This is a genomic window from Kribbella capetownensis (assembly GCF_004331485.1).
GTDB lineage: Bacteria > Actinomycetota > Actinomycetes > Propionibacteriales > Kribbellaceae > Kribbella > Kribbella capetownensis.
The window spans coordinates 1,405,261-1,462,931 of the sequence record NZ_SJKD01000001.1; the positions used below are offsets into that span (position 1 = coordinate 1,405,261).

49 protein-coding genes, 10 tRNA genes and 1 pseudogene (1 of these 60 running past the window's edge) are annotated in these 57,671 nt (G+C 66.8%); 34 read left to right on the plus strand and 26 right to left on the minus strand.

The genetic code is table 11. From position 1 onward, the window contains the following. The 3 genes from E0H75_RS06955 to E0H75_RS06965 all read right to left on the minus strand — a co-directional run. A protein-coding gene (locus tag E0H75_RS06955) for a hypothetical protein (protein WP_131512326.1) crosses the window boundary here: on the minus strand, nucleotides 1-538 show its 5' portion. The gene continues 35 nt to the left of window position 1, outside the view; only the first 538 of its 573 coding nucleotides appear in the window; the start codon lies at nucleotides 536-538; its stop codon lies off the left edge, out of view. Nucleotides 539-643: 105 nt separating this feature from the next. Next, entirely contained in the window at nucleotides 644-1,060 is a 417-nt protein-coding gene (locus tag E0H75_RS06960) for a ParB N-terminal domain-containing protein (protein ID WP_131512328.1), read from the minus strand. Continuing rightward, complete coding sequence (locus tag E0H75_RS06965; RefSeq protein ID WP_131512330.1) at nucleotides 1,057-1,749, minus strand: GntR family transcriptional regulator; 693 nt, start codon at nucleotides 1,747-1,749, stop codon at nucleotides 1,057-1,059. The genes E0H75_RS06960 and E0H75_RS06965 overlap by 4 nt, the downstream gene beginning before the upstream one ends. A gap of 122 nt (nucleotides 1,750-1,871) precedes the next feature. On the opposite strand from E0H75_RS06965, the gene E0H75_RS06970 reads away from it, so the two are divergent. From E0H75_RS06970 to E0H75_RS07000, 7 genes are all read left to right on the plus strand, one after another. Continuing rightward, nucleotides 1,872-4,586 (plus strand): UxaA family hydrolase, encoded by a 2,715-nt coding sequence (locus tag E0H75_RS06970; RefSeq protein WP_131512332.1) that lies wholly within the window; start codon nucleotides 1,872-1,874, stop codon nucleotides 4,584-4,586. Between the two features lie 11 nt (nucleotides 4,587-4,597). Continuing rightward, on the plus strand, nucleotides 4,598-5,488 hold the full coding sequence (locus tag E0H75_RS06975) for a fumarylacetoacetate hydrolase family protein (protein WP_131512334.1): 891 nt from the start codon (nucleotides 4,598-4,600) through the stop codon (nucleotides 5,486-5,488). Continuing rightward, the gene (locus E0H75_RS06980) at nucleotides 5,485-6,936 is read left to right on the plus strand and encodes an aldehyde dehydrogenase (NADP(+)) (RefSeq protein ID WP_131512336.1); all 1,452 of its coding nucleotides are present in this window, start codon (nucleotides 5,485-5,487) and stop codon (nucleotides 6,934-6,936) included. The genes E0H75_RS06975 and E0H75_RS06980 overlap by 4 nt, the downstream gene beginning before the upstream one ends. After that, nucleotides 6,933-8,789: an IlvD/Edd family dehydratase gene (locus E0H75_RS06985; RefSeq protein WP_131512338.1), complete on the plus strand. Its 1,857-nt coding sequence runs from the start codon at nucleotides 6,933-6,935 to the stop codon at nucleotides 8,787-8,789. The genes E0H75_RS06980 and E0H75_RS06985 overlap by 4 nt, the downstream gene beginning before the upstream one ends. Before the next feature lie 86 nt (nucleotides 8,790-8,875). Continuing rightward, nucleotides 8,876-10,132: a nickel pincer cofactor-dependent isomerase, group 22 gene (locus E0H75_RS06990; protein WP_238162874.1), complete on the plus strand. Its 1,257-nt coding sequence runs from the start codon at nucleotides 8,876-8,878 to the stop codon at nucleotides 10,130-10,132. Beyond that, nucleotides 10,129-10,995 (plus strand): U32 family peptidase, encoded by an 867-nt coding sequence (locus tag E0H75_RS06995; RefSeq protein WP_131512342.1) that lies wholly within the window; start codon nucleotides 10,129-10,131, stop codon nucleotides 10,993-10,995. The genes E0H75_RS06990 and E0H75_RS06995 overlap by 4 nt, the downstream gene beginning before the upstream one ends. Beyond that, nucleotides 10,992-12,371 (plus strand): FAD-binding oxidoreductase, encoded by a 1,380-nt coding sequence (locus E0H75_RS07000; RefSeq protein WP_131512344.1) that lies wholly within the window; start codon nucleotides 10,992-10,994, stop codon nucleotides 12,369-12,371. Before E0H75_RS06995 ends, E0H75_RS07000 begins: the two co-directional genes overlap by 4 nt. 111 nt (nucleotides 12,372-12,482) lie before the next feature. Here E0H75_RS07000 and E0H75_RS07005 read toward each other — a convergent pair whose 3' ends face one another. The 14 genes from E0H75_RS07005 to E0H75_RS07055 form a co-directional block, all read right to left on the minus strand. After that, nucleotides 12,483-12,623, minus strand: coding sequence for a hypothetical protein (locus E0H75_RS07005; protein WP_238162875.1), 141 nt, complete (start codon nucleotides 12,621-12,623; stop codon nucleotides 12,483-12,485). A 107-nt stretch (nucleotides 12,624-12,730) separates the two neighbouring features. After that, nucleotides 12,731-12,814: transfer RNA gene (locus E0H75_RS42945), tRNA-Tyr, on the minus strand. Beyond that, a complete protein-coding gene (locus E0H75_RS07010) occupies nucleotides 12,815-13,237 on the minus strand; it encodes a methyltransferase family protein (RefSeq protein WP_202872845.1) in 423 nt (140 codons plus the stop codon). A gap of 17 nt (nucleotides 13,238-13,254) precedes the next feature. After that, nucleotides 13,255-14,091 carry an alpha/beta fold hydrolase gene (locus E0H75_RS07015; RefSeq protein WP_131512346.1) on the minus strand — a complete coding sequence of 279 codons (837 nt, stop codon included), beginning with the start codon at nucleotides 14,089-14,091 and terminating at the stop codon, nucleotides 13,255-13,257. A gap of 99 nt (nucleotides 14,092-14,190) precedes the next feature. Next, nucleotides 14,191-14,263: transfer RNA gene (locus E0H75_RS07020), tRNA-Glu, on the minus strand. A 35-nt stretch (nucleotides 14,264-14,298) separates the two neighbouring features. Then, nucleotides 14,299-14,386 (minus strand) — tRNA-Ser (locus E0H75_RS07025). A gap of 51 nt (nucleotides 14,387-14,437) precedes the next feature. Continuing rightward, the gene (locus E0H75_RS07030) at nucleotides 14,438-15,634 is read right to left on the minus strand and encodes an RtcB family protein (RefSeq protein WP_131512348.1); all 1,197 of its coding nucleotides are present in this window, start codon (nucleotides 15,632-15,634) and stop codon (nucleotides 14,438-14,440) included. Nucleotides 15,635-15,662: 28 nt separating this feature from the next. Further along, nucleotides 15,663-15,754, minus strand: a tRNA-Ser gene (locus E0H75_RS42950). Nucleotides 15,755-15,760: 6 nt separating this feature from the next. Further along, nucleotides 15,761-15,833: transfer RNA gene (locus tag E0H75_RS42955), tRNA-Gln, on the minus strand. A gap of 36 nt (nucleotides 15,834-15,869) precedes the next feature. Further along, nucleotides 15,870-16,316 carry an HNH endonuclease gene (locus tag E0H75_RS07035; protein ID WP_131512350.1) on the minus strand — a complete coding sequence of 149 codons (447 nt, stop codon included), beginning with the start codon at nucleotides 16,314-16,316 and terminating at the stop codon, nucleotides 15,870-15,872. 70 nt (nucleotides 16,317-16,386) lie between these two features. Continuing rightward, nucleotides 16,387-16,463 (minus strand) — tRNA-Leu (locus E0H75_RS07040). A 59-nt stretch (nucleotides 16,464-16,522) separates the two neighbouring features. Then, nucleotides 16,523-16,596 (minus strand) — tRNA-His (locus E0H75_RS07045). 2 nt (nucleotides 16,597-16,598) lie between these two features. After that, nucleotides 16,599-16,672, minus strand: a tRNA-Arg gene (locus E0H75_RS07050). Nucleotides 16,673-16,764: 92 nt separating this feature from the next. Next, nucleotides 16,765-16,840 (minus strand) — tRNA-Pro (locus E0H75_RS07055). A gap of 871 nt (nucleotides 16,841-17,711) precedes the next feature. Between E0H75_RS07055 and E0H75_RS07060 the strand changes: the two genes are divergently transcribed. The 7 genes from E0H75_RS07060 (at nucleotide 17,712) to E0H75_RS43520 (ending at nucleotide 25,963) form a co-directional block, all read left to right on the plus strand. Further along, nucleotides 17,712-17,787 (plus strand) — tRNA-Thr (locus tag E0H75_RS07060). A gap of 102 nt (nucleotides 17,788-17,889) precedes the next feature. Then, on the plus strand, nucleotides 17,890-19,674 hold the full coding sequence (locus E0H75_RS07065) for a tyrosine-type recombinase/integrase (protein WP_202872846.1): 1,785 nt from the start codon (nucleotides 17,890-17,892) through the stop codon (nucleotides 19,672-19,674). 161 nt (nucleotides 19,675-19,835) lie between these two features. Continuing rightward, nucleotides 19,836-21,638: a hypothetical protein gene (locus tag E0H75_RS07070; protein ID WP_131512354.1), complete on the plus strand. Its 1,803-nt coding sequence runs from the start codon at nucleotides 19,836-19,838 to the stop codon at nucleotides 21,636-21,638. Continuing rightward, nucleotides 21,616-22,290, plus strand: a complete 675-nt coding sequence (locus E0H75_RS07075) for a hypothetical protein (RefSeq protein ID WP_131512356.1) — start codon at nucleotides 21,616-21,618, stop codon at nucleotides 22,288-22,290. Before E0H75_RS07070 ends, E0H75_RS07075 begins: the two co-directional genes overlap by 23 nt. Nucleotide 22,291: 1 nt before the next feature. Then, nucleotides 22,292-23,008: a hypothetical protein gene (locus tag E0H75_RS07080; protein ID WP_131512358.1), complete on the plus strand. Its 717-nt coding sequence runs from the start codon at nucleotides 22,292-22,294 to the stop codon at nucleotides 23,006-23,008. A 622-nt stretch (nucleotides 23,009-23,630) separates the two neighbouring features. Continuing rightward, nucleotides 23,631-24,323, plus strand: coding sequence for a hypothetical protein (locus E0H75_RS07085; RefSeq protein WP_131512360.1), 693 nt, complete (start codon nucleotides 23,631-23,633; stop codon nucleotides 24,321-24,323). Between the two features lie 1,208 nt (nucleotides 24,324-25,531). Then, entirely contained in the window at nucleotides 25,532-25,963 is a 432-nt protein-coding gene (locus E0H75_RS43520; protein ID WP_202872847.1) for a transposase, read from the plus strand. A 290-nt stretch (nucleotides 25,964-26,253) separates the two neighbouring features. Here the strand turns inward: E0H75_RS43520 and E0H75_RS07095 are convergent, their stop codons facing one another. The 4 genes from E0H75_RS07095 to E0H75_RS07110 form a co-directional block, all read right to left on the minus strand. Further along, on the minus strand, nucleotides 26,254-28,701 hold the full coding sequence (locus E0H75_RS07095) for an IPT/TIG domain-containing protein (protein ID WP_131512362.1): 2,448 nt from the start codon (nucleotides 28,699-28,701) through the stop codon (nucleotides 26,254-26,256). Between the two features lie 285 nt (nucleotides 28,702-28,986). Further along, nucleotides 28,987-29,391 (minus strand): hypothetical protein, encoded by a 405-nt coding sequence (locus tag E0H75_RS07100; RefSeq protein WP_131512364.1) that lies wholly within the window; start codon nucleotides 29,389-29,391, stop codon nucleotides 28,987-28,989. Nucleotides 29,392-29,424: 33 nt separating this feature from the next. Beyond that, nucleotides 29,425-29,895 (minus strand): hypothetical protein, encoded by a 471-nt coding sequence (locus tag E0H75_RS07105; protein WP_131512366.1) that lies wholly within the window; start codon nucleotides 29,893-29,895, stop codon nucleotides 29,425-29,427. Between the two features lie 240 nt (nucleotides 29,896-30,135). Next, nucleotides 30,136-30,525: a hypothetical protein gene (locus E0H75_RS07110; protein WP_131512368.1), complete on the minus strand. Its 390-nt coding sequence runs from the start codon at nucleotides 30,523-30,525 to the stop codon at nucleotides 30,136-30,138. 683 nt (nucleotides 30,526-31,208) lie between these two features. Here E0H75_RS07110 and E0H75_RS07115 point away from each other — a divergent pair. The 3 genes from E0H75_RS07115 to E0H75_RS07125 all read left to right on the plus strand — a co-directional run bounded on the left by E0H75_RS07115 (nucleotide 31,209) and on the right by E0H75_RS07125 (nucleotide 34,855). Continuing rightward, the gene (locus tag E0H75_RS07115) at nucleotides 31,209-31,583 is read left to right on the plus strand and encodes a hypothetical protein (protein WP_131512370.1); all 375 of its coding nucleotides are present in this window, start codon (nucleotides 31,209-31,211) and stop codon (nucleotides 31,581-31,583) included. Nucleotides 31,584-32,108: 525 nt separating this feature from the next. After that, nucleotides 32,109-32,372: a helix-turn-helix domain-containing protein gene (locus tag E0H75_RS07120; RefSeq protein WP_165553494.1), complete on the plus strand. Its 264-nt coding sequence runs from the start codon at nucleotides 32,109-32,111 to the stop codon at nucleotides 32,370-32,372. Nucleotides 32,373-33,853: 1,481 nt separating this feature from the next. Then, the gene (locus tag E0H75_RS07125) at nucleotides 33,854-34,855 is read left to right on the plus strand and encodes a hypothetical protein (protein WP_131512374.1); all 1,002 of its coding nucleotides are present in this window, start codon (nucleotides 33,854-33,856) and stop codon (nucleotides 34,853-34,855) included. Nucleotides 34,856-35,725: 870 nt separating this feature from the next. Here E0H75_RS07125 and E0H75_RS44915 read toward each other — a convergent pair. Next, complete coding sequence (locus E0H75_RS44915) at nucleotides 35,726-36,583, minus strand: hypothetical protein (protein WP_420323278.1); 858 nt, start codon at nucleotides 36,581-36,583, stop codon at nucleotides 35,726-35,728. A gap of 359 nt (nucleotides 36,584-36,942) precedes the next feature. Between E0H75_RS44915 and E0H75_RS07135 the strand changes: the two genes are divergently transcribed. The 5 genes from E0H75_RS07135 (at nucleotide 36,943) to E0H75_RS07155 (ending at nucleotide 40,078) form a co-directional block, all read left to right on the plus strand. Continuing rightward, complete coding sequence (locus tag E0H75_RS07135) at nucleotides 36,943-37,476, plus strand: helix-turn-helix domain-containing protein (protein ID WP_131512378.1); 534 nt, start codon at nucleotides 36,943-36,945, stop codon at nucleotides 37,474-37,476. Nucleotides 37,477-37,488: 12 nt separating this feature from the next. Beyond that, the gene (locus E0H75_RS07140) at nucleotides 37,489-38,064 is read left to right on the plus strand and encodes a PIN domain-containing protein (protein ID WP_131512379.1); all 576 of its coding nucleotides are present in this window, start codon (nucleotides 37,489-37,491) and stop codon (nucleotides 38,062-38,064) included. A 156-nt stretch (nucleotides 38,065-38,220) separates the two neighbouring features. Next, the gene (locus E0H75_RS07145; protein WP_131512380.1) at nucleotides 38,221-38,583 is read left to right on the plus strand and encodes a helix-turn-helix domain-containing protein; all 363 of its coding nucleotides are present in this window, start codon (nucleotides 38,221-38,223) and stop codon (nucleotides 38,581-38,583) included. Nucleotides 38,584-38,625: 42 nt separating this feature from the next. Next, nucleotides 38,626-38,925: a ScoMcrA-related endonuclease gene (locus tag E0H75_RS07150; RefSeq protein ID WP_131512381.1), complete on the plus strand. Its 300-nt coding sequence runs from the start codon at nucleotides 38,626-38,628 to the stop codon at nucleotides 38,923-38,925. 298 nt (nucleotides 38,926-39,223) lie between these two features. Then, a complete protein-coding gene (locus tag E0H75_RS07155; RefSeq protein ID WP_131512382.1) occupies nucleotides 39,224-40,078 on the plus strand; it encodes a hypothetical protein in 855 nt (284 codons plus the stop codon). Between the two features lie 361 nt (nucleotides 40,079-40,439). On the opposite strand, the gene E0H75_RS07160 is transcribed toward E0H75_RS07155, so the two are convergent. The 3 genes from E0H75_RS07160 to E0H75_RS07170 form a co-directional block, all read right to left on the minus strand. Then, nucleotides 40,440-40,862 carry a hypothetical protein gene (locus tag E0H75_RS07160; RefSeq protein WP_131512383.1) on the minus strand — a complete coding sequence of 141 codons (423 nt, stop codon included), beginning with the start codon at nucleotides 40,860-40,862 and terminating at the stop codon, nucleotides 40,440-40,442. A gap of 19 nt (nucleotides 40,863-40,881) precedes the next feature. Then, entirely contained in the window at nucleotides 40,882-41,844 is a 963-nt protein-coding gene (locus tag E0H75_RS07165) for a hypothetical protein (protein WP_131512384.1), read from the minus strand. 201 nt (nucleotides 41,845-42,045) lie between these two features. Continuing rightward, nucleotides 42,046-42,393 (minus strand): GntR family transcriptional regulator, encoded by a 348-nt coding sequence (locus E0H75_RS07170; RefSeq protein WP_131512385.1) that lies wholly within the window; start codon nucleotides 42,391-42,393, stop codon nucleotides 42,046-42,048. A 117-nt stretch (nucleotides 42,394-42,510) separates the two neighbouring features. Between E0H75_RS07170 and E0H75_RS07175 the strand changes: the two genes are divergently transcribed. The 12 genes and pseudogenes from E0H75_RS07175 to E0H75_RS44920 form a co-directional block, all read left to right on the plus strand. Then, the gene (locus E0H75_RS07175; protein WP_131512386.1) at nucleotides 42,511-42,744 is read left to right on the plus strand and encodes a helix-turn-helix domain-containing protein; all 234 of its coding nucleotides are present in this window, start codon (nucleotides 42,511-42,513) and stop codon (nucleotides 42,742-42,744) included. Nucleotides 42,745-42,863: 119 nt separating this feature from the next. Beyond that, nucleotides 42,864-43,271: a hypothetical protein gene (locus E0H75_RS07180; RefSeq protein ID WP_131512387.1), complete on the plus strand. Its 408-nt coding sequence runs from the start codon at nucleotides 42,864-42,866 to the stop codon at nucleotides 43,269-43,271. 32 nt (nucleotides 43,272-43,303) lie between these two features. Continuing rightward, entirely contained in the window at nucleotides 43,304-43,780 is a 477-nt protein-coding gene (locus E0H75_RS07185) for a Pycsar system effector family protein (protein ID WP_131512388.1), read from the plus strand. Then, nucleotides 43,777-46,059 (plus strand): type IV secretory system conjugative DNA transfer family protein, encoded by a 2,283-nt coding sequence (locus tag E0H75_RS07190; protein WP_131512389.1) that lies wholly within the window; start codon nucleotides 43,777-43,779, stop codon nucleotides 46,057-46,059. The genes E0H75_RS07185 and E0H75_RS07190 overlap by 4 nt, the downstream gene beginning before the upstream one ends. Next, on the plus strand, nucleotides 46,056-46,757 hold the full coding sequence (locus E0H75_RS07195) for an RRQRL motif-containing zinc-binding protein (RefSeq protein WP_131512390.1): 702 nt from the start codon (nucleotides 46,056-46,058) through the stop codon (nucleotides 46,755-46,757). The genes E0H75_RS07190 and E0H75_RS07195 overlap by 4 nt, the downstream gene beginning before the upstream one ends. Beyond that, nucleotides 46,754-46,963 carry a hypothetical protein gene (locus E0H75_RS07200; protein WP_131512391.1) on the plus strand — a complete coding sequence of 70 codons (210 nt, stop codon included), beginning with the start codon at nucleotides 46,754-46,756 and terminating at the stop codon, nucleotides 46,961-46,963. Before E0H75_RS07195 ends, E0H75_RS07200 begins: the two co-directional genes overlap by 4 nt. Then, complete coding sequence (locus E0H75_RS07205) at nucleotides 46,963-47,718, plus strand: hypothetical protein (protein WP_131512392.1); 756 nt, start codon at nucleotides 46,963-46,965, stop codon at nucleotides 47,716-47,718. The genes E0H75_RS07200 and E0H75_RS07205 overlap by 1 nt, the downstream gene beginning before the upstream one ends. Next, a complete protein-coding gene (locus tag E0H75_RS07210) occupies nucleotides 47,715-49,205 on the plus strand; it encodes a DUF2637 domain-containing protein (RefSeq protein WP_131512393.1) in 1,491 nt (496 codons plus the stop codon). Before E0H75_RS07205 ends, E0H75_RS07210 begins: the two co-directional genes overlap by 4 nt. A 216-nt stretch (nucleotides 49,206-49,421) precedes the next feature. Beyond that, entirely contained in the window at nucleotides 49,422-54,062 is a 4,641-nt protein-coding gene (gene mobF, locus E0H75_RS07215; RefSeq protein WP_131512394.1) for a MobF family relaxase, read from the plus strand. Nucleotides 54,063-54,593: 531 nt separating this feature from the next. Beyond that, a complete protein-coding gene (locus tag E0H75_RS07220; protein WP_131512395.1) occupies nucleotides 54,594-56,300 on the plus strand; it encodes a DNA cytosine methyltransferase in 1,707 nt (568 codons plus the stop codon). A gap of 184 nt (nucleotides 56,301-56,484) precedes the next feature. Further along, nucleotides 56,485-56,742 (plus strand): hypothetical protein, encoded by a 258-nt coding sequence (locus tag E0H75_RS07225; protein WP_131512396.1) that lies wholly within the window; start codon nucleotides 56,485-56,487, stop codon nucleotides 56,740-56,742. A 20-nt stretch (nucleotides 56,743-56,762) separates the two neighbouring features. After that, nucleotides 56,763-57,269: pseudogene (locus tag E0H75_RS44920) on the plus strand (bifunctional DNA primase/polymerase); the annotation flags it as partial. Between the two features lie 48 nt (nucleotides 57,270-57,317). On the opposite strand, the gene E0H75_RS43955 reads toward E0H75_RS44920, so the two are convergent. Next, on the minus strand, nucleotides 57,318-57,536 hold the full coding sequence (locus E0H75_RS43955) for a hypothetical protein (RefSeq protein ID WP_238162876.1): 219 nt from the start codon (nucleotides 57,534-57,536) through the stop codon (nucleotides 57,318-57,320). Between the last annotated feature and the right edge of the window lie 135 nt (nucleotides 57,537-57,671).

Consider the following 57,671-nt stretch of genomic DNA (forward strand, 5'->3'; position numbering starts at 1 on the left):
CGGGGAGGAAGTTCTCGAGGTTGCCGATCTCTTCGATGTGGTGACGGATCCAGGCCGCGAGCTTCGGAGCTGGAAACGCGCGGGTGTGCGCGACGCGGTTGAGGAACAGACCGCCCAGGAGCGTGGTGTCGCCCAGCGTCAGCCGCGTCGTGTAGCGGCTGCCGCCGTGGTACGGCTCGAACTCGTTCTCGAGGCGGACGATCGACGTACCGAGGACGCGTTTGGAGATGATCGCGACCTGCTGGTCGACCGTTTCGACGGTGACCTGGAGATCGACCAGGTTGGCGGGGTCACGGCCCAGCGCCTCCTTGATGTGCAGCCGCGCGGCTGGAGCGACCACCTGACCGGGTGTCGTCAGCTCGTACGAGATGTGGTCCAACGGGTGCCAGACGAGGTACCGCGGCCAGGTGGCGCCGGCGTACCGCATCGTCCCGGGCACGTGGCCGTACCACCAGGCGAGCATCTCCGGTGTGACCTGGTCGAGCGGCGCGTGCCGGATCGTGACGACGGTGCGTCCTCCGTCCGGCGACGTCGACACCTGCGCCGACTCCGTAGGCCGCAACGGCCACAGAACAGGCCGCGGAGCAGGGAGTTCCACAGCATCCATCTCCCCGACGTGCCCTAACCCCACCACCCCAAACCCTCAGTCTCGAACCGAGATCCGATCGACCAAATCCCACGGCAGCACACGTACTTCGACCGCCGTCTGGCCCTCGATTTCGGCCCGCAGCAACCGATGGATCCCGTCGAGGATCGTGACCAGTCCGTCGGGTCGGCGTACGACGTCCAGCGGGTGACTCAGGTCGGCCGCCATCGTCCGGTCGTACTGCGCCCGATAGACCACTGGATCGGCCGCGACCTGATGCGGAGTGACCTGGAACGGCCGGCCGCCGTACGCCCAGAACGGCAGGTCGAGATGCCCGACGAGCTCACCCAGCGGAACGCTGAGGGTCGCCAGCTCCAGCTGGCGGAGGAGCGAGAGGTCCCAGTGGAAGTCGAGGATGTACGACGACAGCTCCGGCGGGACCTGATCCGCCAGGGGAAAGGGACGGCGGGTCACTCGTAGATTCTACGGAGGCGTAGCGTCATCGAGTTCTCGATGTGTTGGGTCATGGCGGATTCGGCGACGGTGGGGTTGCCGGAGGTGATGGCGTCGACCAGGGTGCGGTGTTCGGTGAGGACCTCGGGACCGATGTCGCGGTCGTAGTGGAGGCGGAAGATGTGCAGGTGGCAGTGGGTGCGCTCGAACGCGAGTCGAACCTGCTCGCTGCCGGACAGCCCCGCGATCAGCGAGTGGAAGCGGTTGTCGTGCGCGGTCAGCGACTTGTAGCCGGCGTAGTCGACCGACGTCGGCTCGACCGCGTTGGCCAGCTCGGTCCGGAGCCGGTCGCGCCCGTGGTCGTCGATCAGCTCGGCCGCGCGCCGTGCCGCCCACGGCTCCAGCAGCAGCCGGAACCGGTACAGGTCGTCGAACTCCTCGAGCGTGAGTAGCGGCGTCGCGCGGTATCCCTTGAGCGGCTCCTTGACCGCCAGGCCCTCCGACTCGAGCCGCGCCAGCGCCTCGCGGACCGGCGTCGACGACACCTGGAACTCCCGCGCCAGCCCGTCGATCGAGATCCGGGCGCCGGGTCGGATGACGTGGTCCATCAGCATCGTCTTGATCGCTTCGTACACGTCGTCGGCGAGCATCTGCCGCCGGAGCAGCCGCCGGTCCTGCGGCGCCACGGTCCCGAGGGTGGGTTCCGTCATCGGCTCTCTCCGGATCCTGGTCGCGGTCTTGACCCGGCCGGTCGTCTTCGGCAGGGTGGCACTGTAATCATGCATCATGCACGATTCGACCCCGGGCTAGCTACGGGAAGGCAGAAAAACGAATGGTGAGGTTCGAACAGGTCGGAGTCCTGCCCGAGCCGGGGGACAACGTTGCTATCGCCTCCCGCCGGCTCGACGCCGGGACACAGATCGAGCTAGGCGACGCTGTGGTGACACTGCCACACACCGTGCTCGAGGGGCACCGCTTCGTAGTCACCCCAGTCGCTCCAGGTGACGCGCTCACGTCCTGGAACACCCCGTTCGCCCGTGCCTCCCGTGACCTGGTCCCCGGCGACTACGTGTGTACGCCGACCAGCCTCGCGGCAGTCACCGCCCGCGGAGTCGAGGGTCTCCCGGACGAGCCTTCGGCGACCAATGAGCCGCTCGACCCGTACGTGCTGGACGAGTCCGCGCTGAACTTCGGCGCCCAGGTGACCAGCGTCGAGCAGCCCGGAACATTCCTCGGCTACCCCCGCGAGCAGGGCCCGGCCGGCACGCGGAACCACGTCGTCCTGATGGCGACCAGTTCCCGCAGCAGTGGCTTCGTCACCGAGCTCGCCCGTCGCTTCGACGGCGCGACTGCCGGGGACGGCGTCGTACCGGTGGCGCACACCGAGGGCGGCGAGGACGAGGTCCCGAACAACCTGCATTTCCTGCTCGCGACGCTGGCCGGCTTCACCCTGAATCCGAACGTCGGCGCCGTACTGATCGTCGACACCGAGGACGACGTGGTGTCCGGCCAGGCGATCAAGGACTTCCTGGCGGAGCACGACTACCCGTCGATCAAGGTCCCGTTCGCGTACTTCACCCGCCGGGCCGGATTCGAGCACGACCTCACCGAAGCCGGCGCGCTGGTCGAGCCGTGGTTGCCGATTGTCGACAATCAGGCCCGGACGGAGGTTCCGCTCGCCGATCTCAGGATCGCCTTGCAGTGCGGAGGTTCCGACGCGTTCTCGGGCATCTCCGCCAACCCGCTGGCCGGTCTGGTCGGTGCGGAGGTGATCAAGCACGGTGGCGCCGCCGTACTCGCGGAGACCGACGAGCTGATCGGCGCGGAGCCCTACGTACTGAAGAACGTTCGCGACCTCGCGACCGCGCGGCGGTTCCTCGCCACCATCCGCTCGTTCAAGGAGCGCGTCGGCTGGCACGGTCACACCGCCGAGGGCAACCCGTCCGGCGGCAACGTGTACCGCGGCCTCTACAACATCGTGCTCAAGTCGATCGGCGCCGCGCGGAAGCTGCCGCGCGAGGTGCGGCTGGACCACGTGATCGACTACGGCGAACCGCTGCCCGGCAACGGCTACATCTTCATGGACAGCCCAGGCAACGACCTCGAGTCGGTCGCCGGCCAGATCGGCAGCGGCTGCAACCTGATCTTCTTCACCACCGGGAACGGCTCGATCACCAACTTCCCGTTCGTGCCGACGCTGAAGTTCGTCACCACCCACGACCGGTACGAGCGCCTGCACGCCGAGATGGACGTCGACGCAGGCCGCTACCTCACCGGTACGTCGATGGCCGAGCTGACCGCGGACACCTTCGACCTCACGGTCCGGGTCGCGTCCGGCGAGCCGAGCGCGGGGGAGCGGGCCGGCCACAGCCAGGTGTCGATCTGGCGGAACTGGAAGCAGAGCGGCCCGCGCGAGGGCATCTCGATCACCACCGACGGCCGGATGAGCCGCAAGCTCATCGATCTCCCGGCCGAGGACCGTGACGCTCCGCTGGACGGTCTCCCGCACACGGGTCTTGGCTCCAACGACCGGAGCGCGGTACGGCTGTTGCAGGTGGACAACCGGCTGGTGCCGGAGGCCGTGGGGCTGATCCTGCCGACCAGCCTGTGCTCGGGGATGATCGCGTTGCGGCTCGCGGCGCAAGGTGAACTGGAGAGGTGGGCCGGTGACGCGGTCACGCGGATGGTCGCGCTGCCGCACACCGAGGGTTGCGGCAGCAGCGGTGGCGCCTCCGAGGAGACGTTCGCCCGCACGATGCTCGGCTATCTCCTCCACCCGAACACCCGGATGGCGCTCCTGCTCGAGCACGGCTGCGAGAAGACCCACAACGACTACTTCCGGTCGCGCCTGGTCGAAGCCGGCGCGGATCCGTCCCGCTTCGGCTGGGCGAGCATTCAGGCCGACGGTGGCCTGGATGCGGTCGGTGCGAAGGTGCGCGACTGGTTCGGCAGCTTCGACCTGGACAGCCCGGTCGAGCACGCCGGGACTCTCGGCGACCTCACCGTCGGGTTGGAGGCTCGCGGTCCGCTGACCGACGACACAGCTGAGGCGCTGGCCTTGGTCGGCCGCGAGATCGTCGGCTCCGGTGGATCCGTCGTGCTGTCTTCCCGAGGCGGGCTGATCGCACACGACGGCTTCCGTCGTACGGCGTTCGGCTCTGATGCGGCCGTCGGCCCGACGATCGCGCACGGGCAGCGGTTCGCGGCGCCGGGGTGGCACGTGATGCGGATGCCTGGCACGGACTGGATGGAGACCGCGACCGGCTTCGGTGCGTCCGGCGTTCAGCAGATCCTCGCGCACGTTGCCGGCGGCACCTTGTCCGCGCAGCGCTTCGTCCCGGTCGTTGAGTTCAGCAACGATCCCGAGACGGTGGCGAAGTACGGCGACGACCTCGACGCGGTGGCCACGGGCAATGCCGTGGACCAGGCCCGGATCGGTCTGGACACCATCACGGCGGTGGCGAGCCGGCAGTTCGTTCCCAAGGCGGTTGCGTCAGGCAACGTTGGCTTCCAGATCACCCGCGGTCTCCTCGGCACCTCGATGTGAAAGGCAGCTCTATGCATTTGGTCCGTTACCAGTCACCGGATGGCCGGCCCCTCGTCGGTGTGCGCACCGACGACACCGTGGCGCCGGTCGAAGGCGTCGGCAGTTTTGCGGAGCTGCTGCGGCTCCCGCTGGACGAGCTGAAGACAGCGGTCGCCAAGCTCGGGGAGCCGGTCCCGATCGACGGCTTGAAGTTCCTGCCGCCGCTCGACGGGCGGGGTGAGGTCTGGTGCGCGGGCGTGACCTATGAGAGGTCGCGGGGTGCCCGGATGGAGGAGAGCACCGAGCAGTCCGTGTACGACAAGGTCTACACGGCCGATCGGCCCGAGCTCTTCCAGAAGGCCCCGGCCTGGCGCGTGGTGGTCGACGGTGAGCCGGTGGGCATCCGGGTCGACTCGGGTCACGACGTACCCGAGCCCGAGCTCGCGGTCGTTGCCAACAGCCACGGCGAGATCGCCGGCTTCACGGTGTGCAACGACATGAGCTCGCGCTCGATCGAGGGCGTGAACCCGCTGTACGTCCCGCAGGCCAAGCTGTTCGCCGGCGGCTGCTCGCTGGCGGCCGGCATCCGGCCCGCGTGGGAGGTCGCGAACCCGAAGGACCTCAGCATCGACCTGGTGATCGAGCGCGCCGGCGACGAGGTGTTCGCGGGTACGACGTCCACCGCGAAGCTGGTGCGGGAGTTGCAGGACCTGATCGACGTACTGTTCGGGCCGAACGACTTCCCGGACGGCGTCATCCTGGCGACCGGCACCGGGATCGTGCCCGAGCTGGACTTCGCGCTGGCCGACGGCGACGTCATCACGATCACGATCGCCGAGGTCGGCACGCTGACGAATACGGTGGCCGTCGGCCGGGAACCGTTCGCGTTCCTGGCGACCGAGAACCTGGAGGAGAAGCGATGATCCCGGACACCACCCCCGCCGAGCTCGAGCAGGCGCTCGCCGACGCCAAGGCTGCCGCACCGGCGCTGGGCGCCGCGGAGCCGGCCGTACGGGCCGGGTGGATCCGCACGGTGGCGGACGCGCTCGACGCGGCGGCGGACGAACTCGTGCCGATCGCGATGCGGGAGTCGTCGCTGCCGGAGGCTCGGCTGAGCGGCGAGGTCGCGCGAAGCACCGGCCAGCTGCGGATGTTCGCCGACGTGCTGGAAGAGGGCTCCCTGCTCGAGGTCGTCATCGACACGGCGGACGCCCAGGCGAAGCCCGTACCGCGGCCGGATCTGCGCCGCGTCCTGGTTCCGCTCGGGCCTGTGCTGGTGTTTGCCGCTAGCAACTTCCCGTTCGCCTTCAGTGTCTGCGGTGGGGACACCGCGTCCGCACTGGCCGCCGGCTGTCCGGTGATCGTCAAGGCGCACCCCGGTCATCCTGAGCTGTCCGCCCGGACCGCCGAGGTGATGATCGCGGCGCTGGCTTCGGCCGGTGCACCGGCTGGATCGTTCGGCCTGATCCAGGGCTTCGACGTCGGCGTGACCGCGCTGAAGGACCCGCGGATCACGGCGGCCGGCTTCACCGGCTCGGTCCCGGCCGGCAAGGCGCTGCACGAGATCGCGGTGACGCGGCCGGAGCCGATCCCGTTCTACGGCGAGCTCGGCAGCCTGAACCCGGTCTTCGTCACCCAGGCCGCGATCGATGCCCGGGGCAAGGACATCGCGACCGGGTACGTCGGCTCGTTCACGCTCGGCGTCGGCCAGTTCTGCACCAAGCCCGGTCTGCTCTTCCTGCCCGACGGCCACGGTCTGCAGGACCAGTTGGCCGAAGCGGTCGGTGGAGTCGCCGAAGCGCCGATGCTGAACGACCGCATCAAGGACGGATTCGGCTCAGGTCTCGACCGGTTGCAGAAGGTCGACGGTATCCGGGTCTGGGCATCCGGCAGCGCGACGTTGCTACAGACAACAGTCTCCGAGCTCCTAGCGCGTCGTGACGAGATTCTCGAGGAGTGCTTCGGGCCGGTCTCGATCGTTGTCGAATACAACGGTGTAGAGGAGCTCCGGGCCGCAGTGGAGGCGTTCGAGGGCAACCTGACCGCGACGCTGCACGCCGAGTCGTCAGACACCGAGCTGGCCGCGGAGCTGCTGCCGTTGCTAACGGCAAGGGCCGGGCGGGTGCTGTGGAACGGCTGGCCGACCGGCGTCGCTGTGTCCTGGGCCCAGCAGCACGGCGGTCCGTTCCCGTCGACCGTCGGCTCGATCCACACCAGCGTCGGCGTGACCGCGGCCCGCCGGTTCCAGCGACCGGTTGCCTACCAGGACACGCCGGATGCGGTGCTGCCCGACGTACTGAAGGATGCGAACCCGAGCGGTATCAGCCGCCGGGTGAACGGGACCGTGACTACAGGTGAGGTGTCTCGATGACCGATCTGCCACCGACCAGCGACCCGCGCGATGCCGCCATTCCGCCGGACAGCGGTGATCCGACGCAGGAGAAGACCGGGACGGCCGGCGTACCCGACCGGCCGGACGCACCGATCGGGCGGCGGAGTTTCGACCACTGGTTCGGTGAGAAGGACCGGAACGGATTCATCCACCGGTCGTGGATGCGCGCGCAGGGCTTCTCCGACGAGGTGTTCGACGGCCGTCCCGTGATCGGCATCTGCAACACCTGGTCCGAGCTGACTCCGTGCAACGCGCACCTGCGCCGGCTGGCCGACTCGGTGAAACGCGGCGTCTGGCAGGCCGGCGGCTTCCCGCTCGAGTTCCCGGTGATGTCGCTCGGCGAGACCATGCTCCGGCCGACCGCGATGCTGTTCCGCAACCTGCTCAGCATGGACGTCGAGGAGTCGCTGCGCGGCAACCCGATCGACGGGGCCATCCTGCTGACCGGCTGCGACAAGACCACGCCGGGCTCGATCATGGGCGCGGCAAGCGTCGACCTGCCCACCCTGGTGGTGACCGGCGGTCCCATGTTGAACGGTAAATTCCGTGGCTGCGACATCGGCTCGGGTACGGCGGTGTGGCGGTTCACGCAGGACCGCAACGCCGGCCGGATGACCGAGGCCGACTACGCGGCGGCCGAGTCCGGCATGTCCCGCAGCAACGGGCACTGCATGACCATGGGTACGGCGTCCACGATGGCCTGCATGGCCGAGGCGCTCGGACTGCAGCTGACCGGGTCCGCGGCGATCCCAGCGGTCGACTCGCGGCGGTACTCGATCGCGCAGCAGGCCGGTCAGCGGATCGTGAAGATGGTCGAGGAGGACCTCAAGCCGAGCGACATCCTGACCCGCGACGCCTTCGCGAACGCGGTCCGGGCGAACGCGGCGATCGGCGGTTCGACCAACGCGGTCATCCACCTGCTCGCGATCGCCGGCCGGGTCGGCGTCGACCTGACGCTGGACGACATGGACGAGTGGGCGCGCGGCGTGCCGTGGCTCGTCGACCTGCAGCCGTCCGGCAAGTACCTGATGGAGGACTTCTACTACGCCGGCGGCCTGCCCGCGGTGATGAAGGAGATCCTGCCGCTGATCAAGGCCGATGCCATCACCGTGACCGGCAAGACCATGGGCGAGAACGTCGCCAACGCGGAGCGGACCGACTGGAGTGGTCAGGAGGGTCAGCCCGCGACGGCCGTGATCCGGCCCGTCGGCGATCCGCTGGGCAGTGGCGCCGGAACCGCCGTACTGAAGGGGAATCTGGCACCGGATGGTGCCGTGATCAAGCAGTCGGCGGCGTCCGAGCGGTTGTTGCAGCATCGCGGTAAGGCGCTCGTGTTCAGCAGCATCGAGGAGTATGACAAGGCCGTCGAAGACCCGGACCTCGACGTTGACGAGGACACCGTGCTGGTGCTTCAGAACTCCGGCCCGCGGGGCTACCCGGGGATGCCTGAGGTCGGCAACATGACGATCCCGCGCAAGCTCGCCGAGATCGGTGTCGACGACATGGTGCGGATCTCGGACGCGCGGATGAGCGGTACGGCGTACGGGACCGTCGTACTGCACGTCACTCCGGAGGCTGCTGTCGGTGGTCCGTTGGCGCTTGTGCGGACCGGAGACTGGATCGAGCTGGACGTGCCGGCGCGGCGGTTGCATCTGGACGTGTCTGACGAGGAACTGGAGAAGCGACGGGCTGACTGGCAGCCGCCGACGCCGCCGACTGATCGCGGATGGGCACGGTTGTACGTCGACCACGTCACACAGGCCAACCAGGGCTGCGACCTGGACTTCCTCATCGGCCGCACCGGTTCGGCCGTAGCCAGGCAGAGTCACTGATGTCATCCGCACAACAGCCCTCGAGCGAAGCGAGGGGTTCGTCTTGGGGGCCTTTTGAGGCTGTTCGAGGGCTCCGGCCTGGCGGTGTGATCCCGCAGGTCACGCCGATCCGCCGGTTGCTCTCGGATGTCCCGACCTCAGCAGATCCGTACGCCGAAGCACAGGCAGCGCTCGAACCCCTGCGACCCCGCATCGCACCTGATGCGCGGATCGCCGTGACCGCGGGCAGCCGTGGCATCCACGACCTCGTCCCCGTGGTGAAGGCGGCTGTCGACTGGCTGAAGTCGGTGGGCGCCGCGCCGTTCGTGATCCCCGCGATGGGATCGCACGGCGGCGCAACCGCTGACGGGCAGAAGGAGATGCTCGCCGGCCTCGGCATCACGCCGGGATCCGTCGGCTGCCCGATCGAGGCGACCATGGAGACGGTGGTCGTCGGCACACTGTCCGACGGCACAGGCATCCACCACGATGCGATCGCCGCCAAGGCGGACGGCGTACTCCTGGTGAACCGGGTCAAGCCGCACACCGACTTCCGCGGCCCGATCGAGAGCGGGATCGCCAAGATCCTCGCGATCGGCCTCGGTAACCACGTCGGTGCGGCCTCGCTGCACGCCGGCGGCATCCCATCACTCGGCGGGAACATCGAGGCGGCCGCCCGCATGGTGGTTGCGCAGGGCAAGGTCCTTGGTGGGCTGGCGATCCTGGAGAACGCGCGGGAGAAGACCGCCGCCGTCGAGTTGCTCGAACCGGACGGTATCGCTGGTGTGGCGGAGCAGGCGTTGCTGCAGCGGGCGGGCGGTTTGCTCGGCCGGTTGCCGTTCGACGAGCTGGACGTGCTGGTGATCGATGAACTGGGCAAGGACAAGTCCGGAGCTGGCATGGACACGAACGTGATCGGCCGGTGCTGGGTGCACGGGATCCCCGAGTTCGAGTCGCCGTCGATCGCGACGATCAGCGTGCACTCGCTCACCCCGGCGTCGCACGGGAACGCGTCCGGCCTCGGCCTGGCGGACGTCATCCCGGCGCGTCTGCTGGAGCAGGTGGACTTCCGGGTCAGTTACGTCAACGCCCTGACGTCCGGCGCTGGGGGAGCCCGCCGCTCCCGGTTGCCGATGGTGATGGAAGACGACGAGGCCACCGTGCTCGCCGCCGCGACGATGTGCGGCCGGCGTGACTGGTCCGAACTCCGGCTGGCCCGGATCAAGGACACCTTGTCCCCGAACGAGTTGATGGTGACGCCGGCACTGCTGACCGAGGTGAGTGACCGCTTCGACCTGGAGATCACCGGGCCGGCGCGGGACCTGACAGCGGCCGGCCGGCTCGGACCCTGGAGTGACGCATGAACCTTCGCGAGGCACACGCACTGCTGGCCGATCGTGGTTTCCGCCCGGGCGGCGCATCTACGCGCACATTCCCGGACGGGGCGCCGTACAAGGTGGAAATCCCTTCCTGTGAAGGGCCGCGGGTGATGACCGCGGTGCTGGAGGAAGCCAAGACCCGGGGTGTCCGGATCGACCGGGTGTCGCAGGGCAGCGGCGTGATGATGCTGACCGACGGCGAGATCGAGGAGATGCTCTCGCTCGGCACGTCGGCCGGAGTCGAGGTCTGCCTGTTCCTCGGTCCGCGCGGTGCGTGGGACATCGGTGGTCAGGCCAAGGTCTCCGCCGCTGTCGGCGGTGTTGCGCGGGGCAACGAGATGGTTGCCGCGTCGCTCTGTGATGCGTTCCGGGCCGTCGAGCTCGGCGTACGGAGCCTGCTGGTCGGGGACATCGGCGTGCTGGAGATCCTCGGTGAGCTGAAGGTCGACGGTTCGTTGCCGTCGGACCTCGTGCTGAAGACATCGGTGCTGATGCCGTTGCCCAATGCCCCGACTGCTCGGTTGTACGAGCGGCTGGGAGCGACGAGTCTGAACGTGTCGACCGACCTGCCGGTGCCGGTGCTGGCCGAGATCCGGTCGGTGACGTCGGTGCCGATCGACATGTACATCGAGGTTCCTGACGACCAGGGTGGGCATGTGCGGTTCTACGACGTACCGGAGATCGTTCGGGTCGCGGCGCCGGTCTATCTGAAGATGGGACTGCGGAACGCGCCGAACATCTACCCGGTGGGTGCGCATCTCACCGGAACGGCGGAGGCGCTCGGGCGGGAACGGGTACGGCGGGCGGAGTTGATTCTGCGGCTGCTGGCCGAACAGGATGAGGCATGACGCCTGCTGATCCACTCGTCGCGCGGTTGCGTTCGTCGCTGGGGGACAACGCGGTTGTCGACGATCCCGACGTACTGGACAGTCATCGCAACGACCACGCGACCTTCTGTACGGCCGGCGTACCGCGGCTGCTGGTACGGCCGTCGTCGACCGCTGAGGTCTCGGAGGTTCTCAAGGCTGCTGGGTCTTTGGGTGTTCCTGTGGTGACGCAGGGCGCCCGGACCGGATTGTCGGGTGCGGCGAACGCGTTGGATGGCTGTCTGCTGCTGTCGACCGCGCGGATGAACGAGATCCTCGAGGTCTCGGTCGAGGACCAGGTCGCGGTGGTCCAACCGGGTGTGGTGAACGCCGATCTGTCCCGGGCCGTGCTCGAGAAGGACCTGTTCTACCCGCCGGATCCGTCGTCGTGGGAAATGTCCACGGTGGGTGGCAACATCGCGACCAACGCCGGTGGACTGTGTTGTGTGAAGTACGGCGTGACGTCGGACTTCGTGCGTGGACTGGAGGTGGTGCTGGCGTCGGGCGAGGTCGTCCGTACCGGCCGACGGTCGGCGAAGGGCGTCGCCGGGTACGACCTGACGCGGTTGATCGTCGGATCCGAGGGCACGTTGGGCGTAGTGACCGAGGCGACGCTCGCACTGCGGCCTGCCCCCGAAGCGTCGCTGACCGCGGCGGCTACCTTCCTGTCCATCGAGGAGGGGATCGCGGCCGCGGCCGCTGTCATGGCCTCCGGCCTCCGACCCTCCCTGCTCGAGTTCCTGGATCGTCCGACTCTGCGTGCCATCCAGGACTATCGCGACATGGGACTCCCCGCTGACGTCGGATCGATGCTGATCGCGCAGTCCGACCGCGGCCAGCGCGCCGCGGAGGATGTTGCGCGCATCGCGGCGATCTGCACCGAGCATGGTGCCATCGATGTCGCCGAGGCATCGGACGCCGAGGAGTCCCGGATGCTTCTCGAAGCACGTCGCCTGGTCAATGCAGCGCTCGAACCCCTCGGTGTCACTCTTATCGACGACGTCGCCGTACCGCGCTCGAAGCTGGTCGCGTTGCTCCGCGGCATCGCAGAGATCGGCACGAAGTACGACGTACTGATCTGCTGCCCCGGCCACGTCGGCGACGGCAACATGCACCCCACCGTCGTCTTCGACCGCGACGACCCCGACGCCGAAGCCCGCGCACTGCAGGCCTTCGGAGCGGTGATGGAGCTGGGTCTGTCACTCGGCGGCACCATCACCGGCGAACACGGCATCGGCAAACTCAAACGCCACTGGCTCGCGCAGGAACTGGGCCCGGTGGGCTTACGTCTGCAACGCGAGGTCAAGGCGGTCTTCGACCCCGACAACCTTCTGAACCCGGACAAACTCTTTCTCTGAGTCCCCCTGCCCGGAGTCGAACCAGGAACCCGGCCTTCGGAGAGCCAGGCGAGAAATCCGTCACCAGGGGGATTCGGGTACGCCGCCGCCGGGACGGCGTACCCGCAGCGTTTACTCCTCGACCGAGACGACGCGGACCCAGTCGGAGCAGTCGGCTTCACACCAGACGTGATCGCCGCGGTGCGCGATCCGGTCACGCTGCACATGCCCACAGGCAAGCTGCACCCGGCGCAGCGCGTGACCCTGCTTCACTGGAGCACCGGTCCTACCGCCGGGCACTCGCTTTCTGTTCCTGAGGTCGGCCATGGCCGGTCCTCCTCTCTTCTCACATTGTTAGTTGCCCAAGGCATCCTTGTGCGTACAGGAGACAGGATTCGAACCTGCTCAGCCCGAAGGCAGCGGGTTTACAGCCCACCCCGCCTCTCCCACGGCGGCGCTCCTGCTCAACGCCTGGGGAGCCAGCGTCCAACCTTCTCCGAGTACTCCAGGTACTCGTCCCCGAACCTCTCCTCGAGCCGCTGCTCCTCGCGCAGCACCTCCCGGTGCACCAGCGCGCCGACGAACGGCAGGCTCACCAACACCCACCCGGAGCCGGCGATCACCCCGATCCCGAGCTGCAGCAGCCCCCACCCGACGTACATCGGGTTGCGAGTCCGCGCGTATGGCCCGCCGGTCACCAGCCGTCCCGGGCTGGCGAGCTCGGTGGTCCCCGCCGTCTTCAGCGAGCCCGCGATGACGGCGACACCTGCCGCGACGATCGGCCACCCGGCAACTCGCCGTACGTCCTCGGGGAGCGGCAACGGCCACGCTTGTTCCAGGGCGGCAGCGGCTGCGATCCCGGCCAGACTCGCCTCCGGCACCGGCACGTTCCGGAGGATGGCGATCAGTGCGGCGTTCGTGTGAATTCCTCGATCGCCTGTGTGAAGGCGGCCGGCTGCTCGATGTGCGGGACGTGTCCGGATGCATCGATCACGTGCAACGGCCAGCCGAACCGATCGCTCGCCGCCGTGGCGAGCCCCACCGGTACGAATCGGTCGTGGGCACCCCAGAGCAGTGTTGTGGGAACTTCGCTGTGGTCGCGGACCTGTTTGGTGCCTGCGGCTACCAGTTGGCGCATCGTCCGCTTGACGTGCGGCACCTGTGCACGGCTCCGCGTGTAGCCGATGAACGCCTCGAGCCAGTCCGGGTCTCGCCGCCGTACCTGGTCGAGGTCCTGGAACGCCCAGCGCGCGAACCGCTCCATGTTCTCCTCGGACGGTCGCACCGCGAACCTGATCGCTACAACCCGGAGCCCGATCGGCATCCGGTACGCCCCCACGCCCGGCGCGCCGTAGAGCACCAACCGCTGCAACAGTTCGCCGTGGTGTGCCGCGAATCGCTCGGCAAAGGTCCCCAGCAGAGAATGCGCGATCAGCGTCGGTGCCTGCTCACAGGTCAACCGAAGCAGGCCCGTCAACCACTCGCCGAAGGTCGCCGGATCGAACCGGTCAACCGGATCCGATTCGCCCAGCCCTGGTACGTCGGGAACGACGAGCCGATGCTTCTCCGCGAGCCGGGAGATCACCGGCGCCCAGTAGACACCTCCGCACTCGATTCCCCCGTGGAGCAAGACCAGTGGCGGGCCTTCACCGGCTGTCAGCACGGTCGTACGAACGCCCCCGATCTCGACCCGTCGCTCGTCAACAGCAAGCCCTCGCAGCAACCGCGCCCTGTCGTCCATCGCCACATCACCCCGCCGCCGACGCTAGACGGTGGGAACCGTCGTCCGCTTCCGAAGAACCACGCAATCCGCGGCAGCCCGGACCTGCGCAGAACCATGTACCCCGTACCGGGCTCGAACCGGTGATCTTCCGGATGAGAACCGGACGTCCTGACCACCAGACCAACGGGGCTGGCAGGGGCGGCCGGTCCATCCCGACCGCCCCAGCGGTGAGAGCGAGATTCGAACTCGCGAGCCGAGCACACCCGACCGACGGTTTAGCAAACCGCTGCCCCTCCCAACAGGCAACCTCACCCCTCGCACCCGCCGCCCGCCGTCTCCCCTGACGACGGCGGGCGGCGTACTGCTAGCCCTTCACGCAGATGACCTGCTTAAGGTGGGCTACGACCTCGACCAGGTCGGACTGAGCCGCGATGACCGACTCGATGTCCTTGTACGCGGCGGGGATCTCGTCGATCACCCCGGCGTCCTTGCGGGACTCGACGCCCGTGGTCTGCGCGACCAGGTCCTCGACCGTGTACCGGCGCTTCGCCTCGTTGCGGCTCATCCGCCGGCCTGCCCCGTGCGAGGCCGAGTAGAACGACCGCTCCGACCCGAGACCACGGACGACGTACGACCCGGTGCCCATCGACCCCGGGATCAGCCCGAGGTCTCCGCGCCCGGCCCGGATCGCGCCCTTGCGGGTGACGAGCAGGTCGAGCCCGTCGATGCTCTCCTCGGCCACGTAGTTGTGGTGGCAAGAGATCGGCTGCTCGAACCGCACCTCCTGCTCGAACGACTCCCGCACCGCCTGCATCACCAGCGCCAGCATCACCGCACGGTTGCCGGACGCGTACTGCTGCGCCCACGTGAGGTCCCGCCGGTACGCCTCCATCTCCGGCGTACCCGACAGGAACACCGCGAGATCACGGTCGGGCAGGTCCGCGTTGTGCGGGAGGTCCCGCGCGATCCGCATGTGCCGCTCGGCGAGTTCCTTGCCGATGTTGCGGCTGCCCGAGTGCAGCATCAGCCACACGCGGTCCTCGTCGTCGAGGCACACCTCGATGAAGTGGTTGCCGCCACCCAGCGAACCCATCTGCTTCTTCGCCTTCGACTCCCGGTCCTGCACCCCGTCGTGCAGGCTGCTGAACGACCCCCACAGCCGCTCCCATCCCCGCGGGTCCAGCCCGAGCCGACGGATGCTCACCGGGTCCTCGTGCGCCCGGAACCCCACCGGTACGGCGGCCTCGATCCGCGAACGGATCGCCGACAGGTCATCCGGCAGGTCCGCGGCCGTCAGCGAGGTCAGGACGCCTTCCATTCCGCACCCGATGTCGACCCCGACCGCAGCCGGCGACACCGCCTGGTACATCGCGATCACCGACCCGACGGTCGCACCCTTGCCGAGGTGCACATCCGGCATCACCCGGACGCCGTACACCCACGGCAGCGCCGCGATGTTCCGCAGCTGCTGCAGCGCCTGCGCATCCACCTCGTGCTCCTGCGCCCACATGAGCGTGGAGCTCTTGGCCCCGCTCAGCTCCACCGGAAACTCCACGTTCATCTCCTCACCCTCCTCGTTCGTGTGCATGCGGTGGAAGTGGGACTCGAACCCACACATCCGGTGAAGGATCGACCGTTTTCGAGACGGCTGCCGGTAGGCCAACGCTCGGCTTATTCCACCTGAGAGCTGCCAGGGCAGGGCTCGAACCTGCGGGACCTCGGGTCAGAACCGAGGGTGGGTCACCGTCGCCCACCTGGCATCACGCTCTGCCGCGACACCGGGATTGGTGTTTGCGTCAGAGCGCCAACTCGGCACGAGAAGGGATCCACGGCTGCCACAACAGCGGCATACCGGCCTCTTCGGGCGTGCGTGAGCCCTTCTTCTCGTTGCAGGACGAGTGTGCGGCGACAGCGTTCAGCCACTCGCCACGTCCACCGCGCGACCGCGGAACCACATGGTCCATCGTCGTGGCACCGGGCTTACCGCAGTACGCGCAGGTGAACTTGTCGCGCTTCAGTACGCCGGCCCGCGTGTACTGCAGCCGGCCGGACGCGTACCGCCACTTCGTCACGACGTACCGGACGAGACGCAGTACCCGGGGGAGGGGGAATGGCCCGATGCTCGCGCCGTCATGCGCTTCCTCGACGACGGCGACCTCCCGGACGAGCATCCGGATGGCGTGCTGGACCGACACGACATGCAGTTGCTCGTACGAGGCGTTGAGCACGATCACACCGCTCATGTGGTTCCTCCTCCCATCCAGTGTGCCCGACAGCTCGCAGTCAGGTCGGGTGATCTCGGTGTCGGTCGTGTGGTGCGGCTCCAGGGACTCGAACCCTGAACCTCCTGGTCCTAAGCCAGGCGCCTCTCCCAATTGGGCCAGAGCCGCAGGTACTGCGCTTTGTCACGTACGGCGACCGGCGGGCCCGGCTGATCGCCGTACCTGAGGGTGTCCGGCGGGGCTCGAACCCGCTTCCTCCGGGTCCACATCCCGGCGCCTCGCCCGCTTCAGCCTCGGACACAGCACGCCCGGCAGGACTTGAACCTGCACGCTCCTGCTTCGTAGGCAGGTGCTCTCTCCGGTTGAGCCACGGGCGCTGAGCGCCCTGCGCCGGATGTGGTGCGGATTTCCGTCGCTGGGCACGTTCGTGGCGCCCGCTCGGCCGGTAGCAGAGCATCCTGCGGGCGCCTGGTCCAGCTGGAGGGACTCGAACCCCCGTCGTCCTCATCCCAAATGAGGTGGCCTAGCCACTGGCCCACAGCTGGTGACGTCCCCGGGGCGTTGCAGGCCCCAGGGACGGTTGCCCAAGCTCGCCCGGCTCGTGCGGCCGGCGATCTCGAGCGTCTTCCCCGGCGCACGAGCGGCGCCGCAGGGAAGGTCTCCCGGGCCGTCGGTGACCTGGGAGAAAATGCGATGAATGTCCAGTTGTCAATTGTTCGAGTCGGTATCCGTGAATACCGGAAAAAGCATCGGTGGAAGGAGTCGAACCCTCGTGACGCGGGTTTGGAATCCGGTCCGCAACCATTGCGCACCGACGTGGTGAAATGCGGGCAAAAGAAAAGAGCCGCCTGCTGCCGGTGGCCCGGCTCAGACGGTTCCTGGGATGATCTCCCGCTGGAGATCACACAGGTGGGCCGCCCGGACTCGGGCTCAGTTCGGTCCCGCTGAGCTGGTGATAGAACGCATCGATGTGCACTGATCGCAGGCACGCCGACAAAGCCATGGCATCCAACCGCCAGGCTTTCCTCGGGTTCCACTCTCGGTACACGATCACTCCTAGGTCTGTAGTTCCTTGCGGGGATTAGTCTGACCCATCCCTTACAACTACGTCAACGCATTTGCCCTTTCAATTGTTCCCACACCATTTCCCGCCCCTTCCGACGTACCCAACCCCCAACAGGTTCCGCCCCCCTCCACCACCCACCCGCCGTACCCCCCACCGCAACCAACCCGCCACTCCTCACCCGACCGCACCTAGCCCGCCACCCCCACCGCAACCGACCGCAACCGCTACCGACCCCCACCGCCCACTCCGCCCGGCCGCCCCGACCGCCTCTCGACCACCCCTGATCCCTATCCGATTCGGAATCACCCCCACCCTCCCGCTACACTCTTGCCTCGGCGTCCGCGCCACCCGCCGCCTTAGCTCAGTCGGCAGAGCGTCTCACTCGTAATGAGAAGGTCGTCGGTTCGATTCCGACAGGCGGCTCCACCCAAACCCCCAGGTCAGAGGCCACTCTCTGCCTCTGGGGGTTTCTTCATTTCGCCGTCCATGGTGCGGGTCGTGGTGCGAGACGGCCGTAAGCTCCCCATCGTGGCTAAGGTGAAGGCGAAGCCGAAGCGACCGCGGGGGCAGATCGAAACGTTGCCGTCCGGCTCGCTACGGGTGAGCGTCTACGCCGGTCTGGATCCGATCTCGAAGGACCGGGTGTATCTGCGAGAGACGGTGCCGGCCGGGCCGAAGGCGGAAGATCAGGCAGAGGCGGTGCTCGCGCGCTTCCAGCTGGAGGTCTATGAACGGCGCCATCCCCGGACGGACGCGACTGTCGACCAGCTTCTCGAGCGTCACTTCAAGGACGCGAAACTCGGGTTCAAGACTGCGAAGAACTACCGCAGCCAGGCCGACAAGCACGTCATCCCAACCATCGGTCGGGTAAAGGTGCGTGCAGTCGATGCCGACGTGATGGACTCGTTCTACAGCGAGTTGCGGCGCTGCCGCGACCACTGTGACCGGCAGCCCCGGATCGATCACCGAACCAATCGGGCGCATGAATGCGATGAGCGCTGCAAGGCCCACGCCTGCGAGGCCCTCAGCGAATCGAGCATCCTCTACATTCACCAGATCCTCAGCGGGGCATTCCGGCGAGCTGTCCGCCTGAAGTGGGTCACCATCAACCCGATCGACTTCGCCGAGCCGCCGTCACCGCCAAAGCCGAGGCCACGCCCACCATCCGTCGAGGACGCAGCAGCAATCGTCAATGAAGCCTGGAAGGACCCAGACTGGGGCGCACTGATCTGGCTAACCATGGTGGCCGGCAACCGCCGCGGCGAGCTCTGCGGTATCCGCTGGCGCCACGTCGACCTCAACAGAGGGGTTATCCACGTTCAGCGGGCGATCGGGCAGTACGGCAAAGAGACGTGGGAGAAGGACACCAAGAACGAGGACGACCGAAGAATCGTCCTCGATCCCGAGAGCGTCGCGGTTCTCTCTGAGCATCGGGACCGCTGTGAACAGCGCGCACACGGTCTCGGGGCCAAGCTTGCGCGTGACGCGTTCATGTTCTCCCGGGACCCGCTAGGAGAGACGCACCTCAAGCCTGACTCTGTCACCCAGCGGTACAGCAGGCTGGTCGCCCGACTCGGTATCGAAACCTCAATCCACAAGCTTCGTACGTACAACGCGACCGAACTCCTCTCTGCGGGCGTAGACATCCGCACGGTCGCGGGACGTCACGGCCACGGCGGCGGCGGGGCTACGACGGGCCGTCACTATTCCGCCTGGGTTTCTGAGGCTGACCAGCGAGCTGCAGGTACCGTGACGCCAAGGATGCCCGCTCGACCCCGTCGTGCGGACCTTCCCCCGATGGCGGAGTTCGATCCGAAACACCCCTTCGAGAAGCTGGCCGCCGAGCTGCGCGATGGCATCTATGCGGGCACGCTAGCCGTGGGGTTACCGATCCCCTCTGTAAAGGAGATCGGCCGGCAGAACGGAGTATCGCCTTCAACAGCGCAGCGGGCTGTGCAGCTACTGAGTGACTGGGGCCTGGTGCGTGTCGAGCCTGGGCGGCCGACCCTTGTAGCTCCTCAGCCGGCGAAGAACTCGGTTTCGAATGCCGAAGGTTCGTCGACGGAAGCTCAGGTTGCATCGACCGAGATAGGAGCCGAAACGATCGAGCTGGAGGTGCGCAGGCTTGGAGTCACAGTAGCTAGCCTTCAGACCCAGGCCGATCCGCGCGACGCGGCATCGCTGCATCGGCTGCTGCTTGGCGCTGTAAAACGTCACGGCTCCGAGCCCCACGAGATCGACGACTTCGAGCTGATCGTCCGGCAACCTGGCGACGACGCGATTCTTGCTACCTACGTGGCGCTCTCGCCGTGATCCAGCCCCATCACATTGCGACGGGGCACGCCACGGACTATGACAATCAAGTGATTGTTCAGAGTTGTTTGAACCTGCGGACGTGTTCCCCTAGCTGATCCATCGCGGAACGGCCGGTCGAGCGCTACGGTCAGTTAACGTCCGAATGGGGGGAGGGCGTCGTGGAGGAAATAGCGACAGCCGCGAGGAAGACCCTCGGCGCGCTCGACAGTGTGGCGAACGCGCTCAAGGTCGGTGACTCCTCCACTGCGACGGCGGCCGTTGTCCTCGCCGCCGTGACTATCGCTCTGGTGACTTGGCGGCTGCTTGCACGGCGCAGCCACAACGACCGGTGGGCTGGCATCCTCACTGTGGCCATCGCCCTTGTGGCGCTCGCTGTGCCTGCCGCTCTGGCGCTGTGGTGGGTCGGCGCGGTGCCGTGGGCGTTCTGGTGGTCGGTAGCGGTGGCGCTGACAGCGGCCGCCCTGGCGTCGACCGAATGGCTGCGCGCTTCGCTCCGCTGGTTCGCGGTGTTAGCTGCGGTTGCGCTCGTGGCGCTGCTCCTACGCCTGGGCTGGGCGAGCGTCGATGACGCGCGCTGCGCCGAAGTGCACAAGCTCGTCGGTGACGTCGCGGAATTGAACACCACGAAGGCGAAGGCGCTCGACGAAGCGAGATCCGCCGCCACGAAGACGCGCGAGGTGTTCTCCAGGTCGGTGCAATCCGGGACTGCGGTTCCAGGCCTCGTTGCGCCCGGGAATCGCCTCTTGGGCGCGCTCAATTCTGGAGTCGGCGCCGATCTCGACGAGGCGATCATGGCGCTAGACGCGGCATACCACCCGAACGCCGCGTCGCGCGCGGACACAGCCCTCGTGACCGCCGCCGACAACGCAGTCGCCGCTGTGCGCGCGGTCGCTGCGCTTCAAGGTGTCGAGTCGCCAGATACTGTGGCGAACCTCGAGACGAGGGTCTGCCGCTCGCAGGGGTCTTTGATGACGGACGCGGAGCTCACAGCTGCCCGGAGCGCGACCGCAACATATCGCAACAGGGTGCAACCCACGGATAACAACGACGCTGCCGCCGAGGAGGCAGCCATGTCGGCGACGGAGGCGGCCGCGCGTGCTGCCCGGGGTGAATCAGACCCTGACCCGAACTGGGTAAGCCTGGTTGACCAAGGGGCGACCGTCGCCGGGGCAGCGGCGCTGGGGTGGCTGCCTGGCTCCCCGGAACCTGACAAGTGGTTCTGGGTGGCCCTTGCAGTGCTGCTGCTTGGAGGCTGGTGGTGGCTCGAGCGACGGAGTGCATCGATGGTCGCTGGACCGGTCAGCGTGACCTTCCACGGCGTCGATCCTCAGGAGGCGGACAAAGCGAATCAGCCGGCGAGTCAGACCCAACAGGCAGTGTTCGTGACCGCCCTGACAAAGAACCTCCGTGAGCCAGGCTCGACCCCAGGGTCGCAGACCTCGTCCCCACTCACTGACCTCGAGGGCATCATGACCGCCGCCGGTCCAACCAAGATCCTGGCTGCAGCGATCGCCGCGCTCAAGAAGGTGTTGAGCGCGCCACGCGGGAGCACAGTCAATGCGCAAGTCATCCCTCCGCTGCCTGGTGACAAGCGATGGCGAGTCTTCGTCGTGGTCGCGGATGCCGCGACCGGCAAGACGTTGGCAGCCAAGGAACTGCCCCCCCGACGAGTCAGCGGCCGACGCCTGCCGCGTGGCCGGCTACTGGGCCGCCGCCACCGTGCTCTCGAACAGCCCACGGATGCCTCTGTGGGCGCGGTGGTCACCCGCCACGGCACACGCCTTCGCGGCGTACGACACCGCAACCAAGCCCAGCGTCTCTGCCCTGAGCGCCGCGCTGCGCGAGGCGCCGGCGACCAACCTCGTGCTCCACCAGCTCGCCGACCGACTCTCGCTCGCCGGAAAGTATGTCGACGCAGCGGAGCTTTACGCGCGTGCAGTGGTCGTCGACCCAACGGATGAGACCTCGGTCTACCGACTGGCGGCGACCCTGGCCACACTTGCGCGAGACAGCGCGCTCTGGAGTGAGCTGGCGCACAGCCGCCGGAGTGCGGCCGCCGCACTGCTGATGCGAGCTGGGGAGCGGGCGCATGCCAATCTCAGCCGCGATGACGCCCTCGATCCGAATGCCCCGGCGGCACAGCAGCTCGCGGCGCTCAGAGCACTGGCGCGCAAGCTGATCGAGCGCCTGCATGACACGCTTCGGGCGCGCAACGTCTTGATCCGGTACTTCCGCCGAGACCAGCGAGACACCATCGGATCTCTGCACACCGTGTTTACCAAGTACGGGCGGCCGGCGCAGTCGCGCGCCATGGTGCACGCCGCAGCACTCTCCATGCAGCCGCACAGCAAAGGCCTTAAGAAGATCAAGAAGCTCGCGAAGGATCCGAGAAGTGGTTGGCAGGTCTGCTATAACCTCGCCTGCTACTACACCCAGCAGGAAGACGACGCCCAAGCTGCAATCAAATGGCTCGAAACTGCACTCACCCGGCCAGGCGTGGAGGAACTCGCGGGCGCCTGGCTGGCGATGGACCCCGACCTCGAGCTTCTCCATCCGCTAACGCGCTTCGAGCTGCTGCGCAACTCATTCGCTACCAGACCCGAGGAGTCGTGACATGGCTGACCAGGAGCGAGTTCGCAACCTCATGGCGAAGCTGATGCCTCTGATCCGCGCCGCGTTTGCAGACCGCTTCGCAGCCACCAGCTTGAAGTCGGGCGCGAAGGCGCCCCCCAAGCTGCGTTCCTTACTGCGGGTGGAGCTCCGGGAGAGTGCTCTGAGCGTTCGGCTTCCTGACCCGGAGTGGCCAGACCCAGACGACGCCCTTGTCAAACCGAAAGGAACTCCGGTGACCGCACTCCGGCTGTGCCGGGAAATGACACTCAAGGTCCTGGATCGGCAGCAACAACAAATCATGGACGACGTCGAGCAGTTCGGCGAGAGTACGGCCGAGGTGTACCGCAAGGTAGTTCTCGACGCGCTCCTCGACGCGGCTACGCGGCATGCCCCGGGGCGACCCGACGCCCAGGAGTTGAGCACACGTGCCACGAACCTGGGCGTGCCTTGCCGGGTCGTGGCTGGGAGCAAGCTCGGACTGACCGCAAAGGACATCGGTCCCAGCTGCGTGGACGGCGAAGTCGAGGTTGAGGCCGACTGGCCCGACGAACGTGCCCTCGTGCTATCACTTAGAGCGAATGGTCCCTGGGTGGAGGAGCTCGACCCCGAGTTCGTCGTTGAATGGGAACACGCCGCGGCTGCCGGCTCAGTGAGGCTGCTAGCGTCTCGAAGGCTTTACCTGAACAAGCCGGAGAAGTGCTACCTGTACATGCCTTGATCTTGCGTGCCCACATTGCAGCCAACGCTGCGTATGGAACCGCTGCACCGATCGGGCGCTCCAACCTCGACAAGCGTTGACGCTCGACGTGACCGACCGCGATGGATCTGTCTGCGGCTTGACTCCCCGAGCGGAACGCTGCCCGCGTGTATCAGGGTTTGCAGGCTCTGACTCCACGGGTCCATGCGCCTGTAACCGCTCGCACGTGCGCAGACGCTGAGGGGGCGCGGTGTGACAAACACAGATTGGGTAACCGGCAACCTGGCTGCCGTGGCGAAGAATCGTCCACAAGGGCGTCCCCAGAATGTGGTGCAGGCCCACTCGCCCCCGGCGAGCAGCGGGCCGCTTGGGAGCCCGGGCTGCACCTGATAGTCGAGGCCATGACAGTTGTTCGCAACGCGTGCATTCTGTAGGAGTGGGGGTTGGACCAAAACGGGCTCGCACGACGCCACTGGTAGTCGTCGAGTTGGCGGTCGGCTGCGCTGTCCTCATCCTGGTGGCCCTGTGGATTGTCGTGGGCTCTGGATATGAGCCGTGGGCAGCTGCAGCGACGGTCGTCGGGACCTCAGTGATCGAGATTGTCCGACGGCGACACACTGCCGCAACACCGAGCACAGGCGTCATGGTGCGATCGCGACGACTTGCAGATGAGGCTGCGATCACCCAGTGGCTGCCGGGATGGGGCGACGTCGGTGAGGAGGCCGATCTCCTCCAATTCGTTGCACCCGTCTTCCGCGATCCAGTCCTGATTGATCGGCCACGAGCCCTCAAGGCACTGGGCGAGGCAGAACATGCGGCTGAATCCGACGATGCGGAGCAAGCACCGGTGGATCGTGCGATCAGCGTCTTGAGGCCCCTAGTGAATGTCGTTCCATCGGGAGTCACGTACCTCGAGGCGTTGCGGGACTTGCCTCCCGGCGTTGCCGCTGATGCACTACGCACGGGCTATCACCGAGCTGCCAACTCGGCGGATGATTTCCTGGCATGGCAATATCTGCTATTTCTTGAGGAACTGGGCGAGGCCACGGTACTCAAGCCCTTGTTGAAGGAGCGCTTGGTGAGCCTCGGCAAGTGGCGCGATATCGATCGTCGGTTCGTGAAGGCTGGCGAGGCGACCTACGAAATGGCAAGACGCGTGCTGCTTGATGACTTCGAGTTCTGGTGGCATGACGAAGTCCTGCCAGCCATCGGCAAGCGACCTCCGGGTATCAATCCTCCACCTCCTCCCAAGCGCAGGTCGATCCGTGGCATCTGGAGTTTGCTCGTGCGTAGACTCCGGGAGCGTCGTCTGCAGGACGGGCGCGACCAGTCGTGACCTGATGCCGGCTGATGATGATCAGACGGTGAATCTGCGGATGCGGCCGGGACACATCAGGCGCTTGATGCTCGGTTTAGGAAACCGAGGTACCCCGTCGACATGGGCCTCTCCATGCGTAACGAGACAGCACCAGTTCGGAAGGATTGGACTCCGGTTGACTCGAATCGCCACCTGTTCGTTCCCGTTCCGTTCCCAGCTGAACTGGTGAGCCGGATGCCGTGAGAAGGTGCACGCGCCGGCCGAGGCTGGCCTGGGCGGCGCTGCCTCTGATGAAGGCCCTGGCTGAGCGGTACGGCGTAGCCCTCAACATCGCTCGCTGGCCGCCCGTGTTGGTATCGGCGGGACTTGTGACAGCATCCCGCGGGATACGCGTCTTGCTTGCCCGCGACGTCGCTAAGAACGAACTAGCCAGTTGCAGCACGGTCCGGCGCCGAAGCTCAACTGCACGGGAGGCGAGGTACGTGTTGACGCCGCGCGCACGTTGCCCGCGATCAAAGCGTCCATGTCACTCTGGCTCCACGCACGCATCTTGCCTGCTCAGTGATTGGTCGTCATGGCGCAAGATCGGGCTTGGCTAGCCCAAGTTGCCTACTCACCCGGATCATGCACGGGTCTGCGTTAGTGAGGTCGCTGTCCGCAGCTGAAGTCACTTGACCCTCTCTGCCGCGGAAACGTCGGTCTGCTCGGTGGTTGGGGTCAGTTCTGCTAGACGGTATGGAGTGACTGCTCGGGTTTGCTGGGTGGTTGCGGGCCGGGGCCTCGCTCACACAGATTCGTGGGTTACCGAGCAGGGGCTGCCTGCTCGGCCTATCCGACATGTGTGGGAGGCCCCGGTGTTTTCCGAGCGTACGAGTGTTGGGCTCGATGTGCACGCCAGGTCTGTTGCGGCGGCGGCGATTGACGGTGTGACGGGTGAGTTGGTGCAGTCGAGGCTGACCCCGTCTTTTGACCAGATCACTGGCTGGTTGCGTGGTCTGCCTGGTCCGGTAGCGGTGGCCTATGAGGCTGGACCGACCGGGTTCGGCCTGTTCCGGCATCTGGCCGCCGTGTGACTGCGTCGCGAGGCACTGCCGCGGCTGGGGTCGCGTGCGACCCGGCTGGCCTTCGATTCCGGCTACGAGTCCGTACTCGCGACGAAGGCCCGGCGTGACCGGCTCGACGAACAGATCGAGCAGCTGGCCGCCGACTCAGAATTCACGCCGGTCGTGCGGCGGCTGGGGTGTCTGCGCGGGATCAGCACCCTGACCGGATTCGCGCTGGCGGTCGAGATCGGCGACTGGCACCGGTTCACCGGCGCCACCATCGGCGCGTTCGCCGGCCTGGTGCCCTCGGAGTACTCCTCTGGGCAATCACGGACACAGGGCCCGATCACCAAGACCGGCAACGGCCACGCACGGCGCCTGTTGGTCGAGGCCGCCTGGCACCACCGTGCCCGCTACCGGATCGGCAAAACCATGCGGGACCGCTGGGACCTCGCGCCAGCCGCGGCCAGGATCCGCGGCGACGAGGGCAACCACAGACTGCACCAGCGCTGGATCCGGTTCATCGAACGCCGCAAACGCCACACCGTGGCCAACGTCGCGATCGCCCGTGAACTGGCCGGCTGGTGCTGGTCCCTGGCCGTCATCGACGACTGACACCCCGAACCGGCTTCGTCGACCACACAGGTGGCAGCAGCGCGTGGAGCGACCCGCGAAACCTCTATGAGCAGACCCAAACAGTCCACGCTCGTTCCTAGACACGCGGACCCGCTCCAGCCGAACCACCGTCCTGCGGTAACCAACCCGCGCATATCAGTCTGACCGCGCGTCGCCAACGACACGCTCACCACCCAACACGGCCGACGAAACCACGAAGCGCCCACCCCTGGAAACAACCCACCGGGACGGGCGCTTCACCCTGCCACTTGACACCAACCCACTCCATATCAGAGGCCCAGTGTGGGCAGGGTGGCAGCGATGGCGTCGGCGTACGCCTCTGCGCCCCTCGCGTTCGGATGCCCGATTGATGCCACGGTGGTGATGGGATCCGCGGGGAGACAGGCGGCCGAGCGGGCGCTGGCGACTGGGTCGAGCGGGAGGAGTCCGGCAGGGGACAGGCCGACGCCGAAGACGTATGGGTCTGGGGCAAAGATCGCATTCGTTGGCCCGAAGGCGGGCACAGCGAGCGCGACTCGCGGGCTTCGGGCGGCGACGGCCGCTGCCAATGATGCGTTGGCGACGGTCGCGAAGATCTCCGATCGAGTGATCAGCCTGCGGCGCACCCATTCGTACAGCGCGGCTGTTTCCAGTGGGCCGAACCCGACGGGCCCCGCGCCGAGCACTGACGGCACCACCAGGCTGCCGAGCAGACCGAGGGCGCCGATCGCCGGGAACAGCAGTCTCATGTCTGACTCGTCGCTGACGATCTGGTAATAGCCGGTCACCACAACGGCTGCGGATGGGAACGTGGCCAGCACAGTGGGCAGCAGAAGCCCGATGCCGGCGGAGCAGGCCGCGGTGGTCGCTGCGGACAGGGTGGAGTCCGACGCTAATGGGTTCATGATCGTGGTGATCCCAACGTCGTTCGCGCCGCCGTTCAGTATGACGAGATCGATCTCGCCGCCTTGTCCAGCGGCGAATGTGCCGGCGGTCCAGCCCGTGACCTGCGCCGTGACCGACGGCACGCGACTCGGGCACTCGCCGGAGAAATCGCCCGGAAGACGGGGCGCCAAGGGATCGGGGCCGTCACCCGCGCTCGGGGCGATGCGGGCGCCGGAGTGCGCGCAGCGGTCTGTGGCGAAGACGGCGATCGATCCGTTGTAGCGCGCGGTCAGCCTGTCGGCGACCAGCATGGAAAACTTCTGTGACTCCAGCAGGCCTTGGCCCCAGACGACTGAATCCCCGAGGGAAGCGATCCGGAATGTGTCAACGTTGACGACGACAGACCCGATGGACGTACCGAGGTCGAAGACCTCGATTGTGACAGGTTCGCCACGCCGGTCTGTGTCCACCGGCGGCCGAGCTGGACGGTGCACCTGCACCTCGAGTGTGTGAGTGTCGAACACCCACACCCGTGTGTTAACACCGTCCACCGTTGCCGTGATGCCCGAGCCGAATCCCGTGCCCTTTAGCTCCGCGTCTGCCCCCGGCTTCACGCGGGGAGGTGGCGCTACGCCCGTGAGCGAGGCGCGCACGTCAAAGCGCGTGCTGTTGGAGCGGCGGTAGCCGCGCTTGATCTGAAGAACTTTGCGCCCAGAGGCGATGGCCGGCGGAGTGAACGTCAGCGTGGCCTGGTCGACGAATGTCGTTGGAGCGACCACCGCATCGATCACTACGGCATCGCCGGGAGAGAGGTTCCGACCCCGGACGGTGGCTGCAGCTCCCCCCTCCACACCGCTTGCGGGAGCGACGTCTAGCACGATCGGACCGCCGTGGAAGACGTTGATGTCGCCCGGGAGCGCACCAACGTCGCGGCGGGGGGCACCCAGACCGTTCGGGATGACTGCGGAGATGCGACCGGCGGCGGGCATGAGGCTCGCCCCCAGGCAGCTTTGCAGTGCGGCCGCGAAATCCACCGCGGCTTCGTAGTCGATACCGCCCTCATCAAGGTCGGAGCGCGTCACAAAGCCGACCGGGCCGTCCCCGACAGGCTCGGGTGCCAACACGTCGATCCGGCCTGTTGACCAGCTGATCACTTCCGCCGGCCTGGTACCTCCGCCGGCAAGTGGAAACAACACGGTGCGGGGTATCGTCGGGAAAGTGCCAAGTATCGCGACGGGATCCCAGGACGTGCCCGCGTTCGGACTCAGGGAAGTGATGCCGTCGGCGTCGGTAAGCACGATGACGACCTCAGCGCGGCGTCCAGCGGCCACGCTCTTGGCCAGTCGCGAACCAGCCGCACGAATGTCCATCAGACAGCCAGGTCCGAGATTGGGCCAGGCGCCGGTCACCGGTGCGGGCGGCGGCCAAGGCTCCAGCACTCCGACCAATATGGCCCGGCGGGCCATCACAGTCAGCTCGTCGCGGGCGAACGCCACGTGGACAAGGGTGTCCAGCAATGGATCCGGGTCGGCGACGTCCGAGGCGCCGAGCGCCACCGCCCCCGTTACTAGCACCGCAGTCGCCTCCCAGCGCCACCCGTACTCCGGCTCACGGTCCATTTCGGCGAGGCGCTCCGGCGACCAGGGATCGACTCGCTCGTGGTGCGCGGACAGCAGTGTCACAACGGCGGCGGCCTCCGAAGTGGTGACCAGATCGGAATAGGTCTCGTGCTGCTCGTCGGACTCTCGCGTCCACAACCGTTCCGATAATGACCGGAGGTGACCGATTACTCCCCGAACACCCAGGTCGTGCTCCAGAACATCCACCAGGTCGCTGTCGTCTAAACTCGTCACAAATCAAAGGTACGAATTTCAGATGGTGCCGACTACACCTCGGGCCAATCTTTTGTCCATGGAGCATTCTATGGCCTCCAGCGAGACCCGATTCTTCGAGAGTCGGAGGACATGAAATTAGCCGGGTAGCCTCCGATAGTCACGGGCTACCTGTTGGCGCGCACCCAGTTCAAACGCTCGTCACACCAAACGGCTCAGGACACTAGGCGTACCGGTGATACCACAACTTGCGCACTGCCCGGTCGAGGGCAAAGTACTCGTCCTGCGCCAGAACCAGGCGAGTGACTAGCCGCCGCAATCCCTGCCGGGAAGAACCGAGGCGAGGCGGAACCCCAATGCCTTGTCGTCGGCCCCCGCATCGAGCTTGAGTCCCGCGAGAAGCCGGAGCGGGTTGCCTGTCAGGGTAGCCGCGAGAGCCTTCCAATCCGCCGCGTACGAGAGGTGCAGCGAGACGGCGGCATCACCCCGGGACCTCCGCTGGATCTCCGTCGATATCGGCTGCAGATCCCTGCGGGTTCTCGCTCGGATGCGGCCGCCGGCCAGGTCGGCGAGCAACGCCTGGCGCCACTCCCGGTAGTTCGACACCGGCCGTTTGTCCCGTTCGCGGAGGGCGATACGGATCAGCTCGACGGGGGTCCGAGGCTCCTTCGAGAGAAGGTACGGCAGGAATGTCGGCGCCTTGATGTCCACGGACGCGATATCTCCCTCGCTGGCCTTCTCGACCTATCGCAACGTCCGCATCAGCCGCTGTTCGTCCAACTTGAGCGAGCCGTCAGGAGCCAGCGAAGTCGCGAGCATGATCCGGGCGCGTTTCGAATGCAGCACGTGCTCGGCACGTTTGTCCAGGCTCTGTCGCCGGTCCGAGATCAATTCCGCGTAAGAGTGGAAGAGCAAGGCCCCGTAACGGAAAGATGCGATCTGGCGCGCCGGATCGTCGAGCGGTCCGAGCTCATCGAGCGACGGCTTCCATCGGTAGTCGAAGGCCGAGAGTTCGTCGCGCACCTCTCGGGCGAGCGCCGGATCCACCGGAGGCAGCTGGCGGAGTGCATCTATTGCAGGTCCGCGCGCCTTGTCGTACGCCTCGGGGTGGACGCGGACGTCGACGAGCGCCTCGTGTTCCTGGCCGTTCACCAGGTCAACCAATGACGACAGCCCCGAGATCCCCGGTTCCCATGTGATGTAGTAGTCGAACAAGGGAAGCGCGCATCTGCACTCCCACTTGGATAGCCTGCACCTCGAGACAACCCGACGCCCACCCAACACGACGCTTCCTCGTCTTGGGACCTCAACCGCCCATAAATCGCCGTTCCAGCACCGGACGGCCGGTGAGCCAGACCTATATTCGCGCGGCATGATCGCGCAAGGACTCGTCGATGGGGCAGCGACCTGAGGATGTTCGGCCGCATCAGGACCTGGTCAGACAAGCTTGACAGGTCAGTAGCAACGTATTCCTGTCGTCGTTATCTCAAGGCTGCGATCCCCGTTTATCGTCGAATTGCCATGGACTATTTCTCCGCTGTCAAACCTATCGACTCGGGAGAAATATAGATAGTCTCCAGATTGCCAGAGGTTGTAACTGTCCGGCAGATTGCTCGGATCATCCTGACTGTCGATGAGGGCTTCAAATGTGATCCGCTTGCCATTACCAAAGTCAGTCTGATTGTCGGACCAAGGGACCCACATATTCACTCGCCGATTTTGCCCCGACCATACTTCTAGATATTTCCCCTCGCCGCCCGTGTCACTGGGCGTTTCGAGATTGCGCACGATGTAGAGGGCGCCGGCAACCGTGTTGGCGACAGACTTGATCGCTGTAACTCCCATTGGACTCCGCTCCCCCAGAGGCGCTCGGATGTCCGCGAATCTTCGCTAGCTAGAGACGCCTCCAAGATCCGACCCTCCTCGCCAGGTTGATGTCTGTCAACGGTCGGATTGCGGATCCGCGGCAGTTGGCGTCGTTCAATCGTTTCATCCGAGGGCTGACACGCGATGGTCAGGCGGACGGCGCAGCGTTGGTAGTCAATACCGCCCGACTCGCGATGTGCCCTCACGGTCGAAGCTGCGACACGCGATTTGGGAAACCGAGGGACTCCGCCGCCAACAGCCTCTCCACGCCAAACGAGACATCACCAGTTCGATCGGCTTCGACTCCGTTTGACTTCGTCCAACAGCTCTTCGTTCCCACGCTGTTTCCCGCTGAGCTGCTGCAGGCGAGACGGCCACAGCGCCACCTGGTACGCGGATCCACCCGGCATCGTCTGAGTCTGACGGCGGACCGCCCGATTGACCCCCGTTCTCTGGCCGAGGCGAGTTGTGGACGAGTCGGGGACGGCCTCTGCGGCTGGGAACCAGAACACGCCCGGCGTACCAGGCAGGCCGACGAGAACGGGGGGAGCCGTCCGGGGGACGCAGTGTCACACAAACGACTGCTGAAACGCCAGACCCAGTCAGATCGACGACACGAGGAGGAAGAATGCGGATTCCAGTCAAAAGCAGCAGTAGTCACGATGGCATGTGCGGGAGCCATCGCACTCTCAGCCGCACCAGCTCAAGCCACGTCGTACGGCCGTGAGATCGGACCGAACTCGACCATCGACTACGGGCGCGAGCTCGGAGAGAACTTGTCCACAAACTGCGGTGTAACGCTCACCTACAACAGCTACACGAAGTGGGCATATGCCGAGGTCATCAGGTTCAGGCCGGGCTGGACGTGCAAGGGGTTCGTGAAGAACTCGCATGGCAGTCAGAGCTGGACGAGGCTGACATCCGACAGCGCATGGAGCGGCGGAGTCTGGCGCGCCAAGGGGTACAAGGCGCAGGCCTGCGTGTACGTCTACTACAAGAACCGGTACAAGACTTGGGCCTGCACCAAGTGGCACTAGCGACCGACCTGAAGTAGGCAGCTTCTGCGTTGGATCAGGTGGGGCGCCTTGTAAACCAACTGAATGGCAGAAGGCTGTTGCCGAGCGCAACAAGACCCCTCGACTTCTGAGTGTCGAGGAGGTCTTGCGTTGGATCAGCCAGGGCAACAAGGCCGGGGATCACGTGCTTACGTGCTGCCCTGGCTGGTCTTCATCGGGACTGGGCTCGGTGTTGTACCAGTTCGCCAGCGAGCCACCACCTGCGTCGTACGCCGTGTGGACTCGATGCCACGGTTCCTTGGGCCTGGTGCAGATAGCGGTGTACGGGCCGTACCGCTTCGTGACCAGGCACAGACCCGCGTACGGACTGCCATCGCCTACGTCCATTCGACGCCCCTGCACACGACTCCTCCCCTCCTGATTTCCGGTCGCCATGCTCGGAAATCTAGCGTAGATCTCATGATCACAGCTAGTCGCGAATGATCACTCCTTGACGCCCGATCTCGCGGCATGACGACCGATGGCTGAGCAGGCAGGATCGGAGGTGTGGATCAGGAGGAGCTCGACGCGCTGGTAGCGGGCAACGTCCGTGCTGCCCGTGCACGGCTCAAGCTCCGGCAGGAGGATCTGGCCGACGAGCTCGGCTGGTCCAGGCCGGTCGTCGGGACGCTCGAGAACGGCAATCGCCGCGTCACGCTGGCCGACGCCGTAGCGCTGTGTCGCGCCCTCCAGATCAGTCTGCCCGACCTGCTCGCGGGTGCACCCGCGGACGTGTTCGAGTCACTGGGAATCGATCGCCACAAGGCCTGAAGACAGATCGATCAGGCCCGCCGATAGCCCGGCTGTGCACTGAGGGTGTAAGAACATGGAGAAGGCCCGTCCGGCTTACCCCCGACCGGACGGGCCGATTCTCTGCGCTGAGCCGTGTGTTCTTACGGAGCCGCCTGTCGGAATTGAGTCGACGACCTTCTCATTGCGAGAAGGATCTTCGGCGTCGCATCGGCTCTCTACCCACGGCTCGAACCCCACACAACCCGCAGATTAAAAGGGGCAATGATGCGTTAGCAACCAGCCTCTCTAGGCGTCAGAAGTCTGGGTTGGAAGGGACTCTGGCCCCGCCAGTCGACTCTCCTTGACGCGATTTCGCACCACGTTTGATCCCACGGCGTCGGTCCAGCCGCGCCCCTCGCCGCCGGTGGGGCACCGCACGACCCCCACCTGTGCGGCGGGACAGTCGGCAAGCCACGTCTCAACACCGCGGGGGACCTGATACCGCTAGGCTTGTCGGCTCGCTTTAATCGTTCGATTAACTGTCCATCGTTCGAGCGTTTGATCGCTCCAGCCGGACATGGATGTCTCCCGACCAATTGCATTGCAAGCTGGGGGTGTGGGTTGCACTCTGGGAACGTAGCCAAGGGGGTCTCGATGGCCGCACACCGATCAGTCCATGTCGTCTTCGCCGTGATGGCGACACTGTTGCTCGTTGGCGGCGTCTACGGGATCGTCCGCGTCACCCTCGCTGGTTCATCGGGGTCGGGCGCACAGCCACCATCCCCTACCAGTCCTGCAGGATCGTGGACGTCGCCAGGAGGTCTCGGGTCCCCAGCCGGAACCGCCGGGACCGGGTCGAATCAACCCAGCGACAAACCAACAGGCGGCTCCAAGCCGAATGACTCGGGAGCGATCAGGATCTCCGGCCCGACAGTCGACGACGTGTACTCCCAAAAGGGCGGGACTGGCAAGTTCCCACCGGGAGGCGACTGCGCGCTCCTCTACAATGAGCATGCGGACGTTCCGGTCCGGATCCGCTCATACAGTGTGCGAGGCGCCCAGGTTCGGATTTCCAGGAAGCCATGCCCGGACATCGAGCTATTTCCGGGCTTTGAACAAGGCCAACCGAGTACCTGCTCGGCCGGCACTGTATTGGAGCCAGCTCCAGCCGGACATTCGTGCAGCATTCATTTCGAAAGACCTCTCGGCCTCGAGGAGGCAACAGCCACTTTCTCGATCGAGTTGGGGATAAGGTGCACCTCGCGTGCTGATCGACCCTGCGACCGCCTTGGGGCAGAGCATTCACCGACTCCCAAGCATCCTGTCGCGGCGATCGTGACCACCAAACTTAAATTCCTTTTCTACGCGGATGAGTCCAGCGGAGACACCGTCCCACCGAATCCGCCCGAGTCGAGCGCCCCAACAGATCCAGTCACATCCGAGCCATCGAGGCCCTCAAATACGACGCCACCCCCCACGTCCTCTCAGACGCCTAGCGCACCTTCCGCGAGTGGGACGTGATGCCAGTCACCGAAGCTGATCCCGTCCCCGAGGCGCCGCTGTTGGGGAAGCCGATGCGGGAGCGACTGTGGGCGGTGGCCAACGTCATCGCGCCAACAACGGTAGTGACGACGCTGCTGTTCTACTTCGGATATGTGGCCACAACCGCGCGCTTTCGCTATTTTGGTGTCTACCTCGACATGGTTGACTTGACACTGCAGGAAACGCTGCTCTACGGAGCAGAGGCTGTGTATCCGCCGCTCATAGTTGTTGCGATCATCTGCCTCCTCGGCCTCGCTGCGCACACAACAGTCCGGTGGCTGCTGTCGTCACCGGACCGCGATGCCGTCACCGGTTGGATTGGACTCATTGCAGCCCTCGCCGGAATGTTGGCATTCACCAGGGGGGTCATCGGGCTTCTCGTTCCGCGTGTGGCTCGCACCGAGGCGATCGCAACAACGCCCGTGGCCCTCGGATGCGGGGCGCTGGCTGTTGCCTATGGCTGCTGGCTTCTGCGCACAGTCGGTCTCCGCTGGGACCGGACTCGCCGCCGCCGAAAAGACGTCGTGGAAGAGGGCCAGGCTGAGAGCCCAGCGTCCGCCGCGGCTGGCGACGCTAAGCTAGCCGACTGGCTAGAATCGTCTGCCGTCAGTCGGATCTACAGGTATGCATTGGCGTGGGTTGCGGTGATCGTCGTAGCCGGCTCCTTCTGGACGGCCAATAGTTTCGCCGCCGCCTATGGGCGGGGCAGAGCACTGGACGACGCTGAGTCGCTCGACGGTCGCCCCGAGGTGGTCCTGTACACAAAGGAACCCCTACGAGATCTTCCCGACGGTGTCGAACAGACGGTGCTTCCGAGTGCGTCGACAGAGTCGCTCCGCTTCCGCTACAGGGGCCTGCGGCTTCTGGTCGAATCGAATGCCCGGCTCTTCTTGGTGCCCGCCCGCTGGGTCGCTGGAAGCAGCGGAACAGTGGTTATCCCATATGACGACAGCATTCGCGTATACCTCACCGCCCGGTGACCACCCTGGCATGCACCCGCGAAGATGGTCCGCCCATGACGAACGCTCCCGTCGGGTCTTGGGAGACGGTGAAGGGAGACGCGGCCAGTTCGCAGCCATGCCGTCGTCCGCATCCCGTCCTCACCGATCGGATTCTCCAGGCTCTGCCCATAGCCGCCACGCGCCCGTCAAGGGACACGGTGTCGTCGCACTCCACGATCCCAATTTCCTCTCCCTATCCTCGACGACTCCGGCCGCGAGCGTGCAGGAGACCAAGGCCAGGGAGAATCCGACATCGCCAGCGGCAGCTCGCGTGCCAGATGCATGTCAGACGGAGCGGCCGATCACGGTCCGCCGCGAGCAACAATGGTCACGGCAACGTGGTCCGCACGCCGAGCCGATCTACGCTCATTCGGGCGTGGGCATCGAATATGCCTTGGGGCAGCATCCGCAGGGCGGAGGACTCGAGCCTGCCGGGGGGGATTATGAGTCCGACGGCCGTTGCCACAGGCGCCTACTTCAGGCTTACGGAGTTCGTGTCTCGACCCGATCTGACCACTCTGCCAACACCATTTGACTCCATTTGGCCCCACGACCGGCCCCACGCCGCCGGCTCTTCTCGCGGCCGCACCTGCCGGATACGACTCTTGTAGATCAAGGGCGCGCCTACCGCGCGGGGTGGGCGAGCCCATGCGGCCTGCCGGCCGAACCTCGCACACCCCGCGCGGAGAACGGACCCAGACACCTGTTCGCAGAAGTACCCGGCACATCCGAGTCCTTGCGTCCGACCGCCGGTTAGCCCCGTCCCCCTGCCCGCTCGATTGTCCGGCCACCACGTGCGCCGCGCTGGCGGGATTGGCATCTATCAGGGGGACGGGGCAGGTGTGGCGACTAGCCACCCTTTGGCTTGGTCAGGTGGCGGTAGATCGCCCACAACACACCGAACAGATACGACGGAAGATCGAGCGTCGAGTACACGAACTTCAGCAACTCGCTCGTGTCCATGTTCTGGAGCATCTCGCCAGATCGATCCAGGTCGGCGAGCTGATTCGCTGCCCAAAGCATCCAGACGACCAAGAATGCGAATACCCACATCACCGTCTCGCGAGTCTGAGCGGGAGATGGTGCGCTGACCCCTGTCAGGGATGTAGCGGGTTCGGCGACTTGGATGCTCGCGGCATACATCTGGGCGGCGGCCATGACGTTGCTCATCTGCTCACCGAATGCCGGATTGCTCACCATCGCGGCCATGGAGACGGCGCCCACCAGCCTGCCCGCGTCCAGACCGAAGGCAGAGCTGTTCGCCATCGCGGCCTTCGAGGCGGCGCCCACGATCCCGCTCGCAAAGCCCGGGTGGTTCGCCATCGCGGCCTTCGAGACGGCGCCCACCAGCCTGCCCGCGTCCAGACCGAAGGCAGAGCTGTTCGCCATCGCGGCCTTCGAGGCGGCGCCCACGATCCCGCTCGCAAAGCCCGGGTGGTTCGCCATCGCGGCCTTCGAGACGGCGCCCACCAGCCTGCCCGCGTCCAGACCGAAGGCAGAGCTGTTCGCCATCGCGGCCTTCGAGGCGGCGCCCACGATCCCGCTCGCAAAGCCCGGGTGGTTCGCCATCGCGGTCTGAGCAGCGACACTCACCACCTTGCTCAGCCGCTCGAGGGTTTCGGGGCTGCTCGCGGCGAGAATCTCGGCAAGCGTACGAGGCTTACGGCGGCCGTCGTTTGGCTCAGCCGAGGGTGGCTGTTCGTCCATGTCTACCTACTCTCGAATACTTGTTCGAGGATATCGCTTCGCCCTGCCAGATTCGGCCACCAACGAGCTCGTGTCGCGTGTGCCCTCTACGTGCCGTAACCGGCGGTCGCTCGGGGTCACTAACGGGGTGTTGCAGGGATGTGTTTTCGACCCGGTAACGCCGTCCTGGTTCGAAAGGCTGGACGGCGTGAACGACGCGGTTCGCGAGCAGGTGGTTTGGCTGTCGTTCAAGGACCTCGCCGATGCGATCACCGGCATCATGGCCAGGTGTGAGGACGAAGGTTGTCTACCGGCGCTGACTGTGTCACTATTCGAATGTTGCGAACGTTACTTCGCTTGTTTCACCTATGGGGGCTGCCATGACTGCCGAACTCTTAGAGTCGCAGACCTACCTGCCTGAAGAGCAGGATCAGATGGCCAAGCTTGCCAGCTTCCTGGACGCGCATCACAGCAAGCGCGGCGAACTCCCGGTGCGCCGCTACTTGCTTGTGGGAGCCGAGGAGCACGAGCAGATTGAGGTTCCCGAAGCGCTTCACAAGGTGCTTGTGCAGGCCGTAACCGCTCTGACGGCTGGCAAGGCAGTGACAATCTCGCCCACTAGCCAAAAGCTCACGACTCAGCAGGCGGCCGACCTGCTCGGTGTAAGTCGGCCAACTGTGGTTCGCTTGATTGAAGAGGGTGAGCTCCCAGCGGAGCGGATCGGGAACCGTCGGAAGGTTCTGCTTAGGGATCTGCTGGCCTACCGTGACGCTCGCCGTCGGCGGCAGTATCAAGCGATCTTTGACACCTCAGTCGATGTGAGTGACGAGGAGGATCCAACTGTGGTGCAGGAGAGACTCAAGCGGATCCGAAAGCAGCGCGCCGAGCGGCGGCGGCAGTCCAGCAATCTCTGACAGTATCGAGGAGTGTTCGCCGCGCTCCTCGATACCTGTGTCCTGTGGCCCAGCAAGCAGCGGGACTTCCTGCTACGCCTGGCCGTCGAGAATCTCTACCGTCCGCTCTGGAGCAGCGAGATCCTCGAGGAGCTGTACGAGTGCGAACTCGACAAGCTCACGGAGAAGGAAGGTCTGACCGAGGCCGAGGCTAAGACTCGTGCTGACCGGCTCATCGCGAACATGCGCACGCACTTCGATGACGCCGAGGTACAGAACTGGCAGCCTTACGTGGGCACATTCGAGCTCCCTGACCCTAACGATGAGCATGTCCTCGCGGCCGCGGTTGCAGGTCACGCAGGCGCCATCGTGACGTCGAATCTGAGGGACTTCCCTGCAGACAAGATCCCACCGGGTATCCAAATCGTCACGCCCAGCGACTTTGCCGCTAACACCGTCGCGGTTGCCCCGGACGTGGCCCTGGGCGTCGTTGCCAGCATCTCGGCAGGATTCAGCCGACCGCCCATGTCGGTGGACGACCTACTCTCCATCCTGCGCGATCGCTACGGAATGCATGAAGCGGTCGACCTGATGAACGAGGCGCGATGAGCCGGGTCTCGGCCGGCCAACCAATCAAGAACAGACGCGGCAGGCGGGGCCTCGCGACTCCGGGATGACTCCAGCACGCCCTTGGCACCCGCCCGGTCTGCCAAGCCGGACACTGGACCATTGACCGAATTATTACCCGGTCGCTAATATGCGAGTATGACCAACGAAGGATTGAGCGACTTTCTGGTCCGCATGCGTCGCGAACGCGGGCTGAGCCAAGGTGACGTCGCACGGACACTCGGGCTCTCGCAGCCCGGGTACAGCAACATCGAGCGAGGCAATGTGCGCCTAAGCATGAAGTACATCCCAGCCCTCGAGGAGATCCTGGGACTGAGGCATGCCGAGCTGGTCGACCGCATGCTAGGCCTCACCACACCCGTCGAGCGGGCGGTGGTCGCCGACCAGGAACTGAGAACTACGCAGGCCAAGCGCCTACTGTTGCTCTTGTACGGCGAGCTCACGGGCCGGGACTCCGTCCGAGTGCTGTCCCTCTACGAGGGTGATGGCAACGCAACGTGACACCAGGACGGCCGTCGGGACGTCCGCGCATACTCTCGATGTATGGGCTTCTGGGATCCAGATACTCATTCCGATGTCGTCCGCGCGATGGGCGAGTACGACCGCGCCGGCCAAGGACGCATCCTCTCGGAGCACGGCTTCGGTCGCGCATGGACATACGTACTCTTGCACGACAGTAAGAGCTACGACTCAAAGGCGGTCCTCGGAGTCGCGTACAAGTTCGCCACTGGTCGGCCGCTCGGTGCACACGACTTCAACGGCGGGCTACAAGGCGCGGCCGCTGTGCTTCGCAGCCTCGGCTTCGAGGTTCGCAACCTGCGAGATCTCCGCTCCGATCGCTGACCCACGAACACCGCACCATGGCGGTACCGCGGCTGGCTCGGCCGCGACGACGCACGGTTTAGGAAGCCGACGCATCCCACCGACATGTGTCTCTCCAGGCGTAACCAGCCACCACTAGCTCGGTCGACCGGTGATGCATCGCTCCGAGAGCCGACGATCTGGCCGGCGGGCCAACCTCAATAGAGGTACCGGCACAGACTCTCGCGCGATCCCACGGATGCCTGACCGACCGCCGCCTGCGCCGCAGCATGACGCGCCCTCCTGACCTGGCGGCATCCGGGCCTGGGATCATTCTGTGATGAGCGATGAGGCACGAGAGGTTACTGAGCGGCAGGGTCCTGCGGTCGAGTCAGCGCCCGACTCGATCGAGGTCGAGATCCAAGAGCTGGACGCCAAGCTGGCAGAGCATCAGGCGCGAGTGGCCAGCCATCAGGCGGCGCGGGAAGACACGCCCTACGCAGAGCAGCGAACCTACATGCGCCGCGTAACGACTGACTTCATCACCGGCGTCGTAGCTGCCCATTATGCCTTCACCCGATACCCGGATGGCGGCACTTGGCTGCTCTCAACCTTCGTTGAAGACTTTCTCGAGTCGCCGGTGTCTATTGAGATGCTGGCGCACAATGGTGTCTTCAACGTTGGCCGCCGTGAACTTCGCTACTTGCTCGAAGCGGCCGTCAAGCGCACTTACGTCGACGAAGTCGCCCCGCCGGGCTCTAGCCTGAACGATCGGCTTACCCTGCTACATAACGACGTCCCGCGCTCGTCTGTTGACGTCATCGATGCGCTGACCCTCCGGATGCTTCCGGACGCCGATGAGTTCAGATCGGCCGTAAAGAGCGCATTTGGCGCCCTGAGCGGCTACACCCACCCATCCCGCAAGCAGTTGGACGAAAGGCTGGCGCGAGCAGCCGGCGGCCAGTCGATCGGCTTCGAAACCGCGGAGACGCTGAGGCCGTTCAATCGTGTCCTGTTCCAGGTGTATGACCTGGTACTGACGCTCATCTTCGAGGGCATCGGGCCCGCCTTTACTGGGGACCTGTTCATCCAGGCATTCGACGACGAACGTACATGGAAGTTCCACAAGGGGCGGTTCGTGCGGCTAGTCTCGCAGCATTTCGACTACAAGGCGGAACGTCAACAGCCAAGGTGACGTCGGTGACCGGCGGATTTCAAGACCGTTGGTCAGCGCATGTTTGATCCATTTGAGCCTGATTCTCTCCAAACGAATGCCATCAGGATTCAGAAGATCGAATCGCCCCTCCAGCAAGGCCGTCCAGAGCGGCAGTTGGGTCTCGTCCCATTCCAAGTCGCCGAATATCGGCAGGGCCGTCTGCAAGAACCACGCGAGCCTCTCGGAGACTCGTCACCTCAGAGGCGGCGCGCTCACAGCCATTCCGTCGGTCGTCGTGGGCGCGATACTGCCGTGGTGGCTTCACCTGTAACGAGGTCACCGACGCCGCCGCGCGAGGTACGAGTACGCAAGCAATTGGGCCCGACAGCGACGAGTGAGGTCAGTAGGTCGCGCCCAACAGATGCGTGCGGTGGCGCCAGGCGAGTGTCAAGCAAGCGGCGCTGGTCTGGCCGAGAGGCTCGCGCGTCGTGAGGCGTTTCACCGTCTCCTCGTCGAAAGGCAGCCCGCGGATCGATTTGTTGTTGTCCAGGGAGAACACGACCTCGCCTTCGGGATTCGTGGCCACCAGGTCACGGAACAAATCGTCGAAGACATTGTCGTCGATCACTGTGACTGTGGCGATGGATGAGTTGAGGCTCAGGGCGTCGAGGATGATGCCGAGGGCGTAGGGGCGTACGTGGCCGGCCGCGCGGGCGGCGGTCATGTCTCGGTAGAAGGGCCAGACGTCGTAGTCGACGGGTACACCGCTGCTGCCGTCGTGTTCTGGCTGGCCGAGCATTTCCTCGGCATATTCGCGGACCATGTTGCGCCAGATGTCCAGGTCACTGGCGATGCTCTGGGGCGAGATGCTCGCGGGTTGGAATTCCCCGGCGGGTAGGAGGCTGTAGTGCCTGCCATTGGTGACCTGCGTTGGGTCGCGTCTGAGCAGGAAGAATGTTCCGCTGCCGTCCGCCCTGTTCCGGCGGATCGTGAGTGTGCTGATGCCCGGGTTGACGATCCGAGACGACAGGTCGAAATGGGTCTGACACCAAGCCTCTGAACGGTAGATGTGACCAGTCGAGCTGGCCGGCGAGCTCAGCTGCCGCTGCCTCGTGTCCCAGCGGCTCGGACACGTCGAGCTTGTCGAAGAAGGTTGCCAGACCGAATGTCATCCTGCCCGCGCCTTCGCTCCACTCGATGTCGGTGAGGCGGTAGCTATGGCGGTTCTCGAACAGTGCTGGTTTCCGTAAGTATCGGATCGCAGCTGTGTAGCGCGAGAAGGCGTGCCCCGGTGCGCGAAGTGGTAGCGCGGGGCGGGCCTCTGCCTCGATCCCCGTGATCCGTGCCTTCGGTGGGTTGTCGTCCCAGTGCAGAACGACCTTCTCAAGCGGCACCGGTCCGCTGGGAAGCCAGGCAGCGGTGCTGATCGCTGGCACGTGCTCTACGCGGAGCGTTGGATCGTACAAGTCGGCCGTTCGTGCGGCCAGGCCGATACCGCTTTCGATCAGGTATTGCCGCACCTCGCGCCAGTGTGTCTGGCTTGCTTCGACAGCGGCGTCGGGCGAAGGCCTCCCGCCAGTCTGGGCTCGCCGAGCTGACGTGTTGGCTGGCGCAGGTGAGAGGGCGCGTTCCTGGTCGGCGAGCAGCATGCCGAAGCGCCGTTGGACGCTCCCGTCAGCATCCTTTAGCGCCGCGTCGAGTACCTCTTGCATGCCCGGTGAGAGCACCATGTCTGGGTTCGCCTCCCAGTTCGCGACGGTGCGGACTCCGGCACCGAGGCGGCTGGCGAAGGCTTCGTTGCTCATGCGCAGGGACGCTCGGAGCGCCGACGCTCGCCGGCCTGTCCACAGGTCCACTACGTCCATCGTGTGAGTCCCTTCGCACTGTCGATCCGGCCGGACTGCACTGTCGCTGCACTGCCGTTGCATCGTCGCGGCATGTTGAGCGAGTCACCTTCAGTATTCACTGGTTCATGTGGCAACCAGGGGCAACGGAGATTCGCTGACTCACTCAGCTTGGGCTTGCCGGGATGAGTCGGTCGCCAGTTGCTCAAGGTGCTCGACTCGCTGCCGTAGCGCGTCGACGTCGGCGCGCAGACTTGCCAGCTCCGAACCGTTGTTCTCAGCGGTAGCAACGAAGACGCCAACCCCCGGCGCGGAGCGGAGGAGGCCTTCCGACTGGAGAGTGTCGATGGCGCGGCGGACCGTCATGAGCGCCACGCCGAAGGTCGTAGCGAGCTTAGGCCCCGCAGGCAGTTTCTCTCCCGGCTTGAGTTCGCCGCTGGCGATCGCTTTGCGGATGCCGGAGGCGACCTGGAGGTAGGCGGGGCCGGTGAGCTTGTCATCCAACTTCATAGCTGAACAGTAGTCCGGGCTAGATCAGCTAGTCATGTCTGCCCGCCGACAGTTGTTGACAGAATTAGACTAGACTAGGCTAGTCTGGACTAGAGTTGTTTTGAGAGGAGAACGGAAATGCAGGAGTCCAGTGAGGGCAAGCGCCAGTGGCTGAACGTCGCGGAGATGGCGAAAGAGCTGGGGATCGCAGAGATGACGCTCTACCGCGCGATCGCAGCGGATGAGTTCCCTGCTGTGCGGATTGGCAGGCGTCTCTTCATCCCCGCCCGAGTCCTAGACCGCATGGCCGAGGCGGCGATCGCGACCGGACGCGTCGTGACGGCGGCTGAGTTCTGCGGCGAAGCCTCATGACCGCAGTCGCGCACGGCGCGACCGTCCAACAACCGATTACAGACCGGCCCCGCGCAGGCGCCAACCAGAACAGGGCCGGTTCTCCCATCACTCAGGTACGAGTTCGAGAGGTCTACAGCATGACTGACGCAGTAGAGGGCGGTATGGAGTGGGTGCCCCGGTTCGGGATGTTGGAGGTTCCGCGGCAGCGCGCGGAGCTGATCCGTGGGTTGTTCGAGTTGGCGGCGTGGGTGGCGGATCACCCGGAGCTGCCGGTGCCGGCGGTGAGGGCCGTGGTCTGGCCGTCGAGCCGGAACGCGGACTTTTCCGCGGCTTGCAGCGAGGTCGACCAGGTCGGTGCCGCGCTCGGTGTTCAGCCGGAGTTGCGCGGCGGGCACTACGACGTGAGCACGGAAATCGGTCCCGTCGAGATCACATCGTTCGCGATTTCTAGCGAGACGATGGCCGCCCACACCGCACACATGTCGTACGCGGAAAACGTACAGCCCGAGGCGATCGCGGCCGAGGCAACGGGTGGTGCGCGATGAGCGAGAACGTACGACTGGATCTGGCTTGGCGGATGCATGACTCGGCCGCGGGTGCGATCGACCGGGCCGATACGAGGTCTGGTTTCGCTGCCACGGTCGAGACCGCCCTGGCTGCGGTTGTTCTGGCCCAGGTTTCGCAGTCACATGGCGCGCCTGTGGCCGTCCGTGTGCTGTTCGGCCTCGCGCTGGTCGCGCTGGCGGCGGCGCTGGGGTCGGCGTTGCTGGTAGTGGTGCCGCGCCTGCACTACACCGGCATCAAGCTGCTGCCGGGGGAGTTCCTCTATTTCGGCGCGGTGCGGGTGCGGTCGATCCGCGAGCTGCGCCAGCACATCGACCCCGGGGTGTACGGCGAGCTGGTCGCTGAGCCGTGGGAGGCGATCAGCCACCACGCGAAGCGGCTCGCCGATATCGCCTGGTCCAAGCACCGTTGGCTGCGGCTCTCATTCGCGAATGCGACCGCTGGCGCGCTGTTCTCGGTGGTCGGTGTGCTGATCGGGGGTGCGCGATGATGCGCCGGCCGACGAGGACCGAGGGCGTGATGGTGCCGCGGTTCACGGCACTGATGGTGGCACTGACCGCTGCCGGTCTCGCGGCGCTCGTGTGGGGCCGGACCCCCGCTCTAACCGAGGCCGGGTACTGGGCGACGGCGACCGGAGTGCTTGGTCTGGTGACCGCGGGCCTGTTGTTCTGGCGGCTGATGCATGGCGCGCTCATCGCGGCCCCGCTGTGGGTGGTCTTGGCTGGCCTGGTCGGCCTTCGTCTGGGCGCTCCGGGTGGCGCGGCGGGGTGGACGATCGCGGCCGGGGCGCTGCTGCTCGTCTCGCTCGGCCTGGTCGCCGTGAATCGCAGTGTCGGTGGCGGGATCGCGGCGGCGCTGTGGCTGGCCTACGCCGGGTTCGTCTTGCACGTGCTGCCGGAGTCGGTGCAGGCGTCGCAGCGCTGGTGGCAGGCACTGGTCGCCTCGGCGGTCGCGGTGCTGGTGACGGCCGGGTTCACGCTGCGGTCGCGCTCGAGTTCCCGTGGACTGCTGCGCCGCCTCGGGCGCGCCGGGCGCGTGACCGACGGCCTGGCGTCGGGCTGGGACGTGCACCGGGTGTCGTCGGCGCGGACGCTGCGCAAGAAGGCCCGCATCGTCCGCCCCTCGCTGGCTGAGGTGCCGGCGTGGAAGCGGCGCTTCGTGCCGCTGGCTCAGTTGGGCGCGACGGTCGCGACGGTCGGTGGGGTCAAGGTCCGCTCGAGCGCGGAGGATCACACGGCGTGGTTCGCTGGGCCGCGGGCGGGCAAGACCGGCGCGTTGATGGGGATTCTGCTGGATGCGCCGGGCGCGGTGATCGCGACGTCGACCAAGACCGACATTCTCGACGTCACCCGCACCCTGCGGGCCAGGCGTGGTCCGGTGTGGGTGTTCGACCCCGACGGCCTGACCGCGGATGGGTCGACGATCACGTTCGATCCGTTGACCGGGTGCACCGATCCGGGTGTGGTGATGGACCGCGCCTCGGACCTGCTGGATGGGGTCGGCGCCAAGAGCGATGACGCCGAGCACTGGCTGAACCTCGCGCGGCAGGCGCTGACGGCGTTGATGCATGCCGCGGCGCTCGGCGGCTACACGATGGCCGATGTTCAGCGGTGGATCGCGCACCCCGACGACACCGCCAAGGGTGACGTGTTGTGGGAGCTGCGCGCCGCGGGCGCGACCGGGTTCGAGCAGCAGGCCACCCAGTTCTTCACCAACAACGAGCGCACCCGCTCCAGCATCTCCACCACGATCATGCCCGCCCTGTCGTGGCTGTCCGTGCCGAGCGCGGCCGCGGCGGCGGCACCCGGCGGGGTGCCGTTCGACGTGGCGCGGCTGCTGGCCGAGACCGGCACCGTGTACCTGCTGGGTGCAGACGACAAGAAGACCGCACCGCTCGTCACCGCGTTGACTGCGCACATTGCCCGCCAGGCCAAGACGCTGGCGGTGCGGACGCCGGGGCGCCGGTTGGATCCGCAGCTGACGATGGTGCTGGACGAGGCCGCGCTGATCTGCCTGATTCCCCTCGATAAGTGGACCGGTGACTTCGGGTCCCGCGGGATCACGCTGCACATCTCGGCCCAGTCCCGCGCCCAGCTGCGGGACCGGTTCGGCGAGGCCGCCGCGGGCGCGCTGATGACCAACGTCACCACGAAGGTGCTGCTGGCCGGCACCGCCGACGACGACGATCTGCAGTTCTGGTCGACGCTGTGCGGGGAACGGCTGGAGCAGGTCACCACCCGCGACCGCACCACCGGCGGCGTGTCGATCAGCGACCGCCGCGTCCCGGTCCTCACCCCGGGCCAGGTCGCGCAACTGCGGGCCGGGCAGGCGTTGATCATCACCCGCGGCATGCCGCCCGCGATCGGGCGCGTGAAGATGGCCTGGAACCGCCACGACCTGCGCCTGGAGCGGTTCCACAACCACCGCACCGTCCAATGGACCAGCCGCCACCTGGCTGCACTCGAGAACCGGGCCGGTGCCCGGCTGCTCACCGACACCGCCTGGCTGCGCGACCAGACCCTCGCCAGGGCCGAGCAGCTGACGAACCTTCGGCGAAGCCTGACCGCGCCTGTGCTGCGACGCATCGCCGGGCGCCTCGACGCGGCGGTGACCTGGCTGGAGGCCACCGACCCGGCCCGGGAGTTCCTGGCCCGGCTTCGACTGGTCGGCGCGATGCGTAAGGCCCGCCTGGCGCTCGCCGCCCGCAGCACCGACCGCGACGCCCGGGAACTCGTTGCCTCTGACAACACAGACGGTGACCGCCCATGACCGCCCACAACAGCGGTGACCACCGCCGCGATGGCGTGGAGTGGGTGCAGCTGTGGGACGGGCGCCGCTGGCCGGGCCGGGTCCGTGGCGGGCTGCCGGAGTTCCGGTTCGGTCAGGCCCCGTCCGGATTGTCCACGCGGCGGCAGTTGCGTGAGCGTGGTTTGTCCCGTGGCGGGCAGGAGCCGTTCGCCCGGTTGACCTGGAAATGGGACCAGCGGTTCGCGTGGCTGTACGTGGACGAGCGCGCCCGGGCCAAGCGGGTCCCGAGCGACAAGCAGCGCGCCGCGGTCACCAAGGCCCTGGCCGCGCGGAAGGTGTGCGCCGAGTGCGGCCCGGTCGATCAGTTCGTCCGGACCACCGACCGGCTGTGCGGCGACTGCCACGCCGCCGGCGTCACACCCACCGAAGGCGGCACCGCCGGGTGGCGCACCGTCCACGCCTGGCAGGACGAAGCCGCTGACGACGACACCGAACACAACGCACGGACGGATGCGTCGGCCGCGGCCAAGCGGGCCGCCGCGGCGCTAACCCGCACGACTGACCGGCTCGACAGCCCCCGCACGCGGACGCACCAGACCGCCCGGGACGAGGAGCTGACCCGCTGGCACGCCGACGACGAAACCGCACGGATCGCCACCGCGCAGACCAATAGCGAGGACCTGAACGACACCTCGTGGAGCGAGAGGGGAGTGGCATGACGACACCGAACACGACACCAACCACGGCGCCGAGCACGGCTGCCGCCGAGCTGCGCGCGTACTACGGCTGCCGCGAAGTGGAGGCGCGCGGCCTGCGGGCGTTGCCCGCCTACGACGAGCACGGCCGGCAGACCGGGCAGGTCGCGATCGACGCCGACGAGTTCTGCGACTGGCTCGACGACCTCTACCAGGGAGACGGCGACTGATGCGCTACGACGACGACAAGGAACCCGGGACCGCCGCGCTCGCGGCGGTCGCCGGCCTGGCCCGCTCGGTCGAGGCCCTGACCCGGGACGTGGCCGCCATGAAGACCGGATTGCAGCAGACCGCGTCCAAGACCGCGGTGGCGTCGCTGAGCAAGACGATCGACTCGCTCGGCGACACGGTGGCCTCGTTCGAGGACCTGCTGACCCGGATCGCTACCAAGCCCGCCGCCCGCAACACCGGCCATGACGCCAATGATGTCGAGCCGGAGCGGTCATGGCTGCGGCTGCCGGAGGACGACGAGGCCGCCGTGCAGGCGGTGTTGAGTGAGTTGCTGCCGTGGCTGGAGAGTACCTATCTGCGGTACGCGACCGCGCGGGAGACGCTGCCGCCGTGCTGGCTGTGGCACCCCGAGATCGTCGAGGAACTGCTGTGGCTGATGGACGCCTGGACCTCCGCCTACGACAGCCCGGAGGCGTCGAACAAGCTCGTCGGTGACTGGCACGACCGCCAGCGCCCCGGCGTGACCCGCCGCATCGGCGAGTACGCCCCGGCCTGCGACGTCCTCGCACACCGCGACACCACCGAACAGCGCGCCGTGGTCGTGCCGCTCGCGGCCGACGCCGACCCGTTCGTCACCTGGTGGGCCACCAACCGCGACACCCACGGCCCCGCCCCGACGCCTGAGCAGATCAAGGCCGGTCGCCGCGGCGGCCTGACCGCCGTCCCCCCCACGACCGCTGGAGCCCAGCGATGACCCCCCAAATCCTCACCCACGCAATCGACCTGCCCAGCTGGGCCGACGCCGGCGCACTGACGTGGCCGACGATCGCCACCGGCCTGGCCGGTCTGCTGATCCTGTCCGGCCTGCTGACCGCGCTGGCCTGGACGATCCGCCGCAGCATTCGCGCAGTCACGGCCGCAATCGCCGCCGGACGGCTCACCACCCGCCGGGTGCTGATCACGGTGGCAGTCGTGGCCGCGCTCGGCGTGGCCGGCGTCGGCGGCGCCCGCTCGTTCACCGCGGTCTCGGTCAAGTTCGACAGCCCGCTCGTGCCGTTGGTTGCCGACGGCATGATCGTGGCCTGCACCGCGCTACGGCTCGCGGCGTTGACGCGCGGGTGGCGCATCCCGGGCGCCCTAGTCACGACGTACGTGTTCATCGGCGGCACGGTGTGGCTGAACATCGACACCGCCCACGGGATCGCCGACGCCCTCGCGCACGCCCTCGCCCCGCTCGCCTACGCCGTACTGGTCGAGATGCTCGCCCACCTCCTGCGCCTGCACCTGCGGCTGGCCCAACCCGCGAAGCCACGGTTGTCGGCGCTGACCTGGCTGACCTCACCGGTGATCACGACCCGCGTGTGGCTGCACCTGTCGCGGACCGGCGCGGACGACCCTGCCGCTGCGCGGGCGCTGGTCCAGCAGGTCGTCCGGATGGCCTCGCGGCTCGCGACCCTGTGCCCGAGCCACAAGGCCTGGCCGTTCGACGCCGCCCGCGCGGCGAGGACCGCGGCCTTGCAGACAATCCGCGACGGACTGCTGTCGGCCACCGACCTGGCCGCGCTGCTGCCGGCCACCGGGGCGTTGACACCGGGGGAGTTGCTCGCGCTGATCGACTCCGCAGCACTCGCCCCGCCCAGCTCCAGCGAGCCCGAAGACGTGGCGAGCGATAGGAACGCCGTGCAACCCTCGGCGGTCAACCCGCTGGGTGCACCGGTCTGGGCGGTCGCCTACCTGCTCGGTGCACTCCGCGCCGTATCCACCGGTGCACCAGTGCAGACCGCCACCCGCACTGCACCACCCGCGCCAGTGCACCAACCGGCCCGCACTGGCATCCCGGACAGTGCACCCGCACCAGTGCATCCGTCGCAGCGCACTGCCGCCCGCTCCGAGACGGCAGTGGCCCACGGCAGTGACGAGCGCACCGACGATGAACTCCTGGCCCTGGTGCGCCACCACTCCGCGACCGAGCACGGCGGGCGCCCGATCAGCCAGCGCGCAATCCGCCGCGTCACCGGCGCCGGAACTCCACGCGCCCGGCGGCTCGCGGAACTGGCCGGGTGGGCCGAGCCCACCGACACGCCAGACGACAACCCGGCCGCCAGGCCCGAGGTCCGTGGACAGCTCCAACTCGTCACCGAGCACGGCGAAACCGCCGACGACAACACCGCCAGCAGCGACAACGGAACCGACGAGGACAGCACCACAAACCGCGAACTCGAAACGAGCAGCAACCGATGACCAAACCGATGAGCACCAGATCAGCAGACAGTCACCAAGACACCAACGGACCCGCAGCGACGATGAACCAACCGACAATCCAGCAGCCGCCAGCAGACAGCAGCAAGACCCAAGAACTCAGATCACACCTATGCATCACGATCAAGTGGAGCCGTTGCTCCGCTTCGCGTTGCCAGGTCAACGTGCCCTCCGGGCCGCGTCGAGCGGGGTGACGGCATGGCAGTGGTGAGCATCAACAGCGGTCACCGCGCTGACTACCTGACCGGCCAGGTCGCCACGGGCCGGGAGAACTACTACACCGGTGCCGTTGCGGCCGGCGAGCCGCCCGGGCGCTGGTTCGGCAAGGGTGCGGAAGCGCTCGGCTTGGCCGGTGAGGTCGACACCCAGGACATGACCGCGCTGTATGAGCGGTTCATCGACCCGCGCGATGAAGCGTTCCGCGACCCGGCGCGGTGGGACGAGGCCGAAACGCTCGGCAACACCGGACGGGCGTACAAGACCGAGGAGCAGGAGTACGCCGACGCACTGGCCAAGGAGCCCGGTGCGGACGCGGAGCGCCGGGCCGAGCTGCGTGCACTGGCTGCTAAGTCGGTGCGGAAGAACGTCGCGTTCCACGATGCGACGTTCTCGGTGCAGAAGTCAGTGACCATCCTGCACACCGCGTTCGAGGCCCAGGAGGTGCAGGCCCGCGGTGCGGCTGAGGCGGCCCGCGGTGCACTGGAGCAGGCGCACCGCACCGGTGACGCTGCGGTGCACCAGTACGGCCAAGCGGTGCAGCGTGCCGAGACCGAGGCCGCGTCGTGGGGGCAGTACCGGCAATCGGTTGAGGATGCGATCTGGGCGGGCAACCAGGCCGCGCTGAATTATCTGCAAGACAAGGCCGGTTACACCCGCATCGGGCATTGGGGCGGCGCTGCGGGCCGCTGGGACGACGCGCACGAGTGGACGGTCGCGTCGTTCTTCCAGCACGACTCACGCGACCACGACCCGCAGTTGCACATCCACAACGCGATCCTGAACCGCGTGCAGGGCACCGACGGCAAGTGGCGGACCGTCGACGGCGAGGCGCTGCACCGCTACCAGCCCGGCGCCGGCGCGGTCGGTGAACGGGTGATGGAGCACCACCTGTCCAAGGCGCTCGGCGTCCGGTTCGAGATGCGCCCGGACGGCAAGTCGCGTGAGGTCGTTGGCATCGACCAACCGGTGATGGACCTGTTCTCCTCGCGGCGCAAGGCGATCACGAAGAAGACCGCCGTACTGGTGCGCGAGTTCGAGGCCCAGTTCCGGCGCGAGCCGACCAACCTGGAACTGGCCCGGTTGCAGCAGACGGCAACGCTGGCGACCCGCAAGGCCAAGTCCCACGACGGCGAGACCGTAGCGGAACGGTTGCAGCGGTGGGATCAGCAGTTGCGCGCCGAGGTTCGCGGCGGACTCGGCATCGTTGCGCGGGACGTCCTCGCGACCACCGGCCGGTCGCCGGTGGCCCAGACCTTCAGCGAGGCCAAGGTGCTGGACATGGCGCTGGCCGAGGTCCAGCGCAAGCAGGCCGAGTGGGAGGCGCCCGACCTGACCCGCGAGATCAGCAACGCGCTCCCTGACGATCTGGGCGACCGTACACCGGCGCAGATCGTGGAGCTGCTCGAGCAGCTCACCGAGAAGGGTCTGCGCAAGGCGGTCGTGCTGGCTGCCGAGCGGCCCGGCGAGTCGCAGCTACCCGCCGAGTTGCGTCTGGCTGACGGTACGTCGGCCTACCGCGCGCCGGGCGGGACCCGGTACGCGACCGGAGACCACTTGAAAGCCGAACGGCAGCTGGCCCGCGCCGGCTATGCCCGCGGTGCCGCGCTCGTGCAACCCCACCTGGCCGAGGCGTTCTGCCGCGAGCTCGGCAAAGCAGGTCTTAAGCTCGGCACCGATCAGGAGGCCGCGGTGCGGGGCATCCTCACCTCCGGCGCGAGGGTGGAGACGCTGATCGGTCCGGCGGGCACGGGCAAGTCTCGTGTTGTCGGCGCGCTGGCCAAGGCCTGGGAGGACCCCAAGCTGTGGTTCGGTGAGCAGCACCGCATGATCGGTCTTGCGGCGTCCCAGGTCGCGACAGAGGTGCTGGCCGCCGATGGGGTCACGGCGCGCAACATCGGCCGCTGGCTGATGACCCAGCAGCACATCGCCGACGGATCTGCCACCCGCGAGGAACTGGCCTGGCAGCTTCGCGACGGCGACCTTGTCGTCGTCGACGAGTCCGCCATGGCAGCCACCAGCGACCTGGCCGCCATCAACCGGCTGTGCGACGAAGCCGGGGCAAAGCTCCTGCTGGTCGGCGACCACCGCCAGCTCGCGGCGGTCGGAGCAGCCGGCGGTATGGAACTGGTTGCCTCCGGCGCGCTCACCCACGAACTGACCGAGACGCGCAGGTTCCAGGCCGAATGGGAAGGCCCGGCGTCGCTTCGGCTCCGTACCGGGGACCAGTCTGTTCTGGGCGAGTACCACAAGCAGGGCCGCATCCTCGACGGCGGAACCGTCGAGCGCGCTCAACACACAGCGGCCGACGCGTGGCTGGCCGACCACCTGAACGGCCTTCACTCGCTGCTGATCGTGGACACCAACGACCAGGCGGCCCAGGTCAGCGCGCAATTGCGCGCCAAGCTCGTGGAGTACGGCCGCGTCGATGACACCGTCACCGTGCCATTGGCCGCGCAGGGCACTCACGCCGGAGCGGGTGACCTGATCCAGGCCCGACACAACGACTGGCGGCTGGCCAAGTACAACGGCAACCAGCGGGCGGTGTTCAACCGTGACGAGTTCGAAGTGATCGAGACTCGGCCCGACGGTGGTCTGATCGTCGCTCCGCTGGAGCGCGGCAGCCGTCGCCGTGTGCCCGGAGAAACCGTCGAGCTGCCCGCATCCTACGTACGCGAGCACGTCGCCCTCGGGTATGCCGCGACCGTTCACTCGTCCCAGGGCCTCACCGTCGACACGGTGCACTCGGTCACCACCCAGAACACCTCGCTCTACGCCCTGTATGTGGCCATGACCCGAGGCCGGGTCGCGAACACCACCCACGTCGTCACCCAAGCCGTCGCCTCGATGGCAGAGATCGGCGAGACCAAGCACGCCCTCAAGCGGTCCCCGCTGGCCGTGCTCGGCGCCGCGTTCGACCTCGAACAGCCACAGATCTCGGCACTTCAAGCCCAGGCCGAAGCCGCCGCCGAAGCAGGCCACCTGCGCACACCGGCCGAACTGCTCACCGACGGCATCGCCGTGGCCACCGCCGGCCGCTGCGCACAGTGGCTCGATGAGCTGACCGAACAAGGCCTGCTGACCCCGCAGCAGCGGACCAAGCTCGCCGCCGAGGACGGCGCCGGCACCCTGGCCACGTTGCTGCGGCGCGCCGAGCTCGCCGGACACGACCCTCGCCACGTGCTCACCGAAGCAGTCACCGCCCGGACACTGACCGACGCCCGCCGCCTGTCCTACGTCCTGCACGACCGCATCACCAAAACCACCCCGCTGGACCCGGTCGGAAACACCCACACCGCCTGGGTGCCCCGACTCGAGGACCCAGCCTGGTCAAGCTACCTGCACGACCTCGCCGCCGAAGCCGACCACCGCGCCACGACCATGGCCGAACAGGTCGCCGCCGACCCGCCCCCGTGGGCCGTCGAAGCATTCGGCCCGGCACCAGCAGAGCGAGACGCCCGCGCGGAGTGGATCGAGCAGGCCGCGGTCGTCATCGCACATCGCGAACTCGCCGACGTGACCGCCGCCGACACAGCCCTCGGCCCCGCACCGAAACCTGGCCAGGTCGAGGCCTACGCCTCATGGCGTGCCGCATGGCGCGCGCTCGGCCGCCCCGACACCCACCGGGCCGAGGCCGAGATGTCCAACGGCCAGCTGCGTGTCCGCGTCCGCGCCTACGAACGCGAACAAGCCTGGGCGCCACCATCAGTGGCCGAAGAACTCGCCGGCACCCGCCAACAGGCCGACAACCAGCGCCGCACAGCGACACTCCGCACCGCAGAAGCCGACGCCACCACCGACCCCGACACCGCGACGCGGCTGCGCGCCGAAGCCACCGAGGCCAACGCCCTCGCGCACGCGCTCGACGCACGCGCCGGCGAGCTGGCGATCGCCGACCAAGCCCGAGCCGAGTGGTACGCCCACACCGCCGCGACCCGCGACGCAGCAGCCCGCGCCGCCGAGGAACTCCAGGAACGCGGGATCGACAACACCGACAACGGCCACACCGCCGACGAATGGCTCGCCGCCGACAGAGGCCACGACACTGTCGAGGACAACCACCGCGTCGTCACCGCCGAACACGAACTGGCCGACATCACACAGCAGCGCGCGACCGACACCATCACCGCCGCACCCGGCCAGGATCACCTGGAGCCCGCACTGGTCAACGATCAGCCCGCCAGCAAGGTAGCGGGGCCAGACGATGCAGTAGGCACCGATCCGACGGCGGAGGCCGTCTCCGACGACATCGCAACCACCACAGTCACCGATCAAGAGGCCGAGACAACCGACGCCATCGTCGACAGTGCCGCACTGGACAGCCAAGCACCGGCCGACATCCGTCAAATAGCCGCAGCCGAAGAACGGATCACAGAGTCCGACACCCCGCGAGTGCCGACCGCGGACGAGTCCGCCGAAGCGGTACGGCGCGCGCAGCGGGCACTGATCGAGATTCATCACCGCCGCGCCGTCGAGGACGACCACGCGGCGAGCGAGACGGCCGAGCGGGACGAGGACCTCGCCCGCTGGCACGCCGACGACACCCAGCCCGACACAGCCAGTCGGAAGACAACGAACCGGGTGGAGCAAGCCGAGGAGGACTCGTTCGGCCTGCACCACTAAGAGATTCGAAGCACGAGCACCACGTGGCGCTCAATCGACATACCCGCCGCCGTGGTGAACAAGCAGCAAGCCATGACGACACGCCCGCGGTCGCAGCCGAACACGGCGACCGACTTGCACAGGCGGACCCGGTGACGCAGAGCGTCCCGGGCTCCGCCCGGGCGAAAGCCCTTCTGTGGCTGGGGTTGGTGGGCGGCTAGCGGACCAGGCCCCCTCCAGCCAAGTCAGTTTCGGCAGTTCTCACCTGGAGGACAAACCGCGTCCACCAGCAGACAACGGCCGAAAGCAACTTGGCCGGAGCCTCTGACCCGGCCCGCTAGGCGGCAGTAGCCGGCAGGCCCCAAAGAACGGGGCTGCCGCAACACAAGCCCACCAGCGGGAGGCCAGACCGATGAGGACCCGGCGAATCAAAAACGTATCCAGCACCGCATGCCAGCCCTGGTGCACCCCACGAGTCCCATGTGGCTCGCCGTACTGCTGCCCGGAGGTCTACACCGTCCGCAGCCCCCGTCGCCGCAAGGGAGGTAAGCGATGAGCAGTTCCCGTGTCGCCACGCACCGTCCCGCGCCGGTCCGCCGCCGCAACCGCCACGACACCCTGATCGCCGTCGACCTGTTCTCCGGGTTCGGTGGGCTGACCCAAGGCATCGTGCGGGCCGGGTTCGACGTGATCACCGCCGCCAACCACAACCAGTACAAGGTCGAGGTGCACGAGGCGAACCACCCAACCACCGAGCACTGGATCGCCGACCTCGCCAACCCGGAATCGTCTGACTACCACTCCGCGCGGGACCTGCCCCCGGGCGACCTTCTCGCCGCCGGAGTGTCGTGCGTGAACCACTCGCTGGCGAACACCGTGCGGGCCTACGACCAAGGCCTGACCCTGTTCAACTTCGAGGACCCAGACTACGAAGAGCGGGTCACCCGCTCCGAGCGTGACCGTGCCACGGCGAACTGCGTCCTGCACTACGCCCAGGCGCATCACCCGCGGCTCATCCTCGTCGAGTGCACGACCCAGCTGCAGTCCTGGGGAAACCTCGTGCCCGGACGCCGGAAGGTCGGGGACGGGACCACCCACCGCTGGTGGCTCAAGCAGTTCGAGAACCTGGGCTACCGCTACAAGATCCTGTTCCTGAACTCGATGTTCTTCGGCGTCGGACAGTCCCGCGACCGCGGCTACTGGGTGTTCTGGGACAAGGCCCTGCCTGCGCCCGACCTCGAGCACCGACCGTCGGCGTGGTGCTCCAGCTGCGACACGGTCGTGGAGTCCGTCTGGACGTGGAAGACCGGCATCCCGCCGACCGGGACCGTCTGCTACGGCAAGCAGTACGAGTACCGGTGCCGATCGTGTCGCCGGCCGGTGGTCCCTCAGTTCACGCCGTCGCTTCACGCCCTCGATCTCTCGAACCTGGGCACCCGGATCGGCGACCGCGCCAAGCCACTCGCTGCGGCGACGATGGCCCGGGCCGAGCGGTGCCGTCAGCGCTTCGCCGAGTTCCCCGCCGTGCTCATGCCCGCCAAATCGACACGCGGCTCCGAGCGCCACCCGTGGCAGCCGATGTCCACCCAGACCAGCCAGCAAGAGACCGCGATCCTGTCCACCGGGCAGGTCCTCGCGGCGCACCGCCGCGGCGGCGACGGGCAGCACATCACCCGCCCCATGGACACAGTAACCGCCACCCACGAGAAGGCCGTGCTGCTTGCCGTGGACAACTTCCAGGGCGCTGCTCGCGGCGTGGGCGAACCTCTGCCGACACAGGGCGGTTCGGAGACGATGGGCCTGCTGTCCTCTGGTGTCGTCCCATTCCGCAAGAACACGACCCCGACGGTCCACGCGGAAGCGATGCCCACTGTCACGGCAGAGCAGATCCCTGGCCTGCTGTTCTCCGGTTGGTACAAGCAGAACGGGTCGACCGGCACTGAGACCGCACCACACCCGGTCACCGACCCGTTTGGCACCCTGACCTCCCGCGACACCACCGCCGTTCTGACGGCCCAGTGGCGCGCGGCCCTCGCCGATCTCACACTCGATGACTGCTACTTCCGCATGATGACCCCCCACGAGATCGGCCGCGGTTGTGGCTTCGACGTCACCTTCGGCAACCACCAAGGAACCTACGTCGTCTGGGGATCCGCCCGCGACAAGGTCGACGGGTATGGCAATGCCGTCACGCCTGCCGTCGGCGAATGGATCGGCGCCCGGCTGCGGGCCATCCTCCACGACGAAGACGTCGCCTGATGTCTCACCCCGGCCGGCGCCCGGGGCCGGCCGGGGTGCGCCAGACCTGCGCATTCCGCCCCACGCCAACCACTCGACCCCTACCCATTCGAACGATGCCCCGAGCAACGACAAGGAGAGCTGATCCGATGCAGTACGCAACCCCAAGCGTGTTCGACGCCCCCACAACGAAGGGAGACCAGCAGTGACGATCAAGGTCCGCCTGTCCGGAGAACCCGACGAGATCACCCGACTCGTCACGCACCTGCGCGACCACTTCGAGGTCGCCGGCAGCGATCGCGCCTACCCCAACCGCGGCTCCTTCGGTGTCCGTGTCTTCCTCGAACTACGCGAGGCCCACCAGGCGGACTCTGAACAAAAGCACCGACCAGCCGACGAGCGCCTGCGGCAACGAGTGCACAGCGAGCGCATCTACCCGCCCACGCGAGAGGTCGAACCGTGAGCACCGCACCACGCACTCGCATGGTCACCGAACTGGGACGCCAGGCGCTGAGCCGCGCCGCGCACTGGCACGCCGACCACGGATTCGCGGTCTTCCCGCTCGCACCGGGCCGAAAGGTGCCAGCCGTCGACAACTGGGAAGCCGCAGCCACCACCAACCACCTGGCCATCGCGCGGACCTGGCGAAGAGCGCCGTACAACGTCGGCGTCGCAACCGGACCATCAGGCCTCGTCGTCGTCGACCTGGACCAGCCCAAGCACCCGCTCGACCTGCCACCAGAGCCCTGGCGAAGCCGCGGCGCAACCACCGGAACCGACGTACTCGCACTGCTGACCAGTGACCACCTGTCCGACCGTGGCGACGAGCACGAGCCGGTACCCACGTACGCCGTCACTACACCTTCACGAGGTCGACACCTGTACTACCAGCAACCCGCAAACCAACAGCTCGGCAACAGCGCCGGACGGATCGGATGGAAGATCGACACCCGCGGTCACGGAGGCTACGTCGTCGGCGCCGGATCTGGCACCGATGCTGGCCGCTACCTCACCGAGACCACCGTGTCACCGCAACCCCTACCCGGCTGGATCATCGACGCGCTCGATACGAACCCACAAGCTGATGTCCTGTCGCGCCACGCTCCCAACGTCAAGAACGCGGACGCATACACCCTCGCCGCGCTCAACGGAGAAATCGAGAAGGTCCTCACCGCCATACCCGGCCAGCGCAACGACACCCTCAACCGTGCCGCCTTCGCCCTCGGCCAGCTCGCCGGCGCACAACTCCTCGACCATCACGAGTCGCGAGGCCGAGTGTTGGGGTCATCACATCGCGCGAGACGAACTCTTGTCCGCAGCCGAGCACATCGGCCTACCGCGCATCGAAGCCGAACGCACCATCAAATCAGGACTCACCAGTGGCGGACGACA

Coding starts and splice junctions, on each gene's coding strand:
- E0H75_RS06965 (WP_131512330.1), bottom strand. CDS start 1,749: ATGACGGAACCCACCCTCGGGACCGTGGCGCCGCAGGACCGGCGGCTG.
- E0H75_RS06970 (WP_131512332.1), top strand. CDS start 1,872: ATGGTGAGGTTCGAACAGGTCGGAGTCCTGCCCGAGCCGGGGGACAAC.
- E0H75_RS06975 (WP_131512334.1), top strand. CDS start 4,598: ATGCATTTGGTCCGTTACCAGTCACCGGATGGCCGGCCCCTCGTCGGT.
- E0H75_RS06980 (WP_131512336.1), top strand. CDS start 5,485: ATGATCCCGGACACCACCCCCGCCGAGCTCGAGCAGGCGCTCGCCGAC.
- E0H75_RS06985 (WP_131512338.1), top strand. CDS start 6,933: ATGACCGATCTGCCACCGACCAGCGACCCGCGCGATGCCGCCATTCCG.
- E0H75_RS06995 (WP_131512342.1), top strand. CDS start 10,129: ATGAACCTTCGCGAGGCACACGCACTGCTGGCCGATCGTGGTTTCCGC.
- E0H75_RS07000 (WP_131512344.1), top strand. CDS start 10,992: ATGACGCCTGCTGATCCACTCGTCGCGCGGTTGCGTTCGTCGCTGGGG.
- E0H75_RS07015 (WP_131512346.1), bottom strand. CDS start 14,091: ATGGACGACAGGGCGCGGTTGCTGCGAGGGCTTGCTGTTGACGAGCGA.
- E0H75_RS07030 (WP_131512348.1), bottom strand. CDS start 15,634: ATGAACGTGGAGTTTCCGGTGGAGCTGAGCGGGGCCAAGAGCTCCACG.
- E0H75_RS07035 (WP_131512350.1), bottom strand. CDS start 16,316: ATGAGCGGTGTGATCGTGCTCAACGCCTCGTACGAGCAACTGCATGTC.
- E0H75_RS07080 (WP_131512358.1), top strand. CDS start 22,292: ATGGCTGACCAGGAGCGAGTTCGCAACCTCATGGCGAAGCTGATGCCT.
- E0H75_RS07085 (WP_131512360.1), top strand. CDS start 23,631: ATGGTGCGATCGCGACGACTTGCAGATGAGGCTGCGATCACCCAGTGG.
- E0H75_RS07110 (WP_131512368.1), bottom strand. CDS start 30,525: ATGGGAGTTACAGCGATCAAGTCTGTCGCCAACACGGTTGCCGGCGCC.
- E0H75_RS07115 (WP_131512370.1), top strand. CDS start 31,209: ATGGCATGTGCGGGAGCCATCGCACTCTCAGCCGCACCAGCTCAAGCC.
- E0H75_RS07125 (WP_131512374.1), top strand. CDS start 33,854: ATGCCAGTCACCGAAGCTGATCCCGTCCCCGAGGCGCCGCTGTTGGGG.
- E0H75_RS44915 (WP_420323278.1), bottom strand. CDS start 36,583: ATGGACGAACAGCCACCCTCGGCTGAGCCAAACGACGGCCGCCGTAAG.
- E0H75_RS07135 (WP_131512378.1), top strand. CDS start 36,943: ATGACTGCCGAACTCTTAGAGTCGCAGACCTACCTGCCTGAAGAGCAG.
- E0H75_RS07145 (WP_131512380.1), top strand. CDS start 38,221: ATGACCAACGAAGGATTGAGCGACTTTCTGGTCCGCATGCGTCGCGAA.
- E0H75_RS07150 (WP_131512381.1), top strand. CDS start 38,626: ATGGGCTTCTGGGATCCAGATACTCATTCCGATGTCGTCCGCGCGATG.
- E0H75_RS07155 (WP_131512382.1), top strand. CDS start 39,224: ATGAGCGATGAGGCACGAGAGGTTACTGAGCGGCAGGGTCCTGCGGTC.
- E0H75_RS07160 (WP_131512383.1), bottom strand. CDS start 40,862: ATGGTCCGCGAATATGCCGAGGAAATGCTCGGCCAGCCAGAACACGAC.
- E0H75_RS07165 (WP_131512384.1), bottom strand. CDS start 41,844: ATGAGCAACGAAGCCTTCGCCAGCCGCCTCGGTGCCGGAGTCCGCACC.
- E0H75_RS07170 (WP_131512385.1), bottom strand. CDS start 42,393: ATGAAGTTGGATGACAAGCTCACCGGCCCCGCCTACCTCCAGGTCGCC.
- E0H75_RS07175 (WP_131512386.1), top strand. CDS start 42,511: ATGCAGGAGTCCAGTGAGGGCAAGCGCCAGTGGCTGAACGTCGCGGAG.
- E0H75_RS07180 (WP_131512387.1), top strand. CDS start 42,864: ATGACTGACGCAGTAGAGGGCGGTATGGAGTGGGTGCCCCGGTTCGGG.
- E0H75_RS07185 (WP_131512388.1), top strand. CDS start 43,304: ATGCATGACTCGGCCGCGGGTGCGATCGACCGGGCCGATACGAGGTCT.
- E0H75_RS07190 (WP_131512389.1), top strand. CDS start 43,777: ATGATGCGCCGGCCGACGAGGACCGAGGGCGTGATGGTGCCGCGGTTC.
- E0H75_RS07195 (WP_131512390.1), top strand. CDS start 46,056: ATGACCGCCCACAACAGCGGTGACCACCGCCGCGATGGCGTGGAGTGG.
- E0H75_RS07200 (WP_131512391.1), top strand. CDS start 46,754: ATGACGACACCGAACACGACACCAACCACGGCGCCGAGCACGGCTGCC.
- E0H75_RS07205 (WP_131512392.1), top strand. CDS start 46,963: ATGCGCTACGACGACGACAAGGAACCCGGGACCGCCGCGCTCGCGGCG.
- E0H75_RS07210 (WP_131512393.1), top strand. CDS start 47,715: ATGACCCCCCAAATCCTCACCCACGCAATCGACCTGCCCAGCTGGGCC.
- mobF (WP_131512394.1), top strand. CDS start 49,422: ATGGCAGTGGTGAGCATCAACAGCGGTCACCGCGCTGACTACCTGACC.
- E0H75_RS07220 (WP_131512395.1), top strand. CDS start 54,594: ATGAGCAGTTCCCGTGTCGCCACGCACCGTCCCGCGCCGGTCCGCCGC.
- E0H75_RS43955 (WP_238162876.1), bottom strand. CDS start 57,536: ATGGTCGAGGAGTTGTGCGCCGGCGAGCTGGCCGAGGGCGAAGGCGGC.